The sequence below is a fragment of the Bradyrhizobium sp. genome (genome assembly GCF_030693485.1).
Lineage (GTDB): Bacteria > Pseudomonadota > Alphaproteobacteria > Rhizobiales > Xanthobacteraceae > Bradyrhizobium.
On the sequence record NZ_JAUYAN010000116.1, the window covers coordinates 1 to 41,898 of the forward strand.

Genomic DNA, 41,898 nt, shown 5'->3' on the forward strand with positions numbered 1-41,898 from the left:
CCAGCCGTTACGCACTGAACTGATCGAGCGCACCTCACTGCGCTCGGTCCTCGACCGAGCGCATGCCAAGCCAACAGACCGGGGAACGGACGGGGTCAAGGCCGTCAGCCGCCGAAGGCGGGGGCGCGCTTCGCGCCAGCCGTGAGGCCGGCCGATCACCGGTCTACTTCAGCACAGTTGCTCTGAGTGGGACGGGATGCGAAATCATATACTCTGGTTTTCTATTCCGATAAACAGAAATATTTTTCCGCGAGGGGCTTGACACAATTTCCGGTAAACCGAAGTGATTTGCCCGTCGCCTCAGCGCTTCGGCGCCGGCGCGATGACCGGCGGCACGGGGGCTGCCGCGACCGGGGGCGCGTTCTGGCATCGGTTGCGCTCCCAGGCTTCCTCGGCGAATTTGGTTTGCCCGCGCACCGCGATGTATTCGTTGCGATAGGCCAGTTCGGCCACCACGGTGCCGGCGGCGCCGGTTTCGGCCTTCGCCATCAGACGCTGCAGATCCGCCTGGCGCGCGGCGAGTTCTTTGCGCGCGGTGTCCAGCTGCTTGCAATCGTACAGCTCGTATTTGGCGGGATCGGCAAACGCGGTGCTCATGCCGTCGCTCATGCCGGCGCAGCCGCCGAGCCCCAAGGCTGCCACGAGCAGCACCGCCGCCGCGGCGGCGAACGACAGTGACGGACGGTGGCGCGTTCGATCGGTCATGCGGCTTTTCGTAGACGGACAATCTTGAGAATGCCTAAAGCAGGCGGGGATGTCGGGATTGAGGCTTTGGCCTGGCATGCCCGGCCTTTGCTTTGGCCCGCGCAGTGGCCTAAGCAGGGCTTGGCGCCGCGCCTTGCAGCCTTACCCCATTTCCAAGGCCCAGGGAAACGCGCTAAGTACCTGATCTCGTGACCAAAGCGGGCGTGGCGAAACTGGTAGACGCAACGGACTTAAACAATTGAGTGCTTCGCGGGAAACCGCGGATGCAGAACTGCTCAAATTCGGGGAAACCTTTCAAATGGCAATCCCGAGCCAAGCTTCCTGACGGAAGAAGGTGTAGAGACTAGACGGGCAGCACCTACCGCGCTCACGCGCCACGGTGAAGGGATAGTCCAGACCACGAACGCCTCGCGGCGGCGGTGAAAGCCGAAGTGGTATGAAAATCCGTAGGGCCGCAAGGCCTGTGCCGGTTCGATTCCGGCCGCCCGCACCAACCTAGCTTGCTATTCTCGACTACTAACAAGCTAGTCGCGCTTGGCAAGCGATGTCGGTACCCCGTGCGAGTCATGCCAATCCATGCTATTCTAGGACCATGGCTCCCAAGACACCATCCTCAAAAAAGGGCAAGGCTTCGGGCTTTGTGATCGGCAGCGCGCGCTTCAGAAAGATAAGTGCCGTAGAGGGAATTCATTATTCCCCTGACATGAAGGGCCGCGTCGCGATCTCGAAGAGCAAGGCGCTGACCCCCGAGGAACGTCGGAAGACAATCATCAAGGCCTACCGCAAGGCGTAGCTTCCGATGTATGACGCCGTCGCCGACGACTACTGCTATGCCGGCACAACCGTCTTGCAGAACAAGCTCGATCTCCGAGATGCCGGCGAACTCGCGGATTTTGAAGCGGAAGTCAGCGATACAAGGTCCGACGAAGAAGCCCCGGGCGGCAATCTGGATTTCACCCACTTCAAGGCGATTCACCATCACCTGTTCCAGGACGTTTACCATTGGGCAGGAGAAATACGCACTGTCCGCATGTCGAAGGACAGCAGCATGTTCTGCTACCCCGAGAACATCGATAGCGAGGCGAAGAAGCTCTTCGCCAAGTTGAAAGCGGGACAAATTCCTCCAGGATCTATCAGCCGAGGCGTTTGCTGAAAAACCGGCTCACTTCCTGTCTGACCTTAATGCGATCCATGCTTTCCGCGAAGGCAACGGTCGCACGCAGCTATCTTTCTTCCTCCTGCTTGCAGATCATGCTGAGCACATCATCGACCTTGAGAAGTTTGATCCGGATGCTTTCCTCGCTGCGATGATCACCAGCTTCAAGGGAGATGAAGCACCGCTGGCTGCGATCATCTTAGACCTTGTCGGGAACCGGGCCGACTAATGGACGGCGTCGTCAATTCGCGTGCTCCTATCCGGCCTTACGATAGGTCTCGTAATAGCGCGGCAAGATCGCGTTGATAAAGGTTCAACCCCTCGCGCCCTTTAACGAACCCCGCCAGCGACGTTCAATGCGGCCTTCCCGGCACGACGGCCTCCGCAGCCATGTCCGCGGCCTTGGCGGCGAAAAACTCCCTGTTGCGTCCGGGAGCCGCATCGAACAGCGCCCTGGTGTATTCGTGCCGGGGCGCCGCAAAGACCTCGCTGGTCGTGCCCTGTTCGACGATGAAACCGCGCTGCATCACCGCAATACGGTCGCAGACCTGGGCCGCGACCCGCAAATCGTGCGTGATAAAGAGCACCGCGAGGTCGAACCTGCGGCGCACCTCGTCCAGAAGCTTCAGCACCTGGTCCTGCACCGAGACATCCAGCGCCGAGACCGGCTCGTCGCCGATCAGGAGTTCCGGCTCCATGGCCAACGCACGCGCAATGCAGATGCGCTGGCGCTGGCCGCCGGAGAACTGGTGCGGGTAGCGGTCGATCGCATCCGGCGACAGGTGCACCACCGCCATCAAATCGCGGGCGCGCTGCAGGGCTTCCTTGCGTCCGAGGCCGAAATTCATCGGTCCCTCGATGATGGCTTCGCCGACCGTGCGGCGCGGATTGAGCGAGCGGTAGGGATCCTGAAAAATGAACTGCACCCGCCGCCGCATCGGGCGGAATTTCGCTTCCTTCATCGAGGCGATGTCGACGTCGTCGATCCGGATCGCGCCGCTGGTCGCCTCCACCAGCCGCGCGACGCAGCGCGCCACCGTCGACTTGCCGGAACCGGATTCGCCGACAATGCCGAGCGTTTCGCCGCGCCGCACCGTCAGCGAAACGTCGCTGACCGCGTTGACGATCCGCGCCCTGGGCTGGAACAGCGAGCGCTTGCCGTAGGTCTTGAACAGTTTCTCGGTCTGCAGCACCACCGGCCCGCTCACCGGCGAGCGCTTCGGCGGCGTCATGCTCGGCACCGCGGCCAGCAGCATCCGGGTGTAGTCCTCGCGCGGATTGCGCAGCACTTCCTCGCAGGGGCCCTGCTCCACGATGCGGCCCATCTGCATCACCACGACCCGATCGGCGATCTCGGAGACCACGCCGAAATCATGGGTAATGAACAGCACGCCGGTCTTCTTGCGGCCCTGCATTTCCTTCACGAGCTTCAGGATCTGCGCCTGCGTCGTGACATCGAGCGCCGTGGTCGGTTCATCCGCGATCAGCAGAGCCGGATCCAGCACCAGGGCCGCCGCGATCATGATGCGCTGGCGCTGGCCGCCGGAGAGCTGGTGCGGATAGGCGTCGATCATCTGCTCGGGATCCGGCAGATGCACGGCACGCATCATCTCCAGCACGCGCTCGCGCCGCGCCTTCGGGTCGAGATCGGTGTGAACCTCCAGCACCTCGGCGATCTGGTCGCCGACCCGCTCGACCGGATTGAGCGCGGTCATCGGCTCCTGGAACACCATGGCCATGCGCGTGCCGCGCAGCGCCCGCAGGTCGACGTCGGATTTGGTCGTCAGTTCCTCGCCCTGCAGCCGCATCGAACCGGTCTCGACCTGCATCGCGTTCTTCGGCAGCAGGCCCATCACCGCCTGCGCGGTGACGGATTTTCCGGAACCGGATTCACCGACGACGCAGACGATCTCGTTGGCGCCGACCGTGAGGTTGATGCCGCGCACGGCGTAAGGCCGGTCGCCGCTGCCGTTGATGGCGACGGCAAGATTGGCGATTTCGAGAACTGGTTCAGCCATGTCAGACTCGCTTCGCCATCTTGGGATCGAGCGTGTCGCGCAACCCGTCGCCCAGCACGTTGACGGCGAGAATGGTCATCGCCAGGAACACGCCGGGATAGATGATGTTGTGCGGAAACAGACTGAACACCTGCCTGCCCTCGGCCATGATGTTGCCCCAGGTCGGCACCTCCGGCGGCACGCCGATGCCGAGGAACGACAGGATGGCCTCGATCAGAATGGCGGAAGCGCAGATGAAGGTGCCCTGCACGATGATGGGCGCGAAGGTGTTGGGCAGCACATGCCGCCACAGCAGTTTCGGGGTCGATGTGCCGAGCGTCACCGCCGCCTCGACATAGGGCTCCTCGCGCACGCTGAGCACGATGGAACGCACCAGCCGGACCACCCCGGGGATTTGCGGGACCGTGATGGCGATGATCACCGTCAGCACGCTGGAGCGGAACAGCGAAACCATGGCGATGGCCAGCAGAATGGCCGGGATCGCCATCAAACCGTCCATGATGCGCATGATGATGGCGTCGAAAATGCGGAAGAAACCCGCGAGAACGCCGATCAGCAGGCCACAGGCGACGCTGATCAGCGCCACCGAGACACCGACCAGCAGCGAGACGCGCGCGCCATAGACCACGCGGCTATAGATGTCGCGCCCCAGTCCGTCGGTTCCGAACAGGGCGATCATCTTGATGCGCTCGCCGGTGTCGGTACGCTGGAAAAACTCCGCGCCGGGGATCTTGTTGCGCGCAATCGGACTGATCGCGGTGGGATCGATGGTGCCGAGCCATGGCGCCAGCAGTCCCATCAGCACCACGATGGCGATGACGGCGCCGCCGAACATGATGCCCGGATTGCGCGCCAGGTTGCGAAAAGCCGCGCTCGGCTTGACCGGCGCCGCCGCGATCGGGGTGTCGAGGATCACATCGGCCATCAGTAGCGGATCCTTGGATCGAGCAACGTATAGAGCATGTCCACCGCCAGGTTGATCATGACGTAGACGAACGAGAACAACAGGATGACAGCCTGGATGGTCGGATAGTCACGCGCCAGCACCGCATCGACGGTGAGCCGGCCGAGGCCCGGAATCGTGAAAACGCTTTCGGTGACGACGACGCCGCCGATCAGCAGCGCGACGCCGAGCCCGATGACCGTGACGATGGGAACCGCCGCATTGCGCAGCGCATGGCGGAACAGCACGACGCGCTCGTTCTGCCCCTTCGCCCTGGCGGTGCGGATGTAGTCCTCGGACAGCACTTCGAGCACGCTGGTGCGGGTCATGCGCGCAATCAGGGCAATGTAAATCACCGACAGCGTGAGCGAGGGCAGAATCAGCCTTTGCATCCAGCCGCCGACGCCCTCCGCAATCCGCTGATAGCCCTGCACCGGCAACCAGTTCAGCCAGATCGCGAAAAGATAGATCAGAAGGTAACCGACGACGAAGACCGGCACTGAAAAGCCGAGCACCGAAAAGCCCATCACGATGCGATCGATCCACGAGCCGTGGCGATGGGCCGCCAGCACGCCGAGCGGAACCGCCACCAGCACCGCGATCAGGATCGTGAACAGGGCCAGCGACAGCGTCGGCTCGATGCGTTCGCCGATCAGCGCGGCCACGGTCTTCTTGAAGAAGAAGCTTTCGCCGAAGTCGCCTGACAGCACGTTGCCGGACCAGATGAAGAACTGTTCGATCATGGGACGGTTGAGGCCGAGCTGGCCGCGGATCTGCGCCACCTGTTCGGTGGTGGCATTGTCGCCAGCGATGATCGCCGCCGGATCCGAGGGGGTCAGCCGCAGCATCAGGAAGATGAAGACCGCAACCACCAGCATCACGGGGATCGTGCCGAGCAGTCGCCGGAACAGGTAGCCATACATCGCGATCAATCCTTGAAACGTCACGGGCGGCGGAAGAACCGCCGCCCAACGTCGTCACATCAGTTGGTGATTTCCACGTTCCAGAGCACTGGCACCGGTGAGGTCAGGTACCCCTTGACGTTTTTGCGCATCGCAACCGGCGCCACCCACTCACCGACCGGAATCTCCGGGGTGTACTCGATGACGCGCAGTTGCACCGCTTCCGCGATCGCCTTCTGCTTGGCAGGGTCGGTCTCGCGCGCGAAATCGTCACGCAGCTTCTCGAGCTTCTCGTCGCAGGGCCAGCCGAACGATGCCTTGTCGCATCCGGCGTTCACATAGGCGGTCGAGATCGGGTTCATCACGTCGGCGGCGACCCAGGACGTGAGGAAGGCATTCCAGCCTCCTGCGCTAGGCGGATCCTTCTTGGCCCGGCGTGCCACCAGCGTCTGCCAGTCCATCGACTGCATGTCGACCTTGAAGCCAGCCTTCTCCATCAGCGATTTCGCCACCGGAGCCAGATTAGTCAGAACCTTGAGGTCGGTGGAGTGCATCAGCAACACGGGCGTACCGTCGTAGCCCGCTTCCTTGAGAAGCTCCTGCGCCTTCTTGGCGTTGGAAGTAAGAAGGCCGTCCGTTCCCTTGGTGCTGGCCAGCGGCGTGTCGCAGATGAACAGCGCCTTGCATGGCTTGATGTAGTTCTCATCCCCGATGGTCGCCATCAGGAAGTCTTCCTGGTTGAAGGCATACCACAACGCATGGCGGATTTTCGGATTGTCGAACGGCTTGTGCAGCGTGTTGGGCCGGAAGACGTACTGGTTCTTCGCCAGTGGCGACACGAAAACGGTGACGTTCGGGTCTTTTTTCAGAGTGGGAAGCAGGTCGTGGCTGGGCGCCTCGACGAAGTCTATCTCGCCCTTCGACAGCGCATTGACCGTCTGCTGCGCGTCGGAGATGGCGCGCCACTCGACGCGGTCGACCTTGACGACCTTGCCGCCTGCCAGACCGGAAGCCGGTTCGGCGCGCGGCTTGTACTTGCCGAACTTGACGTAGACGGTCTTGTCGCCGGGCTTCCACTCGTCCTTGACGAAGACGAAGGGACCGGATCCGGTAAAATCCTCGATCTGCTTGTTGGGGTCCGTGTCGGCGACCCGCTTGGGCATCATGAACGGCACGTTGGACGAGGGCTTTGACAGGCCGAGCAGAACGAGGCCGGTCGGTTCCTTGAGCTTGATGGTGAAAGTCCTGGCATCGACCGCCGCGATCGAGTCGACGAAGGTCATCATCTTCTGACCGAGCGAGTCCTTGACTGCCCAGCGCTTGATCGAAGCGATACAGTCTTCCGACGTCACCGGCTGCCCGTCGTGCCACAACAGGCCGTCGCGCAACGTGAAGGTGTAGCTCTTGTTGTCGGGCGCTGTTTCGTACTTCTCGACCATCTGCAGCTTGATGGCGCCCTTCTCGTCCTGCGCGAGAAGCGTGTCATAGATCATGTAGCCGTGATTGCGGACGATATAGGCCGTGGTCCAGATCGGATCGAGAATTTTCAGATCCGAATGCATCACGACGCGCAAGGTCGTCTGGGCCACGGCGGGCGGCGCCGCAATTGCGAGGCCAGCCGTACAAGCGGCAGCAAGAATGGCTTTTCTGAGCATTTTCATTTTTTCTCCTCCATTGTCGTCTCAAAACCCCGAATTCTTCGCTCGGACGTTGATTCATTGTCCATCGAACCCAAGCGACCGAAACCCGGGGATCGATACCCTCCTCGACTGGCTCGGCAAGACCCACCCCGGCCACCGATCGAGCAAGATTGACACAGTACCCCCGACCGGCCAAGCCGGCATCGTCTCGCCGTCACCGAACCGGCTGCGGCAAAATCACCAAGCCAAATTCGTGCCAGAAATCCGAGCCAGGCAATTGCGCCTGGGAGCCCAGACCGCGTCTCGCGTTCCATGGATACCACCGGCAGAATCGCCCCTTTGGCGCTGCCTTGCCCAGGACTTCATCGACAGGCGAGACCCGGCCTTCCGTGTACACATGGCTCCGCGGCGCGTTTTTGCTTTACAAGTCCTGCGGCGTTCATTCTCGTGAAGCAAGACGAACAAGAGCAAATCCTTCGAGAACAAAGGGCATCCCATGAACCCCGCCAACCTTCCCTTCGATTCCGAGGCCATGCTGGCTGGCTTGCGCGGCTGGGTGGAGTGCGAAAGCCCGACCTGGGACGCCCCCGCCGTCGAGCGCATGCTCGACCTCGCCGCCCGCGACATGGCGATCATGGGCGCGTCGATCGAACGCATCGCCGGCCGGCAGGGTTTTGCCGGCTGCGTCCGCGCCCGCTTTCCGCATCCGAAAGCAGGTTCACCCGGCATCCTGATCGCGGGGCATCTCGATACCGTGCACCCGATCGGCACGCTGGAAAAACTGCAGTGGCGCCGCGAGGGCAACAAATGTTACGGCCCCGGCATCTTCGACATGAAGGGCGGCAATTACCTCAGCCTGGAGGCAATCCGGCAACTGGCGCGCGCGTCCTTCACGACACCGCTGCCGATCACTGTGCTGTTCACGCCGGACGAGGAAGTCGGCACGCCCTCGACCCGCGACATCATCGAGGCCGAGGCCGCGCGCAACAAATACGTGCTGGTGCCGGAACCGGGCCGCCCGGACAATGGCGTCGTCACCGGGCGCTACGCCATCGCGCGGTTCAATCTCGAAGCCACCGGCAAGCCGAGCCATGCCGGCGCCACGCTGTCCTCGGGCCGTTCGGCGATCCGCGAGATGGCGCGCCAGATCCTCGCCATCGACGGCATGACCACGGCGGACTGCACCTTCTCGGTCGGCATCGTGCATGGCGGGCAATGGGTCAATTGCGTCGCCACCACCTGTTCGGGCGAAGCGCTGAGCATGGCGAAGCGCCAGGCCGATCTCGATCATGGCGTCGAGCGGATGCTGGCGTTGTCAGGCACTGCCAATGACGTCACCTTCAAGGTGACGCGCGGCGTGACCCGTCCGGTATGGGAGCCCGACGCCGGCACCATGGCGCTGTATGAAAAGGCACAGGGCCTCGCCAGGGCGATGGGCAAGGAGCTACCCCACGCCAGCGCCGGCGGCGGCTCCGACGGCAATTTTACCGGCGCGATGGGAATCCCGACGCTCGACGGGTTGGGCGTCCGCGGCGCCGATGCGCATACCCTGAACGAACATATCGAAGTCGACAGCCTCGCCGAGCGTGGCCGGCTGATGGCGGGGCTGCTGGCGACGCTGGAGTGAGGCTTGTCGTTCGTTACTGGATCGCTCCTCACAATGACGGGATGCGGCATGCAAAACGGGATTGCTTCGTCGCTTGCGCTTGCCGCGACGACAAGTCTAACGTCGCGCGCACGAACCACTGACCGAGACAGATTGAATGCCCCGTATCGCCGTTGGCGGCTTCCTGCACGAAACCAATACCTTTGCGCCGACCAGGGCGACCTATGACGATTTCGTGCATGGCGGCGGCTGGCCGGCGATGGCGCGCGGCGCCGACATGCTCAAGATCATGCGCAACATCAATGTCGGGCTCGCCGGGTTCATCCAGGCGGCGGAAGCCCATGGCTGGGAGCTGGTCCCCACCATCTCGGCAGCCGCCACCCCCTGCGCCCATGTCACCAGGGATGCCTATGAGCGCATCGCCAGCGAGATGATCGACCGCATCGCGGCGGCCGGCCCGCTCGACGCGGTTTATCTCGACCTGCACGGCGCGATGGTGGCGGAACATTTCGACGACGGCGAAGGCGAAATCCTGGCGCGTGTGCGCCAGGTAATCGGCAAGGATCTGCCGCTGGTGGTCACCCTCGACCTGCACGCCAATGTGACGCCTGAAATGGTCGAGCATGCCGACGCACTGATCGCCTACCGCACCTATCCCCATGTCGACATGGCCGACACCGGCCGCGCCGCCGCGGCACATCTGGCGCTGCTGCTCGGCAGCAAACAGAAATTCGCCAAGGCGTTCCGGCAATTGCCGTTCCTGATTCCGATCAGCTGGCAATGCACCAACGACCAGCCCACCAAGGGCATTTACCGGATGCTCGCGGCGCTGCAGGACGATGCGGTGCCGACATTGTCCTTCGCGCCGGGTTTTCCGGCCGCGGATTTTGCCCATTGCGGACCGAGCGTGTTCGCCTACGGCAGAACGCAGGAAGACGCCGACGCCGCGGCCGATACCATCGCGAACGTCATCATCGGTCACGAGAACGATTTCGACGGCCGCATCTTTGCGCCGGATGAAGGCGTGCTGCATGCGATGGAACTGGCGAAGACCGCGAGCAAGCCGATCGTGATTGCCGACACCCAGGACAATCCCGGCGCCGGCGGCGATTCCGACACCACGGGCATGTTGCGCGCGCTGGTGCGCAACAACGCCCAGCGCGCCGCCACCGGCGTGATCTACGATCCAGAATCTGCCAAGGCTGCGCATGCCGCCGGCGTCGGCGCGACCGTCACGCTGGCGCTCGGCGGCAAATCCGGTATCCCCGGCGACGCGCCATACCGGGAAACCTTCGTTGTCGAACAACTGTCCGACGGCAAGTTCGTCGCCTCCGGCCCCTATTATGGCGGCCGCGACATGGAGATGGGCCGGTCGGCGTGCCTGCGCATCGGCGGCGTCCGGGTCGTCGTCTCCTCGCACAAGGCGCAGCTCGCGGACCAGGCAATGTACCGCTATGTCGGGATCGAGCCGACCGAGCAGGCGATTCTCGTCAACAAGAGCTCGGTGCATTTTCGCGCCGATTTCGAACCGATCGCGGAAAAGCTTTTGATCTGCGCCGCCCCCGGCGCAATGCCGGCCGACACCGCCACCCTGCCCTGGACGCGGCTGCGCGCCGGCATCCGCATCAAGCCGAACGGTGCGGCCTTCGTCCCTGCGAAATCACCCTCATCGTCTTCTGCAACCGGATAACAACCATGCCCACCATCGAACGCATTGAAGGCTTTGCCGACGAACTCACCGCGATCCGCCGGGATCTGCATGCGCATCCCGAGATCGGTTTCGAGGAAGTCCGCACCTCCGGCATCGTCGCCGACAGGCTCACGCAATGGGGCATCGAGGTGCATCGCGGCCTCGGCGGCACCGGCGTGATCGGCGTGCTCAAGGGCAAGGGCAACGGCACCAGGCGCATCGGGCTGCGCGCCGACATGGATGCGCTGCCGATGGAAGAGAACACCAATCTGCGCTGGCGCTCGACTATTCCCGGCCGCTTCCACGGCTGCGGCCATGACGGCCACACCACCATGCTGCTCGGCACCGCGCGCTATCTGGCGGAAACCCGCAATTTCGACGGCACCGTGCACTTCATCTTCCAGCCGGCCGAAGAAGGTCTCGGTGGCGCGCGCGCCATGATCAAGGACGGGTTGTTCGAGAAATTCCCCTGCGACGAGATCTACGGGCTGCACAATGCGCCTGACCTGAACCATGGCGAGATCGCGATCCTGCCCGGGCCGGCGATGGCCGGCGCCGACTTCTTCGACATCGTCATTTCAGGCTACGGCGCGCACGGCGCGATGCCGAACCTTTCCAGGGATCCCGTCATCGTCGCGATGACGCTCGGTCAGGCGCTGCAGACCATCGTCAGCCGCAACGTCGACCCGCACGAGCCCGCGGTGCTGTCGATCACCCAGATTCACACCGGCTCGGCTTACAATGTGATCCCCGGCGAGGCGAAACTGTGCGGCACGGTCCGCGCGTTCTCCGACGAGGTCCGCGTGCTGATCCGCGAGCGGATGCGCGCGCTCTGCGCCGGTATCGCCGCCTCCTTCCAGGTCGAGATATCAGTCGACATCCGCGACGGCTTCAGCGTGCTGATCAACGAGGAGGAGCAGTCCGCGGTGGTCGCCGAGGTGGCGCGCACGGTGGTCGACGCCGACAAGGTGATCACTCGCACAAAACCCAAGATGGGCAGTGAGGATTTCGCCGACATGATGCAGGTGGTGCCCGGCGCGTATTTCTGGGTCGGTCATGAAGGCTCGGTGCCGGTGCACAATCCCGGTTATATCCTCGACGACAAGATTCTCCCGATCGGCGCCAGCATGTTCGCGCGCATCATCGAAACCCGTCTCCCGGCCGGCGCCCATGCATAAACCGGCACCCGAGGAAGCGGTCACGTCGCTGCACGACCTCAGCGCCGTCGACCTGATCGAGGGTTTCAAGGCCGGCCAGTTCTCGCCGTCGGAAGTACTGGAGGACGTGCTGACGCATGTCGCGGCGTGGGAGCCACATATCAAGGCGCTGTACGCTTTCGATCCCGACGGGGCGCGGGCGGTTGCCAGGGCATCGACCGAACGCTGGCAGAAAAGCGAGCCGATGGGCGTGCTCGACGGCGTGCCGGTCACCATCAAGGACAACATCGCCACCAGGGGCGTGCCAGTGGCGCTGGGTTCCGCCAGCGTCAAGCCGGTCGCAGCGGAGCGCGATGCGCCACCCGCGGCGCGGCTGCGCGAAGCCGGCGCGGTGATCTTCTCGAAGACCACCATGCCGGACTACGGCATGCTGTCGTCGGGCCTCTCCAGCTTCCATCCCCTCACCCGCAATCCCTGGGACCTCAGTAAAAATCCCGGCGGCTCCAGTTCCGGTGCCGGCGCCGCGGCAGCGGCAGGGTACGGCCCGCTGCATCTCGGCACCGATATCGGCGGCTCGGTGCGGCTGCCGGCATGCTGGTGCGGCCTGGTCGCGCTGAAGCCGAGTCTCGGGCGAGTTCCGGTCGACCCGCCCTATGTCGGCCGCGTTGCCGGACCGATGACACGCATTGTCGATGACGCCGCCCTGATGATGAGCGTGCTGTCACGGCCCGATCGCCGCGACGGCATGAGCCTGCCGCCCAACGACATCAACTGGAAGGCGCTGGAAAAGTCGCCGCGCAAATTGCGCATCGGGCTGATGCTCGATGCCGGTGCCGGCCAGGCGCTGGAGAAGGACGTGCGCGCGGTCGCCGTGAAGGCTGCGAAGGCGTTCGAATCCGCCGGCGCCGTCGTCACCGAAGTCGATGGCGTGATGACGCGCGAAATCCTCGACGGGCTGGATCATTTCTGGCGCGCCCGGATGTGGGACGATCTGTCGAAACTGACGCCGGCCGAGCGCGCCAGGGCGCTGCCCTATATCCTCAGATGGGCCGAGACCGGCGCGAAGCTGTCGAGTGTCGACGTCGTCAGGGGCTTCAACGCTACGATGGCGATCCGGGCGGCAACGGCCAAATTGTTCTGCGAGATCGACTATGTGATTTCGCCGGTTTCGCCGGTGGTGAATTTCGCCGCCGAACTCGCCGCCCCGCTGAACAATCCCACCAAGCCGTTCGAGCACATCGCCTTTACCGTGCCGTGGAACATGGCGGAAAATCCGGCCGTCTCGATCAATGGCGGTTTCGACAAAAAGGGCTTTCCGATCGGCGTCCAGATCGTCGGCCGCCGCTTCGACGACATCGGCGTGCTCGGCATGGCCAAGGCGTTCGAGGGCTTGCGCGGGCCGCAGAAGCCGTGGCCGAGCCCGCCGAAGAAGTAGCCACTCCCCGTCATTCCGGGGCGCGCAACGCGCGAGCCCGGAAACGCGAGATTCCGGGTCTGGTCCTTCGGACCATCCCGGAATGACGGGGCAAATTCAAAAACAACACCCGAGAGGAAACACAAACATGGTCTACGAGACGATCAAATACGAAGTCGACGAGCAGATTCTCACCATCACGCTGAACCGGCCCGACAAGCTCAACGCCTTCAACGGCACCATGCAGGCGGAACTGATCGCCGCGTTCGATGCGGCCGACAAGGACGATAATGTCCGCGCCGTCATCGTGACCGGCGCGGGGCGCGGGTTCTGCGCCGGCGCCGACCTCTCCTCCGGCGCCAACACCTTCGATCGCGACGCGCGGCGGGGGCCCGTCAAACGGCTGGCCGACGGCAAGGTCGATTACAGCGATCCGCAAGTGCGCGACGGCGGCGGCCAGGTCACCTTGCGGATCTTCAAATGCCTGAAGCCCGTGATCGCGGCGATCAACGGTCCGGCGGTCGGCATCGGCGCCACCATGCTGCTGCCGATGGATATCCGCATCGCCTCGGAAAACGCCCGGATCGGATTCGTATTCTCGCAGCGCGGCATCGTCCCGGAGGCGGCATCGAGCTGGTTCCTGCCGCGCCTCGTCGGCATCTCGCAGGCGCTGGAATGGTGCTACACCGGAAAAGTGTTTCCGGCGCAGGAAGCACTCGCCGGCCGCCTCGTCAGCAAGGTCGTGCCACCGGATGACTTGCTGCCGACCGCACGCGCCATGGCCAAGGAGATCGCGGCAAAGACCGCACCGGTGTCGGTGGCGCTGATCCGCCAGATGATGTGGCGCATGCTCGGCGCCGACGACCCGATGGAAGCCCACAAGGTCGACAGCCGCGGCATCTACGCCCGCGGCCGTTCCGAGGATGTCAAGGAAGGCGTGGTATCGTTCCTGGAAAAGCGACCGGCGCAGTTCAAGAACAAGGTATCGGCCGACATGCCCGACTATTTCCCGTGGTGGGACGAGCGGGAATACAAGTGACGGCGAAGCAGTCATCCCGGGGCGGTGCGAAGCATCGAACCCGGATCTCGAGATTCCGGGCTCGTCGCCGCGACGCCCCGGAATGACGGTGCTCTATCGCATCATCAACGCCACGCGCCCGATCGCCTTGCGCTCCACCAATAGCCGCATCGCCTTCGCGTAGTCCTCCAGCGGCAACCGGTGCGAGACGTTGGGACGGATTTTTCCCGCTTCCGCCCACGCCAGCAGCGCCTTGAGACGTTCCTTCCCCAGCGCCGGATTTCGCCGCACCGCTTCACCGGCGCGGACGCCGAGCACGCTGGCACCCTTGATCAGCAGCAGATTGGTGCGGGCGAGGCCGATGCCGCCGGTGAATCCGATCACCAGCAGCCGCGCGCCCCAGGCGATGCAGCGCACGCTGTTCTCGAAAGTTTCGCCGCCGACGGGATCGAACACCACGTCGGCACCGCGACCGTCGGTGATGCGTTTGACCGCGTCGCGGAACGGCTCGCGGCCATAGAGCACGAGATGATCGGCGCCCCTCGCCTGCGCCACCGCTAGTTTCTCTTCGGACGACGCCGCGGCGATCACGGTGGCGCCCAGCATCTTGCCCATCTCGACCGCGGCAAGGCCGACCCCGCCGCCGGCGCCATGCACCAGCAGCACCTCGCCTGGTTGAACCTGCCCGCGATCGATCAGCGCGTGATAGGCGGTGCCGTGGCCGGCCAGAAAGGTCGCGCCCTCGGCGTAGTCGAAGGTTGACGGCAGCGGCGTCAGTTGCGACGCCGTGACGACGGCTTGATCGGCGTAGCCGCCATGCCGCATCTTGACGATCACGCGGTCGCCGACCGAGACGCCATCGACGCCGTTGACCTCGATCACGTCGCCGGCGGCTTCCATGCCGGGGGTGAACGGCAGCGGCGGCTTGAGCTGGTACTCGCCGGCCGCCATCAGCACGTCGGGAAAATTGATCCCGGCGGCGTGCACGGCGACGCGGACCTCGCCCGGCGCGAGCGGCACCGCGGCAAAGCTTTCCAGCTGCAGGCTCTCGGGGGCCCCAAGTTCGCGGCAGACGACCTTCCTCGGCATCAGGCCGCCCGCGCTTTCAGCCGCGCCAGCGCTTCGCGGATCAGCGGCATGCGGTCATTGCCGAAATACATGTCGGTCTTGTCGAGAAAGATAGTGGGCGAGCCGAAGCCACCGCGCGCCATCACCTCATCGGTGTTGGCCTTGAGCTGGTCCTTGATGGCCTGGTCGCCGATGCCGGCGAAGAATTTTTGCGGGTCGACGCCGACGCTCTTGCAAATATCGGTCAGCACCTCGTCCTTCGAAATGTCCTTGTCTTCGCCCCAATAGGCTTCAAACACCGCGCGCGCGAATGGCTCCATGTCCTTGCCGAGGAATATGCAGCCGCGCATCGCCTTGACGCTGTTCACCGGAAACACCGTCGGCGGCATCTTGATCGCAAGCCCGGCCGAGCGCGCCCAGTCGGCGAGGTCTTTCTTCTGGTAACGCGCCTTCAGCGGTACTGGCGCCTCGCGCGAGGCGTAGACGCTGGGATTGACGCTGTTGAAGATGCCGCCGACCAGGATCGGCCGCCACGAAATCTCGGCGCCGAACTCCCTTGCGATGGGCTGGATGTTGTGGAAGGCGAGATAAGTCCAGGGGCTGGAGCAGTCGAAGAAGAATTCGATCATGATGGCGTCTCCTTTTGTTTTGATTTCTCGATCCTCATCCTGAGGAGCGCGCTCTTCGCGCGCGTCTCGAAGGATGAGCAGCACCCGGGCTCTCATGGTTCGAGACGGCGCAAGGGCGCCCCCTCACCATGAGGAATTGCCCTCACGTCTTTCCCGCCATCTCCTTCGCCTTCTGCCCGAACATATTCCGGCGCGCTTCCTCGTCGAACGGTTCCTTGACGAATTTGCCGATCGCCAGCCCCGCCTGCACCTGCGGCCGGGCGCGGATCACGGCGTACCAGCGTTTGACATGCGGGTAAGCGTCGAGGGTGAAGCCCTGCGCCTTGTGAGTCATGGTCCAGGGAAAGCAGGCGATGTCGGCGATGGAATACTCATCGCCCGCCACATAAGCCCCGGTCTTGCCGAGTTGCCGATCGAGCACGCCATAGAGCCTGGCCGCCTCGTCGCGGTAGCGTTCGATCGCATAGGGAATTTTCTCGGCGGCATAAAGAGCGAAATGGCCGTGCTGGCCGAGCATCGGTCCAAGCCCGCTCATCTGCCACATCACCCACTGCACCACCCTGGAACGGCCGCGCATATCGCTGGGCAGAAAGCGGCCGGTCTTGTCGGCGAGGTAGATCAGGATCGCGCCGGTCTCGAACACCGAAAACGGCTCGCCGCCATCAGATGGCGCGTGGTCGACGATGGCGGGAATCCGGTTGTTCGGGCTGATGGCCAGGAATTCCGGGCGAAACTGTTCGCCGGAGCGGATGTTGACAGGAACCACGGTGTAGGGCAGCCCGAGTTCCTCCAGCATGATCGAGATTTTCCAGCCGTTCGGCGTCGGCGCGTAGTGCAGGTCGATCATGGCTGATCCTTGAGGGAAGCTGCCCACATCCTAGCCCGCGACGTCTCCGCCTTCCAGTCATCAAGGCGGTCTTGTGGGGCGACTGCCGAACATGCCACACAGGCGCAAACGATAACCCCAAGGGGAGGCCCACGATGCTGTTTCCAACCACGATCGCAGGCTCATTGCCGAAGCCGGAATGGCTGGCCGAGCCCAATACGCTGTGGGCGCCCTGGAAATCCAAAGGCGAGGAACTGGCGCGGGCCAAACGCGACGCCACCCTGCTGGCGGTGAAACTGCAGGAAGATGCCGGCATCGACATCGTCACCGAGGGCGAGCAGGCGCGCCAGCATTTCGTCCATGGCTTCATGGAGAAGATCGAGGGCATCGATTTCGCGCACAAGGTCGAGATGGGAATCCGCAAGGACCGCTACAAGGCGATGGTGCCGCAGGTGGTGGCGCCCTTGCGGCTGAAGGGCCGCGTCCATGCCGACGAGGCCCGTGTCGCCCGCACCCACACCACGCGAAAACTGAAATTCACCCTGCCCGGCCCGATGACCATCATCGATACCGTCGCCGACGGTTATTATGGCGATCGCGTCAAGATGGCGTTCGCCTTTGCCGAACTGCTCAACGAGGAAGCCAGGGCCCTGCAGGCCGACGGCGTCGACATGATCCAGTTCGACGAGCCCGCCTTCAACGTCTTCATGGACGAGGTCTCGGACTGGGGCATCAAGGCGCTGGAGCGCGCCGCCGAGGGCCTGACCTGCGCCACCGCCGTGCACATCTGCTACGGCTACGGCATCAAGGCCAATACCGACTGGAAGGAAACGCTGGGCGCCGAGTGGCGGCAGTACGAGGATATCTTTCCGGCGATCGCCAAAAGTCCGATCCAGCAAGTCGCGATCGAATGCCGCAATTCAAAGGTGCCGCTGGACCTGCTGGCGCTGCTCACCGGCAAGATCGTGCAGGCCGGCGTGATCGATGTCGCCAGCGACACCGTCGAAACCGCGGAGGATGTCGTCAAGGTGATCGAGGCCGTCTCAAAGTTCGTGCCGAAGAGCAACATCATCGCGACCACCAATTGCGGCATGGCGCCAATGCGCCGAGATATCGCGGAAGCGAAGCTGATGGCGCTGGGCGCGGGCGCGAAGCTGGCACGGCAGAGGCTGGGGTGACCCGTCATCCCTCGCGATAACGGCGAAGCCGTTACGCGAGGGATGACGGCGGAGCTGTTGTGGCAATCAAAGCCACGCTCGGATGCAGCACCGGAACATAACCCGCCGCCAGCGCGCGCAGCGTCGAGGGTGGCGTCAACAGCATCGGGCCCCAGATCGCGCCGGCCGCGGCGTGGTAGCCTGCGAACGACCATTTTAACGGCCGACCCTGCACGACCAGATAACTCTCCGCCCCCTCCTGCAGCATCGCGCCGTCGGGCAATTCGCGCAGCGGCACCGCCAGCGGAGTGAGCCGCTTCCTGCCGCGATCCAGCCGCTCGCGGTGAAGCACGGCATCGATGTCGCGCGCGAGCACCCGGCTCACCCCGTTGCCCTGTTCCCAGCAACTGCGAAACAGGTCGGCATCGTCGCGGCGGCAATAGAAACAGGGGCGATGCCCGGCGGCGAGCGCGGTCGCTTCATCGAGAAAGAACAGCTCGGTCCAGCTGCGAGTGGCCATCACCGCGCGCCGGCGGCCCCGGAATTCGCAGACGCAGGTGAGCCACGCCTGGCTGGCCCAGCGCCGCGTCAGGGTTTTGGTTTCGGGATCGTGGATGATACCGCGATTGCCGGTGAACAGGCCACGATGCGGGGTGGCGACGATGTCGCCGGTGGGCGTGACGCGGTTTTGCAGCGGCATGGGGGCCTGGCGAATGGCGAGTAGCGAATGGCGAATAATACCGCTCTATTCGCCATTCGCTACTCGCTATTCGCCCTTATCACACCCTGCCGTCGCGGATCGGCGGCTGGAATGACAGCGCGGTATCCCAGGGAAAATGGATCCAGGTGTCCTGCGACACTTCGGTAATGAACGTGTCGACCAGCGGCCGTCCCTGCGGCTTGGCGTAAACCGCCGCGAAATGCGCGTCCGGCATCATCGTGCGCACCAGCCGCCCGGTCTTGCCGGTATCGACGAGATCGTCGACGATCAACAATCCTTTGCCGGTGCCGCCGCCGAGTCTTGCCACTTCCGACGAAACGTCCTTGAGAACCTGCAACTCACCTTGTTTGGTATGGTCGTAGCTGGCGATGCAGACGGTATCGATCACGCGAATGCCGAGCTCGCGCGCGACGATCGCCGCCGGCACCAGTCCGCCGCGGGTGATCGCGACCATGGCATGAAACGGCCCGACGGCATTGAGCCGCCAGCTCAGCGCCCGGCAATCCCGGTGAAACTGGTCCCACGATACCGGAAAGGCCTTGCCGGCCTTCTCCTGCGCGCTCAGTTCCGGATGCTCGGCCATCATCGTTCCCCTACATCTTCCGGATAATGGCCGTGGCCGTCGCGGTGGCGACGATCTTGTCGTTTTGCATGAGTTCGGCGCTGAGCTGGCAGACTTCCCTGCCGCGCAGCACCACGCGCCCGACACCGCTCAGCGGCCCTGCTTTCGCCGGTCGGTGAAACTGGACGTTGAGGTTCAGCGTCGGCGCGAATTCGCCGGCGTCCAGCGTCGCGGTGAGCGCCGGGCCCATGGTGTCGTCGAGCATGGCGGCGAGAAAGCCGCCCTGCACGTTGCCGGCCGGATTGAGGAATTCCTGCTTCGCCTCGAACGTGACCTCGGCGGTGCCGCGTTCGCCATCGATTGCGGCGAATTCGATGCCGAGCGTCACCGCACAGGGCGGCGGCGGCAGCTCGCCGCGGACGATCTTCCAGAAGAACGAATTCTTGTCCACGACGCGCTTCCCGCTCCGCTTTCGAATGATCCGCTAGCGGGTGGTGATGTTCAGTCCCGCCAGCATCTCCTTGACCGCGTTCATCGCGGCAGTGAGTTTTTCCGGATCGCGCGAGCGGACCACGAGATTGGTGTTCGGCTTCTTTTCGTCGTCGATGAACGGGTAGCTGCCAATCACGGTGTCCGGATGCGCGTTGGCGATTTCGCGCAGGGGGCCACCGACGTCGCCTTCCCGCGCATTGGCGCGAACCGATTCCGACAGCATCCGCACGCCGGATTTCAGCTTCGGCGCCACGATGTCCATCATCGCCTGCATGATGGTCGGCACCCCCGCCATCACGATGACATTGCCGATCTTGAAGCCTGGCGCGAGAATGGTGGCGCTCTGGATCAGTTCGGCGCCGTCGGGGATCCGCGCCATGCGCAGCCGGGCCTCGTTCAGATCCTGCGCACCCCAGCGCTCCTTGAACCGCGCCACGACTTCCGGATGGTGGTCGATGCCGACGCCGAACGCCTTGGCGATGGCGTCGGCGGTGATGTCGTCATGGGTCGGCCCGATACCGCCGGTGGTAAAGACGTACTCGTAGCGATGCCGCAGCGCATCAAGGGCGGCGATGATGTCGGCCTCCTCGTCGGCGACGACGCGGACCTCCTTGAGGTCGATCCCGATATTGGTGAGGTATTCGGCGATAAAGCCGATGTTCTTGTCCTTGGTCCGGCCGGACAGGATCTCGTCGCCGATCACCAGAATGCCCGCGGTGACGATCTCGCTCATAACCTCTCCCTCGCCCTCTATCGTGACTGTGCGCAAGCAACGCCTTGAAGTCACGGGGTTTTGCTGCCGAAATAAGCACCGGCCAGCCGTTTTTTGAGGCAGCTGGTGGAACCCTCCCTACCAAATGCCCCCGGTGAATGCATATCGCGCTGGCCCGGCGCTTGCTACCATCCCTTTCAGTCATGCACTGTCGCGCATGGTCCTGGAACGGGCTCGGAATGACCTTGGAAAAGCGTCGGGATATATGGCAGTTGCGTTCGATGAAATGAATGGGCCCGGCGGCGAGATCCGGCCGGCCTACCAGGAACTGTCCCGCTGGTTGAAAGAAACGCCCGCGGAGGCGCTGGAATATCGCCGCCAGGAGGCGGAACTGCTGTTCCGCCGGATCGGCATTACCTTTGCCGTCTATGGCGACGCCGAAGCCCAGGAACGGCTGATCCCGTTCGACGTTATCCCGCGAATCATGGCGGCGAAGGAATGGGCCATCCTGGAGAAGGGCCTGAAGCAGCGCGTGCGCGCGCTCAACATGTTCCTGCGCGACATCTATCACGGCCGCGACATCCTGCGCGCCAACATCATTCCCGACGACCTGATCTTCCAGAACCCGGTGTTCCGGCCGGAGATGAACGGCCAGCACGTGCCGCACGACGTCTATGTCCACATCGCCGGCATCGACATCGTCCGCATCGATCCGGAAGAGTTCTACGTGCTGGAGGACAATGCGCGCACGCCTTCCGGCGTGTCCTACATGCTGGAAAACCGCGAAATCATGATGCGGCTGTTTCCCGACCTGTTCGCCCGCCACCGCGTCGCGCCGGTGGAAAAATATCCGGACGAACTCTTGTCGGCGCTGCGCTCGGTGGCGCCGCTCAGCGCCTCGTCGGAGCCGACGGTGGCGCTGATGACCCCCGGCGTCTACAATTCCGCCTATTACGAGCATTCGTTCCTCGCCGACAAGCTCGGCATCGAACTGGTCGAGGGCCGCGACCTCATCGTCAAGAACGACGAAGTGTTCATGCGCACCACCGAGGGCCTGAAGCGGGTCGACGTGATCTACCGCCGGGTCGACGACGACTTCCTCGATCCCCTCACCTTCCGCCCCGATTCGGCGCTCGGCGTGCCCGGGCTGATGTCGGCCTATGCGGCCGGCAACGTCACGCTGGCCAACGCGGTCGGCACCGGCATCGCCGACGACAAGGCGGTCTATTCCTACATGCCCGAAGTGGTGAAATTCTATCTCGGCGAAGAGCCGATCCTGAAGAATGTGCCGACCTGGCGCTGCCGCGAGCCGAAGGATCTGGCCTACGTGCTCGATAATCTGAGCGAACTGGTGGTGAAAGAAGTGCATGGCTCCGGCGGCTACGGCATGCTGATCGGGCCCGCCGCCACCAAGGCAACCATCGAAGCGTTCCGCGACAAGCTCAAGCGCGAGCCCGAGGGTTTTATCGCGCAGCCCACGCTGGCGCTGTCGACCTGCCCGACCTGCGTCGAATCCGGCCTCGCGCCGCGCCACGTCGATCTCCGGCCGTTCGTGCTGACCGGCAGCAACCACGTCACCATCGTGCCCGGCGGGCTGACGCGGGTCGCGCTGAAGGAGGGATCGCTGGTGGTCAATTCCAGCCAGGGCGGCGGCACCAAAGACACGTGGATACTGGACGAGTAGAGAGAGCAAGATTCCCGCATGCTGTCACGCACCGCCGAAAACCTGTACTGGCTGGCCCGTTACGTCGAACGCGCCGAATATCTCGCGCGCACCATCGAGGCGACGCTGCGGGTCACAGCACTGCCGAACACCTATATCGGCAAGACCAACGAATGGGATTCGGCGCTGCTGACCGCCGGCGTCAGCGCCAGCTTCTACGAAATCTACGAGGAAGCCGACGAACAGAACGTCGTCGAATTCCTGTCGTTCTCGCCGGCCAATCCCTCCTCGATCAAGAATTGCATCGAAAACGCCAGGCTGAATTCGCGCTCGGTACGCACCGCGCTGACCTCCGAGATGTGGGACAACATCAACTCCGCCTGGATCGACCTGCAGGAGGTCTGGGGCAAGGGCACCAAGACGCGCGAGGAACTGGCGAAATTCCTGCGCTTCGTGCAGGAAACCTCGCTGCGGTTCGACGGCTCGGCCTACCGGACCATGCTGCGCAACGACGCCTACTGGTTCTCGCGGCTCGGCCTGCATCTGGAGCGCGCCGACAACACCGCCCGCATCCTCGACGTCAAATATCACGTGCTGCTGCCCGAAGAGGAACATGTCGGCGGCCCGCTCGATTACTACCAGTGGACCTCGATCCTGCGCTCGGTCTCGGCGCTGACCGCTTATCACTGGGTCTACCGCGAGACGCTGAAACCGTGGCTGATCGCCGATCTCCTGATCCTCAACGATTCGCTGCCGCGTTCACTGGCGAGCTGCTACGGCAACCTGGTGCGCAATCTCGACCAGATCGGCGTCGCCTATGGCCGCCAGGGCGCTGCCCAGCGCCACGCCCGCGGCGTCCGCAATCGGCTGGAGCACAGCCACATGGACGACATCTTCCAGCGCGGCGTGCATGAATTCATCCAGGAATTCATTCTGGACAACGGGCGGCTCGGCGAAATCATCACCAAACAGTATCTGATCTGATGGAGTATCGTCATTCCGGGGCGATGCGAAGCATCGCTCCGGAATGACAGCGGACAAGAGTTGTACACGCCATGCGCCTGCGAATTGCCCATTCCACCAGCTATCGCTACGAACCGCCGGCCACCGGCGTGATCCAGATTCTGCGCATGACGCCGGGCAGCCATGACGGCCAGTACGTCGCCGAATGGCAGATCGACGTCACCACCGACTCCCGGCTCCAGGTGCATCAGGACGCGTTCGGCAATGTCACGCATGTCCTGACCGAAGGCGCGATCGCCGACCTTACCATCACGGTCGAGGGCCTGATCGAGACCCACGACACCGGCGGCGTGCTGCGCGGCACCGACGAGCGGTTTCCGCCGAGCCTGTTCCTGCGTTCGACCGATCTGACCGTGGTCAATCCGGCGATGGCGAACTTCGCGCGCGAGCTGCGCTCGGAATCGGAGAGCGACGTGCTCGGCTTTCTGCATGCGCTGATGATGCAGATCAACGAACACATGACGTTCGACGAAGACCCCACCAACAGCGGCACCTCGGCGGTGGAAGCCTTCGCGCTGAAGCGCGGGGTGTGCCAGGACTACGCGCATATCTTCATCGCCTGCGCGCGCACCGGCGGCGTGCCGGCGCGCTTCGTCGCCGGGCACTTCCTGCGCTCCGACGGCATGGTCCAGCAGCAGGCCGGCCACGCCTGGGCGGAAGCCTTCGTGCCCGACCTCGGCTGGGTCGGATTCGATCCGGCCAACGCCATCTGCACCACCGACGCCCACGCCCGCGTCGCCATCGGCCTCGATTATCTTGGCGCCGCACCGGTGCGCGGCACCCGCTATGGCGGCGGCATGGAGACCCTGACGGTGGCGGTCAGGGTCGAACAAGTGGGCGGACGGCAGGGCCAGTCGCAAACCCAGTCGTAACGCCCTTCATTCCGCCGCGCGCAATTGCGCGCCGGCAAAGATGCACTTTCTCGTCGTGTGACATGATGGTCGGCGCCTTTGCGCCGGTTCGACGATGCTTGACGCTTGACATCGGTCCGTACTCCCCGTGTGATGGGGAACCACAATAACAATAAGCGCAATGCACAATTTTCCAGGGAGGTTTTGATGCCGGTGCGTAAGGCTGCCCGTGTGATTGGCGGGCTCGTGGCCGCGATAGCGGCGCTGGGTGTGGCGTCTTCCGCCCATGCCCAGGAAAAGAAAATCAAGATCGGCGTGATTTACGACCTGACCGGCCCGCTCGCTGGCGGCGGCTCGGAGCTGCAATACACCGGCGCCAAGATCATGCTCGACTCCTACGCCAAGACGCTGGTGGAGGGTTACAAGGTCGAGGCGGTCTATGCCGACGCCCAGAGCAAGCCCGACGTCGCCATCAACGAGGCGATCCGGCTGATCGAGCAGGAAAAGGTCGACATGCTGCTCGGCTTCTTCTCGTCGGCGCAGTGCGTGCCGGTGGCCGCCCGCGTCGAGCAGCTCAAGAAATTCATGTGGATCACCACCTGTATTTCCTCGGCGGTGCTCGACGGCAAGAATTTCAAGTACATCTTCCGTCCGCAGGCGAGCGGCGACCAGTTCGGCCTGATCGCGATGGACTTCATCGCCAACAACGCCAAGGAGAAGCTGGGCAAGGAGCCCAAGGACCTGCGCGTCGCCATCATCCACGAGGACGGCGCCTATGGCGTCGACGTCGCCAAGGGCAATATGGCCGGCGCCAAGAAGGCCGGCTTCGAAGTGGTATTGAAGGAAGGCTATGCGGCCACCGCGCCCGACCTGTCGGCGCTGGTGACAAAACTGAAGCGTGCCCGGCCGGATGTAATTTTTCATACCGGCTATAACCCCGACATCACGCTGATGCTGCGCCAGGCGCGCGAGCAGGGCCTGAAATTCGGCGCGCTGATCGGTCATGGCGCCGGCTACGGCGTGTACGAGAAGCTGAAGGAAAGTCTCGGCGGCGACGTCAACCACTTCTTCAACGTCGATCCGATCTCGATCTGGCTCGCCAACCAGAAAAACATGGACCCCAAGCTGCCGCCGGTCATCAAGATGGTCGGTGAGGAGTTCGACAAGGCCAAGCCGGGCATTGCCATCCGCTCGGCGCATGTCGGCATGGCCGCCTCCAACACCTACGTCTTCCTGACCGAAGTGCTGCCGCGCGCCATCAAGAAATATGGCGGCGTCGATCCGGAAGCCCTGCGCAAGGCGGCGCTGGAGCTCGACCTGCCCGAAGGCGGCACCATGCTCGGCTTCGGCGTCAAGTTCCACGCGGACGGCGCGATGGCCGGTCAGAACGAGCGTTCGTTCCCGGTGGTGATCCAGTACATCGACGACAAGTCGTCGGTGGTGTGGCCGAAGAGCCAGGCGCAACGCGAAGCCATCCTGCCGCTGCCGGCAGGCTCGACCTACAGCAACAAGTAGACGTCCCGAGGAAGCAAGTCCCAACGCAAGCTACAAGACAAAACATAAGGGACCGTCGTGCTGGTAGTTGAGGGCTTGGTAAAGCGGTTTGGCGGCTTCACGGCTGTCAACCAGGTATCGTTCCGGGTCGAACAGGGCGAGATTCTCGGCCTGATCGGCCCGAACGGTTCGGGCAAGAGCACGATCTTCAACATGCTGTCCGGCACGTTCGCGCCGTCGGCGGGATCGATGCAATTCGACGGCAGCGAGATCTCGGGGCTCGCGCCGCATCGCATCATCAATCGCGGCATCGGCCGCACCTTCCAGATCCCGCGGCCGTTCCACCGGCTGACGATCTTCGAGAATGTGGCGCTGGCCGGCTATTTCGGCCAGGGCCGCCACAGCCGCATCAAGGCCGAGGAAGCCGCCGAGCGCGCGCTCGGCATGGTCGGCCTGACTGCCGACCGCCACGCTCTGGTCGATGGTCTCGGCGCCGCGGGGCTGAAGAAGCTGGAGCTCGCGAAAGCGCTGGCGACCGGCCCCAAACTGCTGCTGGCCGACGAAAGCCTGGGCGGGCTCGACGAGCACGAGATGGACCAGGCCGCCGATATGCTGCGCAAAATCCGCGACGAACTCGGCATCACCATCATCTGGGTCGAGCACATCATGGGGGTGCTGATGCGGGTGGTCGATCGCGTGATGGTGCTGGATCACGGCGAGAAGATTTCCGAGGGGCTGCCGAGCCAGGTGTCGAGCGATCCGCGGGTGGTCGAGGTCTATCTCGGCACCGACGCCGTTGCAACGCAAGCCGCAGCCGCCGAAGCGCGTCGGTAAGGGAGCGCGCGCATGCTGGAACTGAAATCGATCGACGCGGGCTACGGCACCTTCCAGGCGCTGTTCGGCGTCAGTCTCGACGTCAAGGCGGGCGAAGCGGTCGGCGTGATCGGCCCCAACGGCGCCGGCAAGACCACCCTGATGCGGGTGATCTCCGGCCTGATCCGGCCGCGCGCAGGCTCCATCTCGATGGAAGGCACCGACATCCTGAAGACGCCGGAGCATCGCATCGTCAGCCTCGGCATTGCGCATGTGCCGGAGAACCGCCGGCTGTTTCCCCGCCTTACCGTGGAAGACAATCTCAAGATGGGCGCCTTCATGCCGGAGGCGCGGGCCCGCTTCGCCGAACGGCTGGAATTCGTGTTCGACCTGTTTCCGCGCATGAAGGAACGCCGCCACCAGATGGCCGGCACCATGTCGGGCGGCGAGCAGCAGATGTGCGCGATCGGCCGCGCGCTGATGTCCGATCCGAAATTGCTGCTGCTGGACGAGCCTTCGGCGGGCCTTGCGCCGGTCGTGGTGCAGCAGGTGTTCGAACTGGTGAAACGAATTCGCGGCGGCGGCCTCACGGTGCTGATCGTCGAGCAGAACGTGCAGCAGGTGCTGAAAGTGGTCGATCGCGCCTATCTGCTGGAGGCAGGCTCGATCCGCGCTTCCGGCAGCTCGGCGGAGATGCTGGCGAACGACTCGATCCGGCAAGCCTATCTCGGCGTCTAGGATTTTGGAGTGGCGGTAAAACGATGACGGACATTTTCGACATCTACCTGCTCGAAGCCATGGTGAACGGCATCCTGCTCGGCGGCGTGCTGGCGCTGCTGGCGCTGGGGCTGAACCTGATCTTCGGCGTCATCGACGTCACCTGGATCTGCTACGCCGAACTGGTCATGATCGGCATGTACGGCATGTACTACATGGTCCAGGCTTTCGGACTGCCCTATTATGTGGCGGCGCCCTTCACCATCCTGCTGGTCGCGGGGCTGGGCGCGCTGCTGCATCTGCTGGTGATCGCTCCGCTGCTCACGGCGCCGCCGATCAACCAGTTGCTCGCGACCGGCGGCGTGCTGTTCGTACTGCAGAGCTTCGCCACCGTCGCCTTCGGCATCGACTTCCGCAACCTCGGCATCAGGATGCCGGTGCTGAAGTTCGCCGAGATGCATTTCAGCTATTCCCGCCTGCTGGCGTTCGCCGCGGCCCTGATCGGCATGACGCTGGTCTATTACTTCATGAAGAAGACCTATGTCGGCACCGCGATCCGCGCCATCTCGCAGGACCGCCAGATCATGGCGCTGATGGGCGTCGATACCCGCCGGATCTATCTCATCACTTCGGCGCTGGGCGGCGCGCTCGCCGGCCTCGCCGCCTGCCTCCTGGTGCTGCAATACGACATCCATCCCTTCGTCGGTCTGTCGTTCGGCCCGATCACCTTCCTGATCGTCGTGCTGGGCGGACTGGGCAATTTCGTGGGCGGCTTCGTGGCGGCGTTCGTGTTCGCCGAGATCATCTCGCTCGGCGGGCTGTTCTCGGATCTCGAATGGGGTTACGTGCTGGCCTTCGCCTTCTTCATCGTCATGATGTTCATCCGGCCCGCCGGGCTGCTGGCGAGGCGCTCGTGACCGCAAAACAGTCCCTCCCCTGGATCGCCGGCGCGGCGCTGATCGCGCTCCCGTTCGTCTATCGCGAGCCCTACCATCTGCACATCCTGATCCTGATCCTGATCTGGTCGTTCGCCTATACGTCGTGGTCGATGATGGGTCGCTTCGGCCTGGTTTCGCTCGGCCATGGCGGCTTCATGGGCGTCGGCGCCTATGTGACGGCATTGCTGTGGAATCATCTCGGCGTATCGCCGTGGATCGGCATTCCCATTGCAATGGTCGCCGCCGCGATACTGGCGATGATCGTGGCCTATCCGTGTTTCCGCTTCCGCATCACCGGCCATTATTTCGTGCTGGTCACGCTGGCGCTGTCGGGAATCGTGCTGCAGGTGATTACCGCGACCCGCGACTACACCGGCGGCTCGCTCGGCTACACGCCCGACCGCACCAAGGGCAGCCAGATCTGGGCGCTGCAATTCGACGACAAGGTCACCTGGTACCTGATCGCGCTCGGGGTCTGGGCCGCGGGCCTGGCGATCTGGAAATGGGTCGACCGCAGCATGGACCGCTATGCCCTGGAGGCGATTTCCGAGGACGAGGACGCCGCGGCCGCAGCCGGCGTCAACGTGACCTGGGAAAAGCTCAAGATCACGGTGATTTCGGCGTTGATGACCTCACTCGCCGGCTCGCTCTACAGCCAGTACCAGATGTTCATCTCTCCGGACACGGTGAGCGGCATCGCGGTGTCGCTGCAGATGGTATTCGCCGTTATCGTCGGTGGCCTCTACGTGTCGCTCGGACCGACGGTCGGCGCCATCATCACCATCCTGCTGGCGGAGACCCTGCGCATCGGCTTCGGCACCAAGGCAGTCGGCTGGGACAACCTGGTCTACGGCGTGCTGCTGGTGGTTTTCATCATCTTCCTGCCGAAGGGAATTCTGGGAAGCATCATCGACAGGGTGAAGATGGCAAGGAAGGCATAGTCCGTCGTCATTGCGAGGACCCCGCGAAGGCGGGGGTATCCAGTAATCGTCGGCTTCAGCGATAGAACCGAGATGCCGCTGCGTACTGGATCGTCCGCGTTCGCGGACGATGACGGCGGAGAGTTCAGTGGCGTGGCAATGACGATCTCAGACTATGCCCCCACAAACACCAGTAGCGTGCCATTCGCCGTCGCAGGCGGAACGCAGACGGCCCCGGCGCTGCGGAAACCGGCGTTCCCGACCGCCTTCTCCGCCGCCGCAAGATCCGATGTCGCGATCACCATGCCGGCGCTGCCGCGCTCAGGCAGTCCGGCGAACGCGACTTCCGGATAGCGCTTGCCCAACTGGTCGCGGGTGAGGAACACAAAATCGGCGCGGTCCGAGCCGGAGGGCACCGCGATGGCGCCATCCGCCTCGGCCCTGACGTCGCGGTCGATCATGCGTCCGAGATGCGCGGCGTCCTTGGCGGGCTCGGTCGAGACGACCAGCACCTGTTTCAGCCGTTGCGCGCCGTTGGCGTGTTTCATCAGTTCGGGAATCCAGACGGTTTCCCGGGTCTTGTGCTGGCAGGCGAAGATGCGCAATCCGCCCGGCGCTTCGGCTACCGGCCATTGAAAGGTGGTGAATTTGGCCGCCGACAGGCTGCCATCCGGCATCGTCACCGGGCGTTCGAAATCGGTCGGCCCGATCGGCTCATAGCCGCGCGCGCGAATCTCCTCGGCACCATCGGCCGAGTTCACCGCGGTGAAAGCGATGCGTTCGATGCCCTCGCGCTTGGCGAGAAAGGCCCGCGCCGGCGCATTGTGTTCGGTGTCGGTCAGCACGCCGAGCAATTCGATGTAGTCAGGGTCGAGCATGATGGTGTAGTTGCCCGATCCCATCTTGGCACTGTGGGTGCCGCGCGGCGAGATGGTGAAGCCGAGCCGCTTCCAGTTCACGGCGGCGGCGTCGAGGTCTTTGACCATGACGACGGCATGGTCGATTCCGATGACATTCTGGAGCGGCACTCTGTTGTTTCCCCGGCGTGAATTGGGCTCTAAGCTAACCAGATCATCGACGGCAAGGAAAGCATAACGATGCATACCGCAAATGTCCGCTGGCCCGACTCGCTATGGGCCGCGGCGACGCCGCCCGGTCCGGAGTTGCCGGAACTCGCAGGGACCGCCGAGGCTGATGTCATCGTCATCGGCGGCGGTTTCACGGGCCTGTCGACGGCGCTGCATCTGCGCGAGGCCGGCGTCGACGTGGCCATCTTGGAGGCCATGGAGCCGGGCTGGGGCGCCTCAGGGCGCAACAACGGACAGGTGATTCCGACCCTGTCGCGGCCCGATCCCGAAGACATCATCGCGAAACACGGCGCGGTCGGAGAGCGCTTTGTCGCGCTGCTGCGCGACAGCGCTTCCACGCTGTTCGATGTCGCCAGGCGTTATCAGATCCAGGCCGAGCAGGAACAGGCCGGCTGGGTGCAGCCGGTTCATTCACCGGGGCGCATCAAGATCGCCGAGCGGCGGGTGCGGCAATGGTCGAAATTCGGCGCCGATGTCGAGATGCTGTCGCGCGACCAGACCCGGCAGATGCTGGGCTCGGAGGCCTGGTTCGGCGGCTTCTGGAACAGGACCGGCGGGCATATCAACCCGCTGGCGCTGGCGCGCGGCCTCGCCCGCGTGGTGCTCGATCAAGGCGGCCGGATTTACGCGCGCTCGCCCGCGATCTCGTTCGAACGGAAGGGCGACCGCTGGGTGGTCAAGACCGAAAAGGGCGAGATCAGCGGCCGGGCGCTGATCGTGGCGACCAACGCCTATACCGGCGAATTCTCCAAAACCCTGATGCCCGAAATCGCCCACGAGGTGATGCCGGTGCTGTCCTGGCAGATGGCGACGCAGCCGCTGTCCGAGGCGGCCCGCAAAACCATCATTCCCGGCCGGCAGGCGATGTCCGATACCCATGGCGAACTCTATTTCGCGCGCTATGACGCGCGCAACCGGTTGGTGACCGGCGGGGCCGTGATCGGCCCCGGCAACAAGGTGGAGCGAATCAAACAGCGGGTCGGCGAGCGCCTGCAGCGGCTGTGGCCGCAGATCGGACCGGTCGCGTTCGATTATGTCTGGAACGGCTATGTCGGGATGACAACGGATTTCCTGCCGCGCATTCACCGGCTCGGGCCCGACGCCTATGGCTGGACCGGCTGCAACGGCCGCGCCGTCGCGCTGTCGATCGCGCTCGGCGATGAGCTGTCGAAGGCGGTGCGCGGCACACCGCAGGCCGATCTGGCGCTGCCGTTCACCGAGCCGGTCGCGATTCCCGCGCATGGCCTCATGCGCAAGCTCGCGCCGCTGATGCTGATGATCTACCGGCGGCGCGACGCGCGCGAAATCGCCTGAGACGGCGCCGTCAGGTGAACACCGACGTCGCGTGCTTCCTGGCGAACTCGCCGCCGGGAATCGAATCCAGCAACGCCCTAGTGTAGGGATGCTGCGGATTGCCGAACACTTCACCGGCGAGCCCGTGCTCCACCACCTCGCCGTCCTTCATGACCGCCACGAGGTCGCAGATCTGCGCGGCGACCCGGAGATCGTGGGTGATGAACACGATGGAGAGGCCGAACCGCTCGCGCAATCCAGCGAGCAGTTTCAGCACCTGCGCCTGCACCGATACGTCCAGCGCCGACACCGCCTCGTCCGCGACCAGCACTTCCGGCCGCAGCGCCAGCGCGCGCGCCAACCCGATGCGCTGACGCTGGCCGCCGGAAAATTCGTGCGGAAAGCGGTCGCTGGCCGAGGGGTCGAGCCCGACCAGCGCGAACAGCTCCTTGGCGTCGGCGATGGCCTGCGCCCGCGGGGTGCCGTGCACGATCGGTCCCTGGGCGACCAGCTCCGCGGCCTTGCGGCGGGGGTTGAGCGACGAGAACGGATCCTGAAACACCATCTGGATATGGCGGGTCTCGCGGCGGACCTGCTCGCGCGTCAGTTTCGCCCAGTCCTTGCCCTCCAGCACGATCGCGCCGGCATCGGGATCGATCAGCCGGACGATGCAACGGGCGAGCGTCGATTTGCCGGATCCGGATTCGCCGACGATCCCCAGCGTCGCCCCGCGCGGCAGTTCAAGCGAAACATTTTTCACCGCATGCGTCACCCGCGCGCCGCGCCCGAGAAATCCGCCGGTGCGGAACGTCTTGGACACGTTGTCAATGGTCAGGATCATTTGATCGGGCAGCGTCCGCGGCGGCGGCGCCGTCAGCGGCGGCACCGCCGCGATCAGTTGTTGGGTGTAGGGATGTTGCGGGCGGTAGAGCACCGAGGCGGCATCGCCCTGCTCCACGATATGCCCCTGCTGCATGACCGCGACGCGGTCGGCGATCTCGGCGACGACGCCGAAATCATGGGTGATGAACAACACCGCGGTCTTTTTCCGCTGCTGCAGCTCCCGGATCAGCGTCAGGATCTGGGCCTGCGTGGTCACGTCGAGTGCGGTAGTCGGCTCGTCCGCGATCAGGAGCCGCGGATCGAGCGCCAGCGCCATCGCGATCATGGCACGCTGGCGCTGACCGCCCGACAATTCGTGCGGATAAGCCCTGGCGGCACTTTCGGGATCGGGGATTCGTACGTCTTCCAGCAGTGCCTGGACCCTGGCGCGGATGGCGGCTTTCGACAGACCGGTGTGGATCGAGAACATCTCGCCGATCTGGTCGCCGATGGTGCGCAGCGGATTTAGCGCCGTCATCGGCTCCTGAAAAATCATCGCGATGCCGGCGCCACGCACGGCGCGCATCTCGGCCGTGGTGGCGGCCGCGAGGTCCCGGCCTTCGAACATCACCCGGCCGGCATCGATGGTGACCTCTTTCGGCAGCAGCCGCATGATGGCGTTCGCCATTACCGACTTGCCGGAGCCGGATTCGCCGACCACGCACAGGATTTCGTTGGCGGCAATCGCGAGCGACGCGCCGGACACCGCATGCGAGCGGTCCGCGCCGGCGGGCAGGCTCACGCCGAGTCCCTCGATGGTCAGGATGGTCGGGGCGGCTTCGCTCATCGCCCCTTGAGCCTCGGGTTCAGCGCGTCGTTCAATCCCTGCCCGACCAGCGAGACCGCCAGGACCGTGACCAGGATCGCAATGCCGGGGATCGCCGAGACATACCACTGCACCCGCAGCACGTCGCGGCCGAGGCCGATCAGATTGCCCCAGGAGGCGACGTTGGGATCGGAGAGGCGGAGAAACGCCAGCGCGCTTTCGAGCAGGATCGCAACCGCCATGATGACGCTGGCGTAGACGATGATCGGCGGCAAGGCATTGGGCAGGATCTCGCCGAGGATCAGCTGGATATCCTTCATGCCCAGGGTGCGCCCGGCCTGGACGAATTCCCGGTTGCGCAGCGACAGGAACTCGGCGCGCGTCAGCCGGGCCGGCGCCGGCCACGACACCACGCCGACGGCAATGGTGACCGTGGTCAGGGTCGAGCCGAACACCGCGACCAGCACCAGCAGCAGCACGAAATTCGGCAGCGTCTGGAACGCCTCCGTGATGCGCATCAGCACCGTGTCGATCCAGCCGCCATAATAACCGGCAAGCGCGCCGATCAGGATGCCGATGGCAATCGCGATGAGGGTGGCGACCCCGCCGATCAGAAGCGAAATCCGCGCGCCATAGAGGATTTGCGCCGCGATATCGCGGCCGGAATTGTCGGTGCCGAGCAGGAAGCGTGGATTCGAGAACGGCCAGATCAGGGGCCGCCCGGCCAGCGCCAGCGGCTCGCGCGGATAGAACCAGCTGGCGCTGAGCGCCATCGCCACCACGAACAGCAGCAGCACAAGGCCGGTGACGGCGGCGGGACTGCGAAAGTATCGTTTGACCGCGTCCACCGCGCTAACCCTCCGCCGCGATGCGCGGATCGAGCCGGGCATAGACCAGGTCGACGGCAAAATTCACGACAATGACCAGCAGAGCCGAGACGAAGACGATCCCGAGCAGCGTGTTGAGGTCGCGCTGCACCACGGATTCGTAGGCGAGACGGCCGAGGCCGGGCAGCGAAAACACGCTCTCGACCACGACGGAACCGCCCAGCATGGTGCCGGCCTGCAGCCCGATCAGCGTCACCATCGGCAGCAGCGCGTTGCGCAGCACGTGACGGATCACCACCCGGGTCTCGTCGAGCCCCTTGGCGCGCGCGGTCCGGACGTAATCGAGGTTGAGCACCTCGAGCATCGAGGCGCGCATGATGCGCAGGTAGATGGCGAGGAAGATCAGCCCGAGCGTCAGGGTTGGCAGCACGAGATGACGGGCGATGTCGAGGGTGCGCCAGATACCGGTCTGCAACGCGCCGATGTTCTCGAAGCCGCCGGCCGGCAACCACTGTAGATAGATCGAGAACACCACGATCGCCATCAGTCCGAACCAGAACGACGGGGTGGCGTAAAAGATCAAACCCAAAATCGAGATCAGCGTATCGGGCCATTTGTTGACGCCGCGCGCGGCGATAACGCCGAACACGATGCCGAAGAAGAAGGCGAACGACAGCGACGCCGTCATCAGCAGGATGGTCGGCGGCAGCCGTTCCAGAATGACCGACGCCACCGGCTTGCCATAGATCGAGGAGAAGCCGAGATCGAGCCGGATCAGGCGCCAGAGGTAATTGCCGAGTTGCGCCGGGATCGAAAGGTCAAGCCCGTAGAACTTGCGCAGTTCCTTCGCGGTGGCGGCGTCGCCGCCGCCCATCTGCGCCATCATGGCGTCGACGGTGTCGCCGGGCGCGAACTGCAGCAGCAGAAATACGCCGACCAGGATCAGGGCCAAGGTGGGAATCGAGGCGGCCAGACGCCGCCCCGCTAGTCTGAAGATGCGCATCGGGCCATCTTGTCGGAGTTTACGTCACGCGGAAAGCCAAAGATCGTGCCAGCTCGACGACCCCCAGCGCGGCGTATTGGAGTGATTGCGCGCCCTGGCGCTGATCACCGTCACGAAGATCTGCTCGATCGGCATCCAGACCGGCACTTCCGTGTTCACCTGCTTGACAAACTCGGCATACAGCGCCTTGCGCCTGGCCGGATCCACCTCGGTCGCGGCGTCGTCGATGGTCTTGTCCACCGCCGGGTCCTGCCATCCCCACTGGTTGGTCCAGGGCGCGCCCTTGGGCTGGCCGGATCTGTACCACACCGTGGTCGAGACCGCGGGATCGTTGCGGTACTGGTGCCATCCGGTGGCAAGATCGAAGGCGTGCTCGTCATAGACCTGCTTGAGGAAGCCACCGCCGTCGTTGCGCACGATTTCGACCGTGATCCCGACTTCGGACAGCGATTGCTGGATAAAGGTCGACCACAGCGAGATGTCCTCGCCCCACGGCGCCGGCAGCAGGCGCAGCGAGAAGCGGGTTCCGCCGGAGCCGCGCTTGTATCCGGCTTCGTCGAGCAAGGCCGCTGCCTTCGCCTTGTCGTAAGGATATTGCGGCGTGCCGGCGCCGGGATAGAAGTCGGTCGAGGTCGAGGGAATCGGACCGGTTCCGAGCCTGGCGAAATCGCCGAGAAAATTGTCGATGAAGAACGGCACGTTGATGGCGTGCGCGACGGCGCGGCGAACGCGGATATCCGACAGCTCCTTGCGGCGGAAATTGAACTCAAGGGTATTGGTGCGTGCATTGCCTTCATTGCCCCTGGTCGAGACGACAAAACGCTTGTCCTTGGACAGCCGCGACATGTCCGAAATGGTCAGACCCGAGAACGGGCTGTAATGCAATTCGCCGGCCTCCATCTGCGCCGCGGCCGCCGCCCGATCGGTGATGACGCGCCAGACGATGCGGTCCAGATAGGGCGCGTTGGGACGCCAGTAGTCCGGATTGCGGTCGGCCATGACATACTGGCCGCGCTCGTATTTGACGAACTTGAACGGACCGGTGCCGACCGGCGCGAGGTTGACCGGGTTCGGCCTGATATCGCCGGATTCATAGAGATGCTTGGCCGAGATATAGCCGAGGTCCGGCAGCGCGCGCAGCAGCAGGTTGAGCGGCATCGGCCGCTCGTAACGGAAGATCGCGATGTGCGGATCGGGCGTGTCGACGGCGGTGAGAAACAGCTGCAGCGTCGAGCCGTAGTTCAGGATCTTCTTCCACATGTTCATGGCGGTAAACGCCACGTCCGCCGATGTGAAGGGCTTGCCGTCGTGCCAGGTGACACCCTTGCGCAGCCTGAAAGTGACCGTCTTGCCGTCGGGCGAGGCCTCCCAGCTTTCCGCGAGCACGCCGACCGGTTTGCCGTCGGCGTCGAGATCGACCAGGTTCTCCTGGATCTTGCCCGAGATGATATAGACGCCGGTGGACGCCTGGATGCTGGGGTTGAGTTGGCGCTGCTCGGCGCCGTAGTGCACGTTGAACACGCCGCCCTTGCGCGGCGTTTCCTGCGCAAGGGCCCGCAGCGGGTTGATGACATTGGCGGCAATGGCAGCCGACGTCAGCAGCGCGGTGCGGCGATTGATCGCCAGGCGTGTAAAATCCATCGAAGCCTCCTCAGCGTAAGCATTGTTCGAGGGCCGCCCGCTCGGGGCCGGGATGCGCATGGCGGAGGCTACGACACAAGCGTGGACGGAGTCATTTCCTAATCAGGCTGCCGCGGGAAATTACCTGCTGATGTTGTGGGCCAACCAGCACGATCCTTCGGCAACGACGCAGGGAGAACTCTGTTCGAGCTTGCGGATTGTGCGTGGCATTCAGCCTCAAAATCCATCGGGCGCGCCCCGCCACGAATTTGACGGAGGGCTTTTAGCCGCTCGAAGATGGTTGCGCTCGAGGGGTTTACGGGGGAATTGCGGAGGCATTGAGGGGGAATTGGGGTTGGATGCCATCCTGAAATTGGCTACTAGTTGCGCGCCGACCGTCTCGGCTGTGTTGGGGACCGGAATGACCTATTGCTGCGGAGTGCTGGTGCGGGACGGGCTGGTCATGATCGCCGATACCCGCACCAATGCCGGGCTCGACAACGTCTCGACCTTTCGCAAGCTGCACATCTTCAACAAGCCGGGCGACTGCATCATGGCGATCGCCAGCGCCGGCAATCTGGCGATCAGCCAGTCGGTGCTGTCGACCCTGACCGAGGGGCTCGAGGATCCGCACACCGGCGCCATCGAGACGCTGATGAACGCGCCGACCATGTTCCAGGCGGCGCAGCGTATCGGCCGCGCCATCCGCGCGGTCAACGCCACCGAAGGCGCAGCGCTGAAATCCGAGGACATCAATTTCGACGTCTCCTTCCTGTTCGGCGGCCAGATCAAGGGCTCGCGGATGCGGCTGTTCATGGTGTATCCGGCCGGCAATTTCATCGAATGCACCACCGACACGCCCTATTTGCAGATCGGCGAGCACAAATACGGCAAGCCGGTGCTCGACCGCGCGATGCATTACGACGTCGAACTCTATGAAGCGCTGAAGACCAGCCTGATCTCGATGGATTCGACCATGCGTTCCAATCTCGGCGTCGGCCTGCCGATCGACGTACTGGTGGTGCGGGCGGACGTCTGCGACGCCGATCTCAACCACCGCATCGAGGCTGGCGAACCCTATTTCCACGATCTGCGCTCGCGCTGGTCGGCGGCGTTGCGCGCGGCGCACCAGAACATTCCAAGACCACCCTACAAGACCGAAACACAACCAAAAACATAAAGGCGGGAAACAATGGCCGACAAGATCGCATTGGTGACGGGCGCCGGTACCGGCGTCGGACGCGCGGCGTCGCTGGCGCTGATGAGCGCGGGTTTTACCGTGGTGCTGGCGGGGCGACGCATGGAGATGCTGCAGGAAACGCAGAAGCTCGGCGATAATGTCGGCAAGAGCCTCCCGGTGTCCGCCGACATGACCGACCCCGGATCGATCGCCGCGCTTTTCGCCAAGGTGATGGAAGTCTACGGCCGGCTCGACCTGCTGTTCAACAATGCCGGCATGGGCGCGCCGCCGGTGAATTTCGAGGATCTCGGCCTCGAACAGTGGCAGGCGGTGGTGAACACCAATTTGACCGGGCCGTTTCTGTGTACCCAGCACGCGTTCCGCATCATGAAGGACCAGACTCCGCGCGGCGGTCGCATCATCAACAACGGCTCGATCTCGGCGCACGCGCCGCGGCCGTTCTCGTCGGCCTATACGTCCACCAAACACGCCATCACCGGACTGACAAAAGCCACCAACCTCGACGGCCGCATGTACGACATCGCGGTCGGCCAGGTCGACATCGGCAATGCCGCGACGCCGATGACCGACCGCATGGTCGCCGGCCCCGGCGTGATGCAACCCGACGGCACGATGAAGCAGGAACCGCGCATGGACGCCAAGGCGGTCGGCGACGCCGTCGCCTACATGGCGAACCTGCCGCTCGACGCCAACGTCCTGTTCATGACGGTGATGGCGACCAAGATGCCGTTCGTGGGACGGGGTTAGGGCACACTCTCTCGTCGTCCCTGCGAACGCAGGGACCCATACTCCGCGACGCTGACTGTTGGTCGAGGTATCTACCGCCGTGTCCTCATTGAGGGGCCACGGCGTATGGGTCCCTGCGTTCGCAGGGACGACGTGTTGAGACGTCGCTGCCCAGTATATACGCCGCCTTTCCACACATTCTCAACGCTGCCATAATCCCCGACTTCGGGGGAATCATGCTTCAGCTGCAATCGGCGTTCGGCGTGTTCGCGTTGCTCGCGATCGCGTGGGCGCTCAGCGAAAACCGCCACGCGGTTTCGCTGAGGCAGGCCGCGATCGGCCTTGCCTTCACCTTTCTTACCGCGGTGGCGCTGACAAAGCTGCCGTTCGTCGCGCATGCGTTCGGCGCCATCAATGACGCGGTCGGGACCATTTCCGCCGCTTCGCGCGCCGGCAGCTCGTTCGTGTTCGGCTATCTCGGCGGCGGCGCGCTGCCGTTCGATCTGAAGGCGCCGGGCGCGGATTTCATCCTGGCGTTTCAGGCGCTGCCGGTGGTGCTGGTCATGAGCGTGCTGACCACGCTGCTGTTCTACTGGAAAGTCCTGCCGCCGGTGGTGCGCGGCATGTCGTGGCTGCTGGAGCGCACGCTCGGCGTCGGCGGCGCGGTCGGACTGTCCACCGCGGCCAACATCTTTCTCGGCATGGTGGAAGCGCCGCTGTTCATCCGGCCCTATCTGGCGCGGCTGACGCGCAGCGAACTGTTTCTGGTCATGACCGTCGGCATGGCCGGCATCGCCGGCACGGTGCTGGTGCTCTACGCTACCCTGCTGTCGCAGCTGATCCCGGATTCGGCGGCACATTTCGTCATCGCCTCGGTGCTGGCGGCGCCGGCGGCGATCCTGGTCAGCCTGATCATGGTGCCGGAGACGTCGGACGCGCGCACCGCCGGCGCGCTGGACGATCCCCGCGGCGATCCCCGCGTGGCGTTCATCGATGCAAAAGTGGCGAAGGCCGATCCGGATATCCACGCCTCCTCGACCATGGATGCGATCGTCAAGGGCACCACCGCCGGGCTCGAGCTGCTGCTCAACATCGTGGCGATGCTGCTGGTGCTGGTGGCGCTGGTCTATCTCGCCAATGCTGTCCTCGGGCTGCTGCCGCATATCGGCGGCGCCGCGATTTCGATGCAGCGGATGCTCGGCTACGTCATGGCGCCGGTGTGCTGGCTGATGGGCCTGCCGTGGCCGCAGGCGGTCACGGCCGGCAGCCTGATGGGCGTGAAGACCGTGCTGAACGAGCTGATCGCCTATGTCGACCTGTCCAGGCTCGGTCCCGAGGCGCTCGACCCGCGCTCTCGGTTGATCATGCTCTATGCGATGTGCGGCTTTGCCAATTTCGGCAGCCTCGGCATCATGATCGGCGGCCTCGGCACCATGGCGCCGCAACGCCGCGAGGAGATCAATGCGCTGGGATTGAAGTCGATCGTGTCGGGCACGCTGACGACGTGTCTGATGGGGGCGATCGTGGGGGTGTTGACGTAATCGTCATTGCGAGGAACACAGCGACGAAGCAATCCATTCTTGTTGCGCGATGGATTGCTTCGCTTCGCTCGCAATGACGGCGACTAACCTACGACGCCAGTTCGACCGTCTTGAACTCCGCCGGCAAGATCACTTCCAGCAATTCGACGTCGTCGGAATAGTCCAGGATCAGATGCTTGATGCGCGGCGGCTGGGTCCAGGCGCTGCCGGCTTTCATCAAGGTCTCGCCCTGGCCTTCCAGGTAGGTTTTGATCCAGCCCTTGAGGACATAGACCATCTGGAATTCGACATCGTGGAAGTGCAGCTTCGAGACTTCGGCCGGATTGCAGGGTCCGATCAGCCGGATCACATGGGCCTGAGCCAGGCCGTGGGTCGCAGCCGCAATGCCGAGATCGCGATACTGCGCGTAAGTGCGCAGCCCGTCGGCCTTGAAATCCTCTTCGCGGTGATGGCTGATGGCGATGCGCTGCTTCGGGCGTTTGGCGGCGGGCTTCGGCGGCGCCTTGATGGGCTTGGCAGTGCTCTTGGCAGTGCTCTTGGCAGTGATGATCTGCCGCGCGGTGGATTTGGCGACGGCTTTCGGTGACGGCGATTTTTTCAGCGCGGCGCTTTGGGCCGCGGCCCGTGATGTCGGCTTCTGCTTGGCCATGGAGGTGCTCCCTTTCCGAATGGTGGAGAAAGGTTAGCACAAATCGAAATTCGCAGGGTGGGCAAAGCCGCGCTCTTCGCGCAATGCCCACCCGATCCCGCTCAATGCAGCCGGAACACGCCGTCGACGGCGCGCAGTTCGGCCGGCTTGATCAGTTTGGAATGCGCCACGGTGACGGAGAACAGCGGGCCTTCGAGCTTTTCCTCCCAGAACGCGAGAAAGTCCTTCAGCGCCGGGAATTTCGGGAACAGATCGTAATTCTGCCAGACGTAGGTTTGCAGCAGCGACGGGTGATCCGGCATCCGATAGAGAATTTGCGCCGTCGTCAGCCCGTAACCCAGCACCTGTTTCCGAAAATCGTCGGAAACGCCAACCCGCGAGACCATGCCAACCTCCATTGCTGGAGCGCATTCATCTGGTGGCTGCCGACCGGGAGCCACCCGGTGGAGATGCGCTCACATGTTAGAAATGTGACGCACGATACCAACCCATCACAAGCCTAAATGTTTAACGAACTGTTGAAAAATGATGCGTTAGCAGCAGCTTACCGCACGTGCTAATACGGGGTTTCGCGCTCTGTTCCGGGGAATTAATCATGATTAATGATTTTGGCAGCCGTCCTATTTGAGTGCCAGTTTTTCTGCTAGAAGCCCTTGTTCCCCGGACCAGACTGGACTATGTCACCACCAGCCGCGCTGGCACTCGCCGGCGTGGACTGCCAAAACTCAAAACTCTGTAATAGATCCAGAAACTTAGGAGGACTGCATGAAATTCCGTCCGCTTCACGACCGCGTTGTAGTCAAGCGCATCGACGCCGAAGAGAAGACCGCTGGCGGCATCATCATTCCGGACAGTGCCAAGGAAAAGCCCTCCCAGGGCGAAATCACCGCCGTTGGCCCGGGTGGCCGCGACGAAGCCGGCAAACTGATCCCGATCGACCTCAAGGTCGGCGACCGCGTGCTGTTCGGCAAGTGGTCCGGCACCGAGGTCAAGCTCGACGGCGTCGAGCTGTTGATCATGAAGGAGAGCGACATCATGGGCGTTCTCACCGACGTTCCCGCCGCCAAGAAGAAGGCCGCTTAAGCGCCCTCTCCTCTCCCTCATCCTGAGGAGCCGGCGCAGCCGGCGTCTCGAAGGATGAGACCGCAAGCTCAATCGTTTCATCCTTCGAGACGCCCGCTCAGGGCGGGCTCCTCAGGATGAGGACCAGTTTCAAACGGAGACAGACATATGTCAGCTAAAGAAGTCAAATTCGGCGTCGATGCCCGCGATCGCATGCTGCGTGGCGTCGAGATCCTCGCCAACGCGGTGAAGGTCACGCTCGGTCCCAAGGGCCGCAACGTCGTGCTCGACAAGTCGTTCGGCGCACCGCGCATCACCAAGGACGGCGTCACCGTCGCCAAGGAAATCGAGCTTGAAGACAAGTTCGAGAACATGGGCGCCCAGATGGTGCGCGAAGTGGCCTCC

General features: G+C 63.9%; 42 protein-coding genes. 23 read left to right on the top strand and 19 right to left on the bottom strand.

Annotation, left to right across the window (positions count from 1 at the left end; genetic code table 11):
- Positions 1-300 precede the first annotated feature (300 nt).
- Positions 301-705 carry a twin-arginine translocation pathway signal gene (locus Q8N40_RS08490; protein WP_305318113.1) on the bottom strand — a complete coding sequence of 135 codons (405 nt, stop codon included), beginning with the start codon at positions 703-705 and terminating at the stop codon, positions 301-303.
- 592 nt (positions 706-1,297) lie between these two features.
- Between Q8N40_RS08490 and Q8N40_RS08495 the strand changes: the two genes are divergently transcribed.
- From Q8N40_RS08495 to Q8N40_RS26690, 3 genes are read left to right on the top strand one after another with little or no spacing between them, the layout of a single operon-like run.
- The gene (locus Q8N40_RS08495) at positions 1,298-1,498 is read left to right on the top strand and encodes a hypothetical protein (RefSeq protein WP_305318114.1); all 201 of its coding nucleotides are present in this window, start codon (positions 1,298-1,300) and stop codon (positions 1,496-1,498) included.
- Positions 1,499-1,504: 6 nt separating this feature from the next.
- Entirely contained in the window at positions 1,505-1,858 is a 354-nt protein-coding gene (locus Q8N40_RS26685) for a Fic/DOC family protein (protein ID WP_370870751.1), read from the top strand.
- Between the two features lie 16 nt (positions 1,859-1,874).
- A complete protein-coding gene (locus Q8N40_RS26690; protein ID WP_370870753.1) occupies positions 1,875-2,090 on the top strand; it encodes a hypothetical protein in 216 nt (71 codons plus the stop codon).
- A 124-nt stretch (positions 2,091-2,214) separates the two neighbouring features.
- On the opposite strand, the gene Q8N40_RS08505 is transcribed toward Q8N40_RS26690, so the two are convergent.
- From Q8N40_RS08505 to Q8N40_RS08520, 4 genes are read right to left on the bottom strand one after another with little or no spacing between them, the layout of a single operon-like run.
- Positions 2,215-3,879: an ABC transporter ATP-binding protein gene (locus Q8N40_RS08505; RefSeq protein WP_305711510.1), complete on the bottom strand. Its 1,665-nt coding sequence runs from the start codon at positions 3,877-3,879 to the stop codon at positions 2,215-2,217.
- Between the two features lies 1 nt (position 3,880).
- Positions 3,881-4,804, bottom strand: a complete 924-nt coding sequence (locus Q8N40_RS08510) for an ABC transporter permease (RefSeq protein ID WP_305318116.1) — start codon at positions 4,802-4,804, stop codon at positions 3,881-3,883.
- A complete protein-coding gene (locus Q8N40_RS08515; RefSeq protein WP_305318117.1) occupies positions 4,804-5,745 on the bottom strand; it encodes an ABC transporter permease in 942 nt (313 codons plus the stop codon). The genes Q8N40_RS08510 and Q8N40_RS08515 overlap by 1 nt, the downstream gene beginning before the upstream one ends.
- Before the next feature lie 59 nt (positions 5,746-5,804).
- Positions 5,805-7,385 (bottom strand): ABC transporter substrate-binding protein, encoded by a 1,581-nt coding sequence (locus Q8N40_RS08520; protein WP_305711511.1) that lies wholly within the window; start codon positions 7,383-7,385, stop codon positions 5,805-5,807.
- 475 nt (positions 7,386-7,860) lie between these two features.
- Here Q8N40_RS08520 and Q8N40_RS08525 point away from each other — a divergent pair, with 475 nt between their 5' ends.
- From Q8N40_RS08525 to Q8N40_RS08545, 5 genes are all read left to right on the top strand, one after another.
- Positions 7,861-8,991 (top strand): M20/M25/M40 family metallo-hydrolase, encoded by a 1,131-nt coding sequence (locus tag Q8N40_RS08525; RefSeq protein ID WP_305318119.1) that lies wholly within the window; start codon positions 7,861-7,863, stop codon positions 8,989-8,991.
- A gap of 136 nt (positions 8,992-9,127) precedes the next feature.
- Complete coding sequence (locus tag Q8N40_RS08530) at positions 9,128-10,660, top strand: M81 family metallopeptidase (RefSeq protein ID WP_305711512.1); 1,533 nt, start codon at positions 9,128-9,130, stop codon at positions 10,658-10,660.
- Positions 10,661-10,665: 5 nt separating this feature from the next.
- The gene (locus Q8N40_RS08535; protein WP_305711513.1) at positions 10,666-11,838 is read left to right on the top strand and encodes a M20 aminoacylase family protein; all 1,173 of its coding nucleotides are present in this window, start codon (positions 10,666-10,668) and stop codon (positions 11,836-11,838) included.
- Positions 11,831-13,252 (top strand): amidase, encoded by a 1,422-nt coding sequence (locus Q8N40_RS08540; RefSeq protein ID WP_305318122.1) that lies wholly within the window; start codon positions 11,831-11,833, stop codon positions 13,250-13,252. The genes Q8N40_RS08535 and Q8N40_RS08540 overlap by 8 nt, the downstream gene beginning before the upstream one ends.
- Before the next feature lie 127 nt (positions 13,253-13,379).
- Positions 13,380-14,270 carry a crotonase/enoyl-CoA hydratase family protein gene (locus Q8N40_RS08545; protein ID WP_305318123.1) on the top strand — a complete coding sequence of 297 codons (891 nt, stop codon included), beginning with the start codon at positions 13,380-13,382 and terminating at the stop codon, positions 14,268-14,270.
- 93 nt (positions 14,271-14,363) lie between these two features.
- Here Q8N40_RS08545 and Q8N40_RS08550 read toward each other — a convergent pair whose 3' ends face one another.
- The 3 genes from Q8N40_RS08550 to Q8N40_RS08560 all read right to left on the bottom strand — a co-directional run bounded on the left by Q8N40_RS08550 (position 14,364) and on the right by Q8N40_RS08560 (position 16,793).
- A complete protein-coding gene (locus tag Q8N40_RS08550; RefSeq protein WP_305711514.1) occupies positions 14,364-15,338 on the bottom strand; it encodes an NADPH:quinone oxidoreductase family protein in 975 nt (324 codons plus the stop codon).
- Positions 15,338-15,946, bottom strand: coding sequence for a 2-hydroxychromene-2-carboxylate isomerase (locus tag Q8N40_RS08555; protein ID WP_305711515.1), 609 nt, complete (start codon positions 15,944-15,946; stop codon positions 15,338-15,340). Before Q8N40_RS08555 ends, Q8N40_RS08550 begins: the two co-directional genes overlap by 1 nt.
- A gap of 142 nt (positions 15,947-16,088) precedes the next feature.
- Positions 16,089-16,793 carry a glutathione binding-like protein gene (locus Q8N40_RS08560; protein ID WP_305711516.1) on the bottom strand — a complete coding sequence of 235 codons (705 nt, stop codon included), beginning with the start codon at positions 16,791-16,793 and terminating at the stop codon, positions 16,089-16,091.
- Between the two features lie 134 nt (positions 16,794-16,927).
- Here Q8N40_RS08560 and Q8N40_RS08565 point away from each other — a divergent pair, with 134 nt between their 5' ends.
- Positions 16,928-17,950 carry a methionine synthase gene (locus Q8N40_RS08565; RefSeq protein WP_305318127.1) on the top strand — a complete coding sequence of 341 codons (1,023 nt, stop codon included), beginning with the start codon at positions 16,928-16,930 and terminating at the stop codon, positions 17,948-17,950.
- A 31-nt stretch (positions 17,951-17,981) separates the two neighbouring features.
- Here the strand turns inward: Q8N40_RS08565 and Q8N40_RS08570 are convergent, their stop codons facing one another.
- The 4 genes from Q8N40_RS08570 to Q8N40_RS08585 all read right to left on the bottom strand — a co-directional run bounded on the left by Q8N40_RS08570 (position 17,982) and on the right by Q8N40_RS08585 (position 20,437).
- Positions 17,982-18,629, bottom strand: coding sequence for a hypothetical protein (locus Q8N40_RS08570; protein ID WP_305318128.1), 648 nt, complete (start codon positions 18,627-18,629; stop codon positions 17,982-17,984).
- Between the two features lie 79 nt (positions 18,630-18,708).
- The gene (gene gpt, locus Q8N40_RS08575; RefSeq protein WP_305318129.1) at positions 18,709-19,236 is read right to left on the bottom strand and encodes a xanthine phosphoribosyltransferase; all 528 of its coding nucleotides are present in this window, start codon (positions 19,234-19,236) and stop codon (positions 18,709-18,711) included.
- A gap of 7 nt (positions 19,237-19,243) precedes the next feature.
- Positions 19,244-19,663, bottom strand: coding sequence for a PaaI family thioesterase (locus Q8N40_RS08580; RefSeq protein WP_305711517.1), 420 nt, complete (start codon positions 19,661-19,663; stop codon positions 19,244-19,246).
- 33 nt (positions 19,664-19,696) lie between these two features.
- Complete coding sequence (locus Q8N40_RS08585) at positions 19,697-20,437, bottom strand: molybdopterin-binding protein (protein ID WP_305318131.1); 741 nt, start codon at positions 20,435-20,437, stop codon at positions 19,697-19,699.
- Between the two features lie 244 nt (positions 20,438-20,681).
- On the opposite strand from Q8N40_RS08585, the gene Q8N40_RS08590 reads away from it, so the two are divergent.
- The 8 genes from Q8N40_RS08590 (at position 20,682) to Q8N40_RS08625 (ending at position 28,856) form a co-directional block, all read left to right on the top strand.
- A complete protein-coding gene (locus Q8N40_RS08590; protein WP_305318132.1) occupies positions 20,682-22,100 on the top strand; it encodes a circularly permuted type 2 ATP-grasp protein in 1,419 nt (472 codons plus the stop codon).
- Between the two features lie 18 nt (positions 22,101-22,118).
- Positions 22,119-23,063 (top strand): alpha-E domain-containing protein, encoded by a 945-nt coding sequence (locus tag Q8N40_RS08595; protein WP_305318133.1) that lies wholly within the window; start codon positions 22,119-22,121, stop codon positions 23,061-23,063.
- A gap of 71 nt (positions 23,064-23,134) precedes the next feature.
- Positions 23,135-23,974, top strand: coding sequence for a transglutaminase family protein (locus Q8N40_RS08600; protein WP_305318134.1), 840 nt, complete (start codon positions 23,135-23,137; stop codon positions 23,972-23,974).
- Between the two features lie 186 nt (positions 23,975-24,160).
- Positions 24,161-25,468: an ABC transporter substrate-binding protein gene (locus tag Q8N40_RS08605; protein ID WP_305711518.1), complete on the top strand. Its 1,308-nt coding sequence runs from the start codon at positions 24,161-24,163 to the stop codon at positions 25,466-25,468.
- Positions 25,469-25,525: 57 nt separating this feature from the next.
- Positions 25,526-26,281, top strand: coding sequence for an ABC transporter ATP-binding protein (locus Q8N40_RS08610; RefSeq protein WP_305711519.1), 756 nt, complete (start codon positions 25,526-25,528; stop codon positions 26,279-26,281).
- Positions 26,282-26,293: 12 nt separating this feature from the next.
- Entirely contained in the window at positions 26,294-26,998 is a 705-nt protein-coding gene (locus Q8N40_RS08615; RefSeq protein ID WP_305318137.1) for an ABC transporter ATP-binding protein, read from the top strand.
- Positions 26,999-27,021: 23 nt separating this feature from the next.
- Positions 27,022-27,894, top strand: coding sequence for a branched-chain amino acid ABC transporter permease (locus Q8N40_RS08620; protein ID WP_305318138.1), 873 nt, complete (start codon positions 27,022-27,024; stop codon positions 27,892-27,894).
- Complete coding sequence (locus Q8N40_RS08625; RefSeq protein ID WP_305711520.1) at positions 27,891-28,856, top strand: branched-chain amino acid ABC transporter permease; 966 nt, start codon at positions 27,891-27,893, stop codon at positions 28,854-28,856. The genes Q8N40_RS08620 and Q8N40_RS08625 overlap by 4 nt, the downstream gene beginning before the upstream one ends.
- A gap of 152 nt (positions 28,857-29,008) precedes the next feature.
- Here Q8N40_RS08625 and Q8N40_RS08630 read toward each other — a convergent pair whose 3' ends face one another.
- Positions 29,009-29,863: a VOC family protein gene (locus tag Q8N40_RS08630; RefSeq protein WP_305318140.1), complete on the bottom strand. Its 855-nt coding sequence runs from the start codon at positions 29,861-29,863 to the stop codon at positions 29,009-29,011.
- A 69-nt stretch (positions 29,864-29,932) separates the two neighbouring features.
- Between Q8N40_RS08630 and Q8N40_RS08635 the strand changes: the two genes are divergently transcribed.
- Positions 29,933-31,237 (top strand): FAD-binding oxidoreductase, encoded by a 1,305-nt coding sequence (locus tag Q8N40_RS08635; RefSeq protein ID WP_305711521.1) that lies wholly within the window; start codon positions 29,933-29,935, stop codon positions 31,235-31,237.
- A gap of 10 nt (positions 31,238-31,247) precedes the next feature.
- On the opposite strand, the gene Q8N40_RS08640 is transcribed toward Q8N40_RS08635, so the two are convergent.
- From Q8N40_RS08640 to Q8N40_RS08655, 4 genes are read right to left on the bottom strand one after another with little or no spacing between them, the layout of a single operon-like run.
- Positions 31,248-32,885: an ABC transporter ATP-binding protein gene (locus Q8N40_RS08640; RefSeq protein ID WP_305318142.1), complete on the bottom strand. Its 1,638-nt coding sequence runs from the start codon at positions 32,883-32,885 to the stop codon at positions 31,248-31,250.
- Positions 32,882-33,712, bottom strand: a complete 831-nt coding sequence (locus tag Q8N40_RS08645; RefSeq protein ID WP_305711522.1) for an ABC transporter permease — start codon at positions 33,710-33,712, stop codon at positions 32,882-32,884. Before Q8N40_RS08645 ends, Q8N40_RS08640 begins: the two co-directional genes overlap by 4 nt.
- Positions 33,713-33,716: 4 nt before the next feature.
- Entirely contained in the window at positions 33,717-34,694 is a 978-nt protein-coding gene (locus Q8N40_RS08650; protein WP_305318144.1) for an ABC transporter permease, read from the bottom strand.
- Positions 34,695-34,718: 24 nt separating this feature from the next.
- On the bottom strand, positions 34,719-36,335 hold the full coding sequence (locus tag Q8N40_RS08655; RefSeq protein WP_305711523.1) for an ABC transporter substrate-binding protein: 1,617 nt from the start codon (positions 36,333-36,335) through the stop codon (positions 34,719-34,721).
- A gap of 400 nt (positions 36,336-36,735) precedes the next feature.
- Between Q8N40_RS08655 and Q8N40_RS08660 the strand changes: the two genes are divergently transcribed.
- The 3 genes from Q8N40_RS08660 to Q8N40_RS08670 all read left to right on the top strand — a co-directional run bounded on the left by Q8N40_RS08660 (position 36,736) and on the right by Q8N40_RS08670 (position 39,782).
- The gene (locus tag Q8N40_RS08660) at positions 36,736-37,494 is read left to right on the top strand and encodes a peptidase (protein ID WP_305711524.1); all 759 of its coding nucleotides are present in this window, start codon (positions 36,736-36,738) and stop codon (positions 37,492-37,494) included.
- A 12-nt stretch (positions 37,495-37,506) separates the two neighbouring features.
- Positions 37,507-38,262, top strand: a complete 756-nt coding sequence (locus Q8N40_RS08665; RefSeq protein WP_305711525.1) for an SDR family oxidoreductase — start codon at positions 37,507-37,509, stop codon at positions 38,260-38,262.
- A gap of 215 nt (positions 38,263-38,477) precedes the next feature.
- On the top strand, positions 38,478-39,782 hold the full coding sequence (locus Q8N40_RS08670; RefSeq protein ID WP_305711526.1) for a NupC/NupG family nucleoside CNT transporter: 1,305 nt from the start codon (positions 38,478-38,480) through the stop codon (positions 39,780-39,782).
- An 88-nt stretch (positions 39,783-39,870) separates the two neighbouring features.
- Here Q8N40_RS08670 and Q8N40_RS08675 read toward each other — a convergent pair whose 3' ends face one another.
- Both Q8N40_RS08675 and Q8N40_RS08680 read right to left on the bottom strand, forming a co-directional pair.
- Entirely contained in the window at positions 39,871-40,431 is a 561-nt protein-coding gene (locus Q8N40_RS08675) for a cupin domain-containing protein (RefSeq protein ID WP_305318419.1), read from the bottom strand.
- A gap of 101 nt (positions 40,432-40,532) precedes the next feature.
- On the bottom strand, positions 40,533-40,817 hold the full coding sequence (locus Q8N40_RS08680; RefSeq protein WP_291860270.1) for an usg protein: 285 nt from the start codon (positions 40,815-40,817) through the stop codon (positions 40,533-40,535).
- Positions 40,818-41,196: 379 nt separating this feature from the next.
- Between Q8N40_RS08680 and Q8N40_RS08685 the strand changes: the two genes are divergently transcribed.
- Positions 41,197-41,514 (top strand): co-chaperone GroES, encoded by a 318-nt coding sequence (locus Q8N40_RS08685; RefSeq protein ID WP_304869979.1) that lies wholly within the window; start codon positions 41,197-41,199, stop codon positions 41,512-41,514.
- A 147-nt stretch (positions 41,515-41,661) separates the two neighbouring features.
- Positions 41,662-41,898 (top strand): TCP-1/cpn60 chaperonin family protein (locus Q8N40_RS08690; RefSeq protein WP_305711527.1); only part of this gene is annotated, 237 nt, incomplete at its 3' end.

Bases quoted from the DNA above. Each gene is read 5' to 3' on its own strand.
- Q8N40_RS08655 (WP_305711523.1), bottom strand. From the start codon at position 36,335: ATGGATTTTACACGCCTGGCGATCAATCGCCGCACCGCGCTGCTGACG.
- Q8N40_RS08605 (WP_305711518.1), top strand. From the start codon at position 24,161: ATGCCGGTGCGTAAGGCTGCCCGTGTGATTGGCGGGCTCGTGGCCGCG.
- Q8N40_RS08680 (WP_291860270.1), bottom strand. From the start codon at position 40,817: ATGGTCTCGCGGGTTGGCGTTTCCGACGATTTTCGGAAACAGGTGCTG.
- Q8N40_RS08590 (WP_305318132.1), top strand. From the start codon at position 20,682: ATGGCAGTTGCGTTCGATGAAATGAATGGGCCCGGCGGCGAGATCCGG.
- Q8N40_RS08595 (WP_305318133.1), top strand. From the start codon at position 22,119: ATGCTGTCACGCACCGCCGAAAACCTGTACTGGCTGGCCCGTTACGTC.
- Q8N40_RS08600 (WP_305318134.1), top strand. From the start codon at position 23,135: ATGCGCCTGCGAATTGCCCATTCCACCAGCTATCGCTACGAACCGCCG.
- Q8N40_RS08570 (WP_305318128.1), bottom strand. From the start codon at position 18,629: ATGCCGCTGCAAAACCGCGTCACGCCCACCGGCGACATCGTCGCCACC.
- Q8N40_RS08620 (WP_305318138.1), top strand. From the start codon at position 27,022: ATGACGGACATTTTCGACATCTACCTGCTCGAAGCCATGGTGAACGGC.
- Q8N40_RS08670 (WP_305711526.1), top strand. From the start codon at position 38,478: ATGCTTCAGCTGCAATCGGCGTTCGGCGTGTTCGCGTTGCTCGCGATC.
- gpt (WP_305318129.1), bottom strand. From the start codon at position 19,236: ATGATGGCCGAGCATCCGGAACTGAGCGCGCAGGAGAAGGCCGGCAAG.
- Q8N40_RS08545 (WP_305318123.1), top strand. From the start codon at position 13,380: ATGGTCTACGAGACGATCAAATACGAAGTCGACGAGCAGATTCTCACC.
- Q8N40_RS08685 (WP_304869979.1), top strand. From the start codon at position 41,197: ATGAAATTCCGTCCGCTTCACGACCGCGTTGTAGTCAAGCGCATCGAC.
- Q8N40_RS08490 (WP_305318113.1), bottom strand. From the start codon at position 705: ATGACCGATCGAACGCGCCACCGTCCGTCACTGTCGTTCGCCGCCGCG.
- Q8N40_RS08665 (WP_305711525.1), top strand. From the start codon at position 37,507: ATGGCCGACAAGATCGCATTGGTGACGGGCGCCGGTACCGGCGTCGGA.
- Q8N40_RS08495 (WP_305318114.1), top strand. From the start codon at position 1,298: ATGGCTCCCAAGACACCATCCTCAAAAAAGGGCAAGGCTTCGGGCTTT.
- Q8N40_RS08635 (WP_305711521.1), top strand. From the start codon at position 29,933: ATGCATACCGCAAATGTCCGCTGGCCCGACTCGCTATGGGCCGCGGCG.
- Q8N40_RS26685 (WP_370870751.1), top strand. From the start codon at position 1,505: ATGTATGACGCCGTCGCCGACGACTACTGCTATGCCGGCACAACCGTC.
- Q8N40_RS08565 (WP_305318127.1), top strand. From the start codon at position 16,928: ATGCTGTTTCCAACCACGATCGCAGGCTCATTGCCGAAGCCGGAATGG.
- Q8N40_RS08540 (WP_305318122.1), top strand. From the start codon at position 11,831: ATGCATAAACCGGCACCCGAGGAAGCGGTCACGTCGCTGCACGACCTC.
- Q8N40_RS08640 (WP_305318142.1), bottom strand. From the start codon at position 32,885: ATGAGCGAAGCCGCCCCGACCATCCTGACCATCGAGGGACTCGGCGTG.
- Q8N40_RS08650 (WP_305318144.1), bottom strand. From the start codon at position 34,694: ATGCGCATCTTCAGACTAGCGGGGCGGCGTCTGGCCGCCTCGATTCCC.
- Q8N40_RS08555 (WP_305711515.1), bottom strand. From the start codon at position 15,946: ATGATCGAATTCTTCTTCGACTGCTCCAGCCCCTGGACTTATCTCGCC.
- Q8N40_RS08525 (WP_305318119.1), top strand. From the start codon at position 7,861: ATGAACCCCGCCAACCTTCCCTTCGATTCCGAGGCCATGCTGGCTGGC.
- Q8N40_RS08550 (WP_305711514.1), bottom strand. From the start codon at position 15,338: ATGCCGAGGAAGGTCGTCTGCCGCGAACTTGGGGCCCCCGAGAGCCTG.
- Q8N40_RS08560 (WP_305711516.1), bottom strand. From the start codon at position 16,793: ATGATCGACCTGCACTACGCGCCGACGCCGAACGGCTGGAAAATCTCG.
- Q8N40_RS08520 (WP_305711511.1), bottom strand. From the start codon at position 7,385: ATGAAAATGCTCAGAAAAGCCATTCTTGCTGCCGCTTGTACGGCTGGC.
- Q8N40_RS08535 (WP_305711513.1), top strand. From the start codon at position 10,666: ATGCCCACCATCGAACGCATTGAAGGCTTTGCCGACGAACTCACCGCG.
- Q8N40_RS08615 (WP_305318137.1), top strand. From the start codon at position 26,294: ATGCTGGAACTGAAATCGATCGACGCGGGCTACGGCACCTTCCAGGCG.
- Q8N40_RS08510 (WP_305318116.1), bottom strand. From the start codon at position 4,804: ATGGCCGATGTGATCCTCGACACCCCGATCGCGGCGGCGCCGGTCAAG.
- Q8N40_RS08530 (WP_305711512.1), top strand. From the start codon at position 9,128: ATGCCCCGTATCGCCGTTGGCGGCTTCCTGCACGAAACCAATACCTTT.
- Q8N40_RS08515 (WP_305318117.1), bottom strand. From the start codon at position 5,745: ATGTATGGCTACCTGTTCCGGCGACTGCTCGGCACGATCCCCGTGATG.
- Q8N40_RS08660 (WP_305711524.1), top strand. From the start codon at position 36,736: ATGACCTATTGCTGCGGAGTGCTGGTGCGGGACGGGCTGGTCATGATC.
- Q8N40_RS08505 (WP_305711510.1), bottom strand. From the start codon at position 3,879: ATGGCTGAACCAGTTCTCGAAATCGCCAATCTTGCCGTCGCCATCAAC.
- Q8N40_RS08675 (WP_305318419.1), bottom strand. From the start codon at position 40,431: ATGGCCAAGCAGAAGCCGACATCACGGGCCGCGGCCCAAAGCGCCGCG.
- Q8N40_RS08585 (WP_305318131.1), bottom strand. From the start codon at position 20,437: ATGAGCGAGATCGTCACCGCGGGCATTCTGGTGATCGGCGACGAGATC.